The organism is Sphaerisporangium album, assembly GCF_003323745.1.
Classification (GTDB): Bacteria; Actinomycetota; Actinomycetes; order Streptosporangiales; family Streptosporangiaceae; genus Sphaerisporangium; species Sphaerisporangium album.
Genome location: NZ_QOIL01000021.1, coordinates 114488 through 172158, shown reverse-complemented (window position 1 = coordinate 172158; position 57671 = coordinate 114488). Strand labels below are relative to the sequence as shown.

Here is a 57671-nt window from a genome sequence, read left to right as displayed (position 1 = left end):
CCGAACCGTCCCGCTCGATGATCAGGACCTCGTCCGCGTGGTCGCTGAGCACGCGCGCGGCGAGCAGACCCGCCATGCTCGCGCCGAGGACGACGGCACGCCGCATGATCACCTTGGCGCCTTCCGGCGGCCGTGGGGTGCCGATGTCGGAGAACTGGCGCGATACTGAGGTCGGCATGGGGGTCTCCTCGCCTGTTGCCCGCCAGGTTATAGAGGAAATTTCACCATAAATCAGGACCTCGCGAAGGGGTCTGCCGTCGGCATCAGCAGACCCCTTGATATGCGTCTTTTCACGAAGAAAGCGGCATTATTCGCATTCTTCGCGAAAACGGCCAAGTGCCGTATCCGATCGCTCAGGAACCCGTTCGCATCATCTGTTCATTCATGATCAGGAATGCGCCCAGCCCGTGGAAGTCGTTGGTCGCCCGGGGGCGCCCGAAATAGAAGCTCGTGACGTCGTCCACGTTCGTGCCGATGCAGATGTCGGCGACGTTGGTGCGGCCGTCGGAGCCGATCGAGACCTTCTGCAGCACGCCCTGGTAGCCGCGCGTGGCGTTCGCCTTGTAGCTCGCGTCCACGTACCCGCGCTCGACGGCCCGCGAGATCGTGAACGTGTACATCGCCGAGCAGGAGGTCTCGGTCCAGTTGCCCGGATCGCTCTCCTGGTCGACGACCTGGAACCAGCGCCCGGTGGCCGGGTCCTGGTATCGGGCGAACGCGGCGACGAGGTCGCGGACGATGCCGACCAGCGCGGCCCGCTGCGGGTGGGACGCGGGAATGATCTCCAGCACGTCGGTCACCGCCATGCCGTACCAGCCGATGGCCCGGCACCAGGACAGGCCGTTCGTGTTGCCGGACTCGGGGTGCACCCAGCTCGCGGTGAGCCCTCCGGGCTCGTCGTAGGCGTGGTAGAGCAGGCCCGAAGCGCGCCGGAGGTGGTCGTCGTAGACGACGAGCTGCTTGGCGACCTCGTTGTTCGCGTACGTGGCGTCGTTGAACAGCCGGCCGTACCGGGCGAGGAACGGGTTCACCATGAACGTGCCGTCCGCCCAGAGCTGGCCCTGCCGGGAGTCGGAGGTGGAGTGCCAGAAACCGCCGTCGGAGGTGCGCGGATAGGTGTTCAGCCGGTTCCTGATCTTCTGCGCCGCCGTGCGGTACTTCGCCTGGCCGGTCTCCTGCCACAGGATGAGCAGGACGTTCCCCGCCTCCATGCTGTCCAGGTTGTTGAAGCTCTGGCTGATGTTCCCGCCGCCGTCCACGAAGCGGTCGGCCCAGTCCTTGATGTACTGCAGATAGCGGGGGTCGTGGGTGCGCTGGTAGACGAGGTGCTGGCCGTACAGGTAGAGCCCCACCGGATAGCTCCAGCCACCGATGGACGACGGCGTGAAGCGGGCCATGGTGGAGTCCACGACGGCCTTGGACCAGTCCGTCGCGGGCTGGGTCTGGTCGTCGACCGACAGCGAGTCGACGTTGGGGCCGCCACCGGCGGTCGTCGCGGTCGCGCGGACATGGTTGGTCCCGGCGCCGAGCGAGGCGGTCAGCGTGGCCGTCGCCCAGTTGGTCCAGGATCCGGTGCCGGGGAACGACCGCGCGGCCGAGACCACGGTGCCGTTAACGCTCACGTCCATCGGCCGTTCGGCAGTGGTGCCGTTGGCGTACCTGAGGGTCAGCGTGACGGTCTGCGCGCGCGGCGAGTCGACGGTCCAGTCCACGTACGAGCCGGTGACGTTGTCGTAGTTGACGAACCCGGCGCCGGTGAAGCCCGGGTGGTTGGACTCGACGGCGCCGCGCGCGATCGTCGCGTCCTCCGCCTCGTAGCGGACGACCGCCGCCTGGGCGGCCGTGACGGGTGCCAATGGTAAGGCCAATGCGGTGAGAGCGAGGGTGAGAGCCAGGCGCAACGTGGTCATCTCCTTGCGTCAAAGGGCGAGGCTAAGCCCATACCTCCGATGTATCGTGACTGCCGATCCGAGCACCCCGACGCAACCCGGCGGGGTCACACGCCACACCGACGGTGGCGACCTTGAGTGAAGTCACGGGTAAAGATCCAACCTCTTGGCCCCGCGCTTAGGTGAAAGAGATACGCCAAACCACCGCAGTACGTCTAGAGCCTCGCAGAACATCCACCCGAACATCCCGTTCAGGCTTGCCTCGACGCCCGTCGTATGTTTCCGTCGTGTGACACAGGGATACCGGCCCACATTCGGAAAGAATGTTGACAAAGGCCCTGATTTATGGGATCACAGTCCAAAGATCCAACCTTTACCGGCACCGCGACCCCCCATCCGTGCAGGAGGATCGATGAGATCGCGAAGGCCCAGGGCGCCCGCGACCACGTGCGTCATCGCGGCAGGACTACTGATCGGACTCGCCGGCGCGCCACCGGCGGCAGCGGCGGCGACCCGCTACGAGGCGGAGGGCGCCACCGTCTCGCAGGGCGTGGTGGAGTCCAACCACACCGGTTACTCGGGTACGGGATTCGTCAACGGCGACAACATCACCGGCGCGTACGTCGAGTGGACCGTGAACGCCCCGGCGGCCGGTACGGCGACCATCGCGCTCCGGTACGCCAACGGCACCACGATCAACCGCCCGATGGACGTGAGCGCTAACGGCGCCGTGGTGTCGGCGGCGCGCGCGTTCAACGGCACCGGCTCCTGGGACACCTGGGCGACCAGCACGCTGACCGCCCCGGTGAACGCCGGCTCCAACAAGATCAGCCTGACCGCCACGACCGACAACGGCGGCCCCAACCTGGACTGGCTGGAGTTCGACGTCGCCCCGGCGGCCACTGACTACCAGGCGGAGGACGCGGCGCTGTCCCAGGCCACCGTGGCCACCAACCACACCGGCTACACCGGGACCGGCTTCGTGGACTACGTGAACGTCACCGGCAGCTCCATCGAGTGGACGGTCAGCGCGGCCACCGCCGGCGCCTCGGCGCTCACGCTGCGGTACGCCAACGGCACCACGATCAACCGCCCGATGGACATCAGCGTCAACGGCAACGTCGTGGCCAACGACCTGGCGTTCGGCGGCACCGGCTCATGGGACACCTGGCAGACGGCGACCGTCAACGCCGACCTCGCCGCCGGGTCCAACAAGATCCGGGCCACGGCGACCACCGACAACGGCGGCCCCAACGTCGACCGCCTCTCCGTGAGCGCTCACGGCGATACCGAGCGACCGACAGTCCCAGGTCAACCGGCATGTTCCGCCATCGGCGAGAACAGCCTCACCCTGAGCTGGGGCGCCTCCACCGACAACGTCGGGGTGGCGGCGTACGACATCTACCACGACGGCAACAAGCTCGGCGAGGCCGCGGGCACCGCCACGTCGAGGACCCTCACCGGGCTCACCCCGAACACCGAGTACCGCCTGTCGGTCTTCGCCCGCGACGCGGCCGGCAACACCTCGCAGAGCAGCGCCCAGGCGATCTGCACCACCCTGGCCGGCTCCGACACCCGGGCGCCCACCGCGCCGTCCGGCCTGACCTCGTCGAACGTCACGTCCAACAGCGCGAACGTGACGTGGACCGGGTCGACCGACGACCGCGGCGTGACGGCGTACGACGTCCGCAGCGGCACGACGGTCTACAAGACCGTCACGGGCGCCCCGCCGGCCACCTCGACCACCGTCACCGGGCTGGCCTGCAACACGGCGTACACGCTGAACGTCGTGGCCAGGGACGCCGCCGGCAACACCTCGGGGCAGAGCAACACGGTGTCGTTCACCACGAGCTCGTGCAGCGGCGGCGTGCCGTCGAGCATCACCACGATCTCGACCGGCTGGTCGATCCCGTGGGGCATGGCCTGGCTGCCGGACGGCCAGACCGCGCTGGTGACCGAGCGCGACTCGTTCAAGGTCTTCAAGGTCACCCTCGCGGGGGCCAGAACCCAGGTCGGCACCGTGCCCAACGCGATGACCACCGACGGCGAGGGCGGCCTGCTCGGCGTCGCCGTCGACCCGAACTGGAACTCCAACCACTACGTGTACTTCATGCACACGGCGTCGGAGGGCAACCGGATCGTCCGGATGACCTACAACGGCGCCGCGCTGTCGGCGTACACGGTCCTGGTCCAGGGCATCCGCAAGAACCGCTTCCACAACGGCGGCAGGCTCGCCTTCGGCCCGGACGGGTACCTGTACGCGACCACCGGCGACTCCCAGCAGAGCAACCTCGCGCAGGACAAGGCGTCGCTCAACGGCAAGGTCCTGCGCATGAGGACCGACGGCACGCCGGCCCCCGGCAACCCGTTCGGCACGCTCGTCTACAGCTACGGCCACCGCAACCCGCAGGGCATCGCCTGGGACTCCCAGGGGCGGCTGTGGGAGGCGGAGTTCGGCAACAGCCAGTACGACGAGCTCAACCTGATCAAGCCGGGGCTCAACTACGGCTGGCCGACCTGCGAGGGCAGTTGCAGCGTCTCCGGCATGGAGAACCCCAAACGGCAGTGGTCGGTCTCCACGGCCTCGCCGAGCGCCATCGCCATCGTCCGCGACGTGGTCTACATGGCCGCGCTGAAGGGCGAGCGCATGTGGCGCATCCCGATCGGCAGCGGTGAGAGCACCGGCACGCCGACCGCGTACTACGTCGGGACGTACGGGCGCCTGCGCACCGTGATCAAGGTTCCCGGCGCCGACCAGATGTGGCTCTCGACCACCAACGCCGACAACAACGGAGGCCAACCGGACGGCTCGGACCGGATCTTCCGCGTCACCGTCTCCTGACCACACCCCGATCACGCGGACGGAGGCTGGCCGTCCGCGCGATCACCCCCCGACACCATGGAGTCCCCCCAATGCCATCCCGAAGAGATTTCCTCAGAACCGGCGGTGTGGTCGCCGGCGGCCTGCTGCTGCCCAGCCTGAGAGCCGGTGCGTCGTACGGATCCGCGGCGGCGGCCTCGCCCTGGGACCAGGTCCCGGCGATCCTCGCCAGGATCACGCCTCCGACCTTTCCCGACCGCACCTTCGACATCACCGACTACGGCGCCAAGCCGGACAACACCACCGACTGCACGCCGGCGTTCCGAAACGCCATCGCCGCGTGCAACGCCGCCGGAGGCGGGACCGTGCTCGTCCCGGGCACCGGCAAGTTCCGGACCGGCAAGATCCACCTGCTGTCCAACGTCAACCTGCACGTCAACGCCGGAGGCACGATCCGGTTCCGGTCGGACGCGGGGTCGTACCTGCCCGTCGTGTTCACCCGCTGGCAGGGCATCGAGTGCTACAACTACTCGCCCTTCATCTACGCCTACGGCCAGACGAACGTGGCCCTGACCGGCCCCGGCACGATCGACGGCAACGCGGCGGCCGGGCCGTGGTTCGGCTTCGACGACCAGCGCGGGCCCGACTGGGACCGGCTGCAGCAGATGGCGGTCGACGGCGTGCCGGTCGACCAGCGCAGGTTCGGCGACGGGCACTACCTCAAGCCGAACATGATCCAGTTCTACGACTGCGCGAACATCCTGGTCGAGGACCTGAACATCCGGAATCCGGCCATGTGGACCATCCATCCGGTGCTGTCGCGCAACGTCACCGTGCGCAACGTCAAGGTCTACAGCCGGGGCGCGATGGTGGACGGCTGCGACCCCGAGAGCAGCGCGGACGTCCACATCACCGGGTGCACCTTCGACACCGGCGACGACGGCACGGTCATCAAGTCCGGCCGGGACACCGACGGCCGCAGGGTCGGCGTGCCCAGCGAGAACATCGTCATCGAGAACAACACCTACCTCGGCCGGTGGGGCGCGATCACCGTGGGCAGCGAGATGTCCGGCGGCGTGCGCAACGTCTTCGCGCGCGACAACAGGATCCAGGCAGGGTCGAGCTACCACTCGTTCTACGCCGTCTACATCAAGACCAACAACCGGCGCGGCGGGGTCGTGGACGGGGTCCACGTGCGGAACCTCACCGGCGGCCCGTGCGACAGGGGCGGGTTCTACATCGACATGAACTACAGCCTGACCGGCCCCGGCTACGGCCCGATCGTCAACCCGACCATCCAGAACATCACCGTGGACGGCCTGGTCATCGACACCTCGCCGTACTCGATCAAGCTCTCCGGGTCGAGCGCCAGCCATATCAGGAACGTCGCCGTCAGCAACAGCACCTTCACCCACATGGACAGCGGCTCGGTGTCGATCAGCAACGCCGACAACGTGACGCTCACCAACGTGCAGGTCAACGGCAAGGTGGTGTCGCGATGAGGCCCCGTCCACTCGTCACCCTGTGCGCCCTCGCGCTCCTCGCCACGGCGGCCCCCGCGTCCGCGACGACCGGTCGGCAGGCGGCCGTTCAGCACCTGGCCGGTCGGCAGGCGGCCGCCGCCTGGCAGCTCCGCTGGTCTCCGAGCGCGAGCCGGGACGGCCTGGACGCGTTCGAGACCATCGAGGACGACCGCGCCGACTCCCACCCCGCCGGGCAGCCGCACATCTTCCCGCAGGGCGACGACTTCCGCTTCACCATGCACCTGGTCGACCGCGACACCATGACCGACCGGCAGCGCCAGGAGGTCACCGGCATGCGCACCCCGGCCGGGGGCCCGTACCTGGTGATGAAGTACGGCGAGACCTGGCGGTTCACCTACTCCATGTACATCCCGGGCTCGCTGAAGGCCACCACGACCTTCACCCACATCATGCAGCTCAAGCAGCCCGGCACCGGCACCCTGCCGATCATGACGATGTCGCTGCGGCGGCAGGGCGGCACCCCGATGATCGAGCTGAACGCCTTCACCTCGGACAAGATCGTCGGCCAGACCCCGCTCACGCCGCTGCAGAACAAGTGGATCGACGTCGAGGTCGAGGTCAAGATCGGCGACGCGGACGGCTCGCTGCGGTTCGTCGTGCGCGACGCCGGCACGACGGTGGTGGACTCCACGGCCACCGGCGTGGACACCTGGCTGGCCGACCGGGTCCGTCCCAAGTGGGGCATCTACCGCTCGCTCGGCGACACCTCCGGCTCGTTGCAGGACTGCTACCTGCTGCTCACCAACATGCGGGCGTACCAGCTCGTCTCGTCGGCCCCCGTCCGCCACGAGGCCGAGGACGCGACGATCTCGGGCGGCGTGGTGGAGTCCAACCACGCGGGCTTCACCGGCACGGGGTTCGTCAACTTCGACAACGCGGTGGGGGGATACGCCCAGTTCGCCGTCAACGCGGCGCAGGCGGGCAACGCCACCCTCACCCTGCGGTACGCCAACGGCACCTCCGTCAACCGGCCGATGGACATCACGGTCAACGGCGCGCTCGTGGCCGGCGCGAAGGCGTTCCCCGGCACGGGCGCGTGGACGACGTGGCAGACCTCGACCGTGACGGTCCCGCTCAAGGCGGGCGCCAACACGATCAGGACCACCGGGACCACGGCGAACGGCGGCCCCAACCTCGACAACATCACGATCGGCTAGGAGGCTCCCCCATGCGTTCTTCCCGACGTGACTTCCTGAGGATCACCGGCGCGGTCGCGGGCGGCGCCCTGCTGCCGGTGTCGGTGAACTCGGCCGCTGGCGCGAGTGCCATCTCCGTCGCCCGTCCGGGCTCCGGCACCGCCGCGCGGGCCGCGCTGCTCGCGTCCCCGTGGGACCAGGTCCCCGCGATCCTGGCGAGGATCGTGCCCCCGGCCTTCCCCAACCGGACCTTCGACATCACCGGCTACGGCGCGGCCGGCGACAACAGCACCGACTGCACTTCCGCCTTCCGCGACGCCATCGTCGCGTGCAACGCCGCCGGAGGCGGGACCGTACTGGTGCCGTCCGGGACGTTCAGGACCGGCAAGATCCATATGCTGTCCAACGTCCGTCTGCAGGTCAACGGCACCATCCGCTTCCGTACGGACCACGGCTCGTACATGCCCACCGTGTTCACCCGCTGGGAAGGGATCGAGTGCTACAACTTCTCGCCCTTCATCTACGCCAACGGCAAGACCAACATCGCGATCTCCGGCACGGGCACGATCAACGGCAACGCGACCTCCGGCGACTGGTCGTCGATGGGCAGCGGCGGCGCGTCGCGTGACCGGCTCCGGCAGTACGGCGCGGACGACACCCCCGTGTCCCAGCGGCAGTTCGGCGAGGGCCAGACCCTGCGCCCCAACATGATCGGCTTCTACAACTGCACGAACGTCCTGGTCGAGGGCGTCACGCTGACCAACCCGGCGATGTGGTCGCTGCACCCGGTGTACTGCACGAACGTGACCGTGCGGAACGTCACCTTCCGCACCACCAACTCGCAGGGCGACGGGGTCGACCCCGACTCCTGCACCGACGTCCACATCCACGACTGCGCCTTCGACACCAACGACGACTGCATTCCGGTCAAGTCGGGCCGCGACCGCGACGGGCGCCGCGTCAACAAGCCGAGCCAGAACATCGTGGTCCGCAACTGCAAGTTCAGCGGCCGGTGGGGTGGCATCACGATCGGCAGTGAGATGTCGGGCGGCGTACGGAACGTCTTCGCGGAGGACTGCCAGGTCAACCCGGCCGACTTCCCGGGACGCTACCCGTGCAAGTACGCCCTGTACGTCAAGACCAGCTTCAACCGGGGCGGTTTCGTCGACGGCGTGCACCTGCGGCGCTTCACCGGCAGGAACCTGGACCGCGCCGCGCTCTACATCACGCTCAACTACGAGACGAGTGGCTCGCTGCCGCCGGTGGTGCAGAACTTCACCGCCGACCAGATCACGATCGACGGCGCGGACCAGGCGTTCGACCTCGACGGCCGATCCAGCGACCACATCAAGAACGTGACGATCACCAACAGCACGTTCACCCGCGTCGCGACGGCCACGCCGATCGTGAACTACGTCGACGACCTGGTGCTGACGAGCGTCTCGGTCAACGGCAAGGACATATCGAACAGCCAGCCGCCCCCCGCCGACCGGTACGAGGCGGAGAACGCGACGATCTCGCAGGGCGTCGTGGAGTCCAACCACGCCGGGTTCAGCGGCACCGGCTTCGTCAACGCCGACAACGTCGCCGGCAGCCATGTCGAGTTCACCGTGCCGGCCGCCGCCGCGGGCGGCAGGACGCTGCGCATCCGGTACGCCAACGGCACCACCACCAACCGGCCCATGGCCGTCGCCGTCAACGGCGCCACGGTGGCCACCCGCGACTACACCGGGACCGGCGCCTGGACCACCTGGGTGACGGACACGCTCACCGTCCCGCTCACCGCGGGCTCCAACACGATCCGGCTCACCGCCACCACCGCCGGCGGGTGCCCCAACCTCGACTACATAGAGGTGGCGTGACATGAGAAGAACGGCCATCCTGCTGGTTCTCCTGCTGACGGCCCTGGGCCTGCAGTCGCCCGCCTCGGCTCTGGCCGAGTTCAACGTCCGCGACTACGGCGCCACCGGCAACGGCTCCACCAACGACGACGACGCCATCGACCGGGCGATCAACGCCGCCAACGCGGCCGGCGGCGGCATCGTGGTCTTCCCGTCCGGCCGTTACCGCTCACGGACGATCCACCTGAAGAGCGACGTCACCCTCCGGCTCGACTCCGGGTCGGTCATCCTCGCCGCGTCCAGCGGGATGGACGCCGCCGAGTCCAACGGCAACGACGACTACCAGGACTACGGGCACAGCCACTTCCACAACGCGCTGATGTGGGGGAACGGCATCACCAACTTCCACATCACAGGCACCGGCACCATCGACGGGGACGGCAAGCTCATCACCGGCAATCCGTCGTCCGGCCAGGCCGACAAGGCGATCGTCCTCACCGAGTGCTCCAACGTCAGCCTCACCGGGGTGACCATCCGCCGCGGCGGCCACTTCGGCGCTCTCATCAACGGCTGTCACGACCTCACGATCGACGACCTGAAGACCGTCTACGCCGACTCCGGCGTCCGAGACGGCATCAACCTGATCAACAGCTGGAACGTCACGGTCACGAACAGCCGCATCGAGGCGAGCGACGACGCGCTGGTCTTCAAGAGCGACTACGCCCTCGGCCACACCTACACGAGCCGCAACGTCCGGGTGCGGGACACGACGGTGTACTCCCACGAGAACAACGCCCTCCAGTTCGGCTCGGAGACCTGCGGCGACTTCCGCGACTTCCGGTTCGACAACATCACGGTCCTCGGCGCGGGCAAGGCCGGCATCGGCATCGTCACCATGGACGGCGCGGTGATCGAGGACGTCCACTACGACCACGTCACGCTCACCAAGACCACCTCCCCGATCTTCATGAAGATCGGCGAGCGCAGGCGCTGCCCCGGCTCGCCCCCGGCCGGCCGGATCAGGAACATCACCATCAGCAACGTGACCGGGACGAACCTGACCGCGCCCGTGGTCACCGGCACGGTCGGCGCCTCCGACTACTCCAGCACGCTCACCGGCACCCCGGCGGTCGACATCGGGCCGGGCATCACGCTCGACAACGTCGACCTGACCGTCCCCGGCGGGCACCCGGCCTCCGAGGCCACCCGCGTGCCCGGCGAGTTCCTCTCCACCTACCCGCCGCGCGACTACGGCCCCCGCCCGTCGTACGGCTACTGGATCCGTCACGCGACGGGGATCACCCTGGGCGGCGACCTGCGCTTCACCTCGAACGACGGCCGGCCCGCGGTCATCGCCGACGACGGGTCGAACATCGTGCTGGACGGCGTGGTCGCGCAGCGCGGCTCGTCCAGCGCCTACGACGCCGGGTTCAGCGGCATCGCCGGCTACGCCGTGCGGGGCAGCACGAACACCACCGGCGGCGCGCTGCGGGTCAGGGCGACGAACTCCACCCCGCTGCCCTCCGGCCCCGCCGTCACGGTCGCGACCGAGGCCGAAGGCGGCACCGTCACCGCGCCGATGCAGCGGGCGTCCGACGGCGCGGCGTCGGGCGGGTCGTACGTGACCGTCGCCCCGGGCAACAACAGCCAGGCGTCGGCGCCGTCCTCGGGGTACGCCACCGTGACCGTGAACGTGCCCTCGGCCGGCACCTACAAGATCATGGGCCGGGTCGTCGCCCCCGCCGACACCGACGACTCGTTCTGGGTCAGGGTCGACGGCGGCGCCTGGGTGAACTGGAACGACATCGCCCCGGGAGCCTCCTGGCACTGGGCGGACATCACCAACGACGCCGCCTCCGACACCCTCGTGACGTACGACCTCGCCGCGGGCGACCACACCCTCACCTTCGCCTACCGCGAGGACGGGGCGCGGCTCGACCGCGTCCTGGTCACCACCGACCTGTCCCTCGCCCCGACCGGAACGGGCCCGTGACCTGCCCCCCCACCTGAAGGAGCACCCCCCATGGCCGTACCACCGACCCGAAGGGGACGGCTCACCGCGGCACTCGTCGCGGTGACGTCCCTCGTCCTCGGCATGTGCCTCGCGACCCCGGCGCGCGCCGACCTCCAGAACCCCCGCCAGACCTACCTGCGCAACTCCGTCGCGGGACTCTTCCTGCACTGGGGCGAGCGCACCTCACCCCAGCACACCAACTGCGCCCAGTGGGAGGCCGACGTCACCAACGGCGGCTGGACGCCGACCTACTGGGTGAACGAGGCGCGGAAGCTGCACGCGCAGTACCTCGTGCTGGCCACCTTCCACAGCCGCCTCGGGTACGCCCGCCCGTGGCCGTCCTCGATCCCCGGAAGCTGCCGCACCGGCCGCGACTTCCTCGGTGAGCTGATCACCGCGGCGAGCGCGCAGAACCTGAAGGTCATCCTCTACATGACCGACGACCCGCAGTGGCACAACGAGGGGCTGAGCTCGGGAAGCTGGCTCAACTCCTCGGCGTACTCGTCCTACAAGGGCCACAGCGTCGACCTGACCACCCGCGACGGCTTCGGGGAGTTCAGCTACGACAACTTCTTCGAGGTCATGGACCGCTACCCGAACCTCGCCGGGTTCTGGATCGACAACGACAACGCGTACTGGGAGAGCCACAACCTGTACGAGCAGATCTACCAGCGGCGCCCGAACTACACGATCAGCAACAACAACGAAGACACGCCGATCATGGACATGATCAGCAACGAGCAGAAGACCGGCATGACGCCGAGCTACGACTACACGCAGGCGGTCTACACGGCGGCGCCGCGGCTGATCGAGGCCGACTTCAAGCTCCCGTCCACCGGCGCGTGGTGGTACGACGGCTCCAACCCGTCCGTCGACCGCAAGCTCACCCTCGGCCGGCTGATCTCCAACGCCGGGTCCTCGGTCAAGGCGCTCATGGCCGAGACCGCGCAGGTCAACGGGCGGTTCCCGTCGAACCAGGAGGCGTTCAACACCTTCGCCGACGGCTACCTCGACCAGATCTGGGAGTCGCTGAATGGCACCGAGGGCGGCGGCTACATGTACGGCGGCCTCAAGCCGGGCTTCTGGAACAACGGCGCCCACGGCGTGACGACGATCAGCAAGTCCGACCCCAACCTGCACTACATCCACGTCGTCACCCCGCCGACCTCCGGCAGCTCGCTGCAGGTGCGCGACAACGGCTACCGGATCACCTCGGTGACCAACCTGCGCACCGGCGCCGCGCTCGCCTTCACCCAGGCGAACGGCACGCTCACGATCAACGGCGTGTCGAGCTGGGACCCGTACGACACGGTCTTCAAGGTCACCAGCAGCGGCCGTGAGGGCGTCTACGCGGGCGTCACGGTCAGCGCCACCGCCTCGGCCTCCGGGCACGCCGCCTCGGCCGCCGGCGACGGCGACTACCTGACGTACTGGGACAGCAACAAGACCACCCCGGTCTCGCTCGACTTCGACCTGGGGTCGTCCAAGCCCGTGAAGTACATCGGCGTCAACCAGCGCGAGGACTCGGTCAGCTACGCCCGGTCCGCCACCGAGCAGTCGGCCCGCATCCGCGACTACCGGGTCTACGTGTCCAGCAATGGCACGAGCTGGGGCAGCCCGGTCAAGACCGGCACGCTGCCCAGCCACCGCGGCGTGCAGTTCGTCGACGTGTCGGCCACCACCCGGTACGTCCGGCTGGAGGTCGTCAACACCCACGCGGCCTCCACCGACACGACCCGCTACAAGCGGCTCCGCGTGGACGAGGCGTGGGTCGGCGGGAGTTACCCGGGCGGTGGCCCAGGCGGGGACACCACGCTGGTCGAGGCCGAGAACGGCACGCTGAACGGCTCGGCGGCGGTCGCGAGCTGCTCGACCTGCCTGGGCGGGGCGAAGGTGCGGTTCATCGGCAACAACGCGAACAACTACGCCACGCTCACGGTCAACGCGTCCACGGCCGGAACCAAGCAGGTCACGGTGTACGCCGAGGTCTCCGGGACCCGCTCGTTCTTCGTCAGCGTGAACGGCGGCGCCGGGGTGGAGGTGCCGGTGACCGGCACCGACTGGTACAGCCCCACCAGCGTCACCGTCCCCCTCTCCCTCACCGCCGGGGCCAACACGCTCCGCTTCTACAACAACGGCGCCAACGCGCCCGACCTGGACCGGATCACCGTCGGGTGATCCGGGGCGCGGTGCGCACGCCGGCACGTGCGCACCGCGCCCGACGCCCCCCGACCCTGGAGCTGAGCATGTTCCGACGATTGTTGATCGCGCTGACCGCCCTGTGCGCCGGCGCCACCGCGCTCGTCGCGGCGCCGTCCGCGTCGGCCTCGGACAACGGGCTGTCGATCCGGCCCGCGATGGGCTGGAGCAGCTGGAGCTTCGTCCGCAGGTGGCCCGACGAGGGCAAGATCAAGGCCCAGGCGGACGCCCTGGTGAGCAGCGGCCTCGCGAGCCACGGGTTCGTCCACGTCAACCTCGACGACTTCTGGCAGAAGTGCGACGCCAACGGCTTCGTGGTCGACTCCTACGGCCGCTGGGCCGTCGACACCGCCAAGTTCCCCTCCGGCATCAAGGCGCTGGCCGACTACGTCCACGGCAAGGGCCTGAAGTTCGGCTTCTACGTGACGCCCGGGATCGCCAAGAACGCGGTCACGGCCAACACGCCGATCCAGGGCACGTCGTACCACGCCCGGGACATCGCCGACACGACGCGCACGGAGAAGAACTACAACTGCAAGAACATGTACTACATCGACTACAGCAAGCCGGGCGCGCAGGAGTTCGTCAACTCCTGGGCGAACCAGTTCGCCTCGTGGGGGGTGGACTACCTCAAGATCGACGGCGTCGGCGGCGCGGACATCCCGGACGTCGAAGCCTGGGACCGGGCGCTGCGCCAGACCGGCCGGCCGATCAACTACGCGCTCTCCAACAACCTGCCGATCGCCGACGCCGCCACCTGGAAGCGGCTCGCCAACAGCTGGCGCACCCAGGGCGACGTCGAGTGCTACTGCGGCCCCGGCCCGAACGGCAGCGGGTACCCGCTGACCGACTGGTCGCACGTCTCCAGCAGGTTCACCTCGGCCGCGAACTGGCAGCAGTACGCCGGGCCGGGCGGCTGGAACGACCTGGACTCGCTGGAGATCGGCAACGGCGACCAGGTCGGCCTCACCGCCGACCAGCGCCGGTCGCACTTCACCCTGTGGGCGATGGCGGCCTCGCCGCTGCTGCTCGGCACCGACCTCACCGCCCTCACCTCGACCGACCTGGCGATGCTCACCAACGACCGCCTGATCGCCGTGAACCAGGACGGCGTGGCCGCCTCCCGCGTCGTCAACAGCGGCGTCAACCAGGTCTGGCGCAAGCGCGAGGCGAACGGCGACTACATCGTGGCGCTGTTCAACACCGGCACCTCGGGCAACTCGACGGTGACCGTGAGCTGGTCGCAGGTCGGCTTCAGCGGCAGCGCCGCCGTCACCGACCTGTGGTCCGGCGCGAGCGGCGGCACGGTCTCCGGCTCCTACAGCGCGACCCTGCGCCCGGGCGAGACCCGCCTGATCCGGGCGGTCCCGACCACGGGCGGCGGCTCGTCGTCCTACGAGGCGGAGAGCGGCGCCCTCAGCGGCGCCGCCGCCGTGGCGTCCTGCACGGGCTGCTCCGGCGGCCAGAAGGTCCGCTTCATCGGCAACAACACGAGCAACTACTAGACCATCACCGTCACCCCGTCCAGCGCCGGCGCCAGGACGCTGACGATCGCCGGCCTGGTCGACGGCACCCGCTCCTTCTCGGTCACCGTCAACGGGGGCCCGGCCCAGACCGCGACCCTGACCGGCACGAGCTGGAGCACCCCCGTGACGACCACCCTCCCGATAACCCTCAACGCGGGCCCCAACACCCTGAGGTTCTCCAACGACACCGCCTACGCCCCCGACCTCGACAAGATCACCATCAGCTGAACCGGCGCACCACCGGAGCCCCAGGCCGGACGCCTCCGGCCTGGGGCTCCGCCGTGGCGGGCTACGGGTGCGTCAAGCGGTCACGCGGAAGCGGCGTTCGGGGCGGCCGGTGCTGCCATATCGCGAGCGCACCTCCGCGGCGCCGATCGACACGAGGTGCTCGAGATAGCGCCGTGCGCTGACCCGGGACAGCCCGGTCCGCTCGGCGCACTCGGCGGCCGACAGACCCTCGTCGCCCACGGCGCCGAGCGCGGTGCGGACCAGGGCGGACGTCTCCGCGGTGAGCCCCTTCGGCATGACGGCGCGCGCCAGGCCGACCGGGGCGGCGAAGATGCGGTCGACGTCCTCCTGCCGGGTGTCCTCGCGTTCCGGTTCGGCGAGCGCTCCGAGCCGGCGGTGCCGCTCGGCGTAGTGATCGAGCCGCTCCCGCAGATCCTGGTAACGGAACGGCTTGATCAAATAGTGCACGACCCCGCCGCGCAGGGCCTGCTTGACCGAGTCGAAGTCCCGGGCGGCGCTGACCACGACGACGTCCACGTCCGTGGCCGGACTGGCGCGCAGCTCCTGCAGGACCGCGAGCCCGGTCATGTCGGGCAGGTAGATGTCGAGCAGCACGAGGTCCGGCCGCAGGCGTCCGACCGCCTCGATCGCCTCGGCGCCGGTGTGGGTCATGCCAGCGACGGTGAACCCCGGCGTGCGCTCGACGAAGCCCGCGTGGACCCGCGCGACCATGAAGTCGTCGTCGACGACCAGCACGCGGATCATGACGGCATCCCCGCGCCGATGGGCAGGCGGGCGACGAAGACCGCGCCGCCATCGCCCTCCAGCCGCACCTCGCCGCCGCGGCGCACACAGACCAGGCGTACGAGGGACAGGCCGATCCCCCGTTGACCGTCCGTGCCCGCGGTCTTCGTCGAGAACCCGCGCAGGAAGACGTCCGCGGCCAGCGCGGGCGACACGCCCGGCCCGGAGTCGCTGACCGTCACGATCACTTCGGCATCGTCCTCCCGGACCTCGACCTCGACCCATCCCGGTCGCGCCGTGTCCAGGGCGTCGAGCGCGTTGTCCACAAGATTGCCGACGACGGTGGCGATGTCGGCGGACAACCGCTCATCGATGTGACTCATCCGCGAGGTCGGCGCGATGCGCAACGTGACACCCTGCTCGGCGGCGAGGCTGCCCTTGGCGACGAGGAGGGCCGCGACGGCCGGATCGGCGATGCGCGACGTCACGCTGTCGGTGAGTTCGGCGTGACGAGCTGTCACCCGGTGGACATACCCGGCCACCTCGCCGTACTCGCCCAGCTCGATCAGCCCGGAAATCGTGTGCAGCCGGTTGCTGAACTCGTGCGCCTGGGCGCGCAACGTGTCCGTGGCCTGCTGCACGGCGTCGAGCTTGTGCTGCAGTGTGATCAGCTCGGTTCGGTCGCGCAAGGTCGTCACCGATCCGAGTGGGCGTCCCCGGCTGGCGATCGGCATGCGGTTGAGGATGAGGACCCGTTCACCGACCGGCACCGCCAGGTCCGACCCGCGTGCCTCGCCGGACAGGACCTCCGCGAGGGCCTTGCTCAGGCCCAGGTCGTCCAGAGCCTTCCCCATGGCGTGGGGCGACAGGTGGAGGAGGTCGATCGCCTCGTCGTTGATCAGCGTGATCCGGTTCTGCCGGTCGAGGGCGAGGACGCCCTCCTTGATGCCGTGCAGCAACGCGTCGCGATGTTCGACCAGCCCGGTGATCTCCAGCGGCTCCAGCCCCAGGGTCTGCCGCTTCACCCGGCGGGCGAGCAGCAGCGAGCCCGCCACACCGAGGGCGCTCGCGATCCCGAGGTAGGTCAGCAGGTTGGGCGCCGCCAGCCGCAGGTTGTCGAGGAGCGAGGGGAGCTCACGGCTGACCGCCACCACCCCGATGACCTCGCCGAGACCTGCCCGGGTCTCGCCGACGCCGTCGCTGATCACCGGCACCTGGGCCACGGCGCTGGTCCGCCCGCCGCGGTCGACTTCGCCGACCCACCCCCGGCTGGTTTCGAGCGGGCTGGCGGGAAGGTCAAGGGGTCGCGCGAGTTGATCGGGGTCCGCGGAGGCGAGGACGATGCCGGCGGCGTCCGTCACGACAACGGAGGTGGAGCCGGAAAGGCCGCGGTTGCTCTCCGCGACGCTGCGGATGAGGACCGTACGGTCGGTGGCCGCGGCACGCCGGACCTCACCGAGCCGGACCGAGCGCATGACCTCCAGGTCGTCGCGCACGCCACCGGTCGCGGCGACGGTTTCGGCCACCGCGAGCGCCCGGCCGCCCTCGGTCTCGCGAAACCGCGCGTCGGACTGCGCCAGAGAGATGGCGGCGACCCCCAGGAGGACGACGCACACGATCCCGATCTGCAGGGCGAGCAGTTGCCCGGCCAGGGACATCCGATAGCGCATGCCGGTCACCTCCCGCCTACCCTTCGCCGTGAACGCGAAGCCGATTCACCCCGCGACGCGAAGACGATGCACTACGACCACAAAGGCCAAAAGTAACTTTTCGCTCGCAAGCGTGACAGACATCAGCGGGCGTCCGCATCATCGCACCGTCACATCCTGAAAACATCCTTGACCTCGGAAGGAAACACGATGGGCATGCGGACATGGTCCCGCGCCGCCGCCGCCGCGGCGGTGCTGGCCCTCGGCCTCGCGATCACAGCCTGCGGGACGAGCGCCGACGACAAGACCTCCGGGGCGGACGCCGGGCCGATCACCGGCCTGCGGGTCATGGTGCCCAACAGCCCGGGCAGCGGTTACGACACGACGGCGCGGACCGCCACGAAGGCCCTGGAAGACGCGAAGCTCGCCCGCAACGTCGAGGTCTTCAACATCGCCGGCGCGGGTGGCACCGTCGGGCTGCAGCGCCTGGTCAACGAGAAGAGCAACGAAAAGCTCCTGATGCAGATGGGTCTCGGCGTCGTCGGGGCCGTCTACACCAACAAGTCGCAGGCGACGCTGCAGGAGACGACCCCGATCGCCCGCCTGATCGAGGAGTCCGAGGCCATCGTGGTGCCCAAGGGCTCGCCGTACAACACGCTGCAGGACCTGGTGGCCGCGTGGAAGGCCGACCCGGGCAAGGTGCCGGTGGGCGGCGCGTCCGCGCCCGGCGGTCCCGACCACCTGACGCCGATGCTGCTGGCGAAGGCCGTCGGCGTCGCCCCGAAGGACGTCAACTACGTCAGCTACGACGGCGGCGGCGAACTGCTGGCCGGCATCCTCGGCAAGAAGGTCGCGTTCGGCGCCACGGGTGTCGGTGAGGTCGCCGAGCAGGCCAAGGCCGGTGAGGTGAAGATCCTCGCCGTGACCAGCGCCAACCGGGCCGCGGGCGTCGAGGCGCCGACGCTCAAGGAGCAGGGCATCGACCTGGTCTTCTCCAACTGGCGCGGAATCGTGGCCTCCCCCGGCCTCTCCGACGCGCAGAAGAAGGCCCATGTCGACCTGATCACCAAATTGCACGACTCGAAGGAGTGGAAGGACGCGCTGGCGGCCAAGGGCTGGACCGACGCGTTCGCCGCGGGCGACGAGTTCGCGACGTTCCTGAAGAGCGAGAGCGACCGAGTCGCCGGGGTGCTCGGCGAGTTGGGGCTGGCGTGATCTCACGGGTCACGCGGTGGGGGAAGGGCCGCTCCGAACTCGGAATGGCCCTGTTCCTCGCCGCCCTCGGCGTATTCGTGCTCGTCGACGCGGCCGGGCTGCAGGCGGGCCTGAGCCAGCGCGGTCCGGTCGGGCCCAAGGCGGTGCCGGTCGTCGTCGGGGCACTGCTGGTGGTCACGGCGGTGCTGCTGGCCCGGGACGTGCTGCGGGGTGGCCGCGGGGAGCCGGAGGGCGGCGAGGACGTGGACCTGTCGCACCGCAGCGACTGGCGCGCCATGTTGCTGCTCTCCGCCGCCTTCCTCGCCAACATCGCGCTGATCGAGCGGGTCGGCTGGCCGATCTCCGGTGCCGTCCTCTTCTTCGGCTGCGCCTACGCGCTGGGCAGCCGCCACTTCGTGCGAGACCCGGTGATCGCCCTGGCTCTGTCGATCGGCACCTGGTACCTCTTCGCCGTGGGGCTCGGCATCGGCCTTCCGGTCGGCATCCTGAAGGGAATTTTGTAGATGGGAGCTCTCACCGAGCTCATCAGCGGCTTCGCCACCGCGCTGACGCCGACGAACCTGCTGTACGCGTTCATCGGCGTGCTGCTCGGGACCGCGATCGGTGTGTTGCCGGGCATCGGCCCGGCGATGACCATCGCCCTGCTGCTGCCGATCACGTACGGGATCGACGACCCGGTGCCGGCGTTCATCATGTTCGCCGGCATCTACTACGGCGGGATGTACGGCGGCTCGACCACGTCCATCCTGCTCAACACCCCCGGCGAGAGCGCGTCGGTGGTGACGGCCATCGAGGGCAACAAGATGGCCAAGCGCGGCCGAGCCGCCCAGGCCCTCGCCACCGCCGCCATCGGGTCCTTCGTCGCGGGCACCATCGGCACGCTGCTCGTGGCGCTGCTCGCGCCCGCCGTCGTCCGGCTGGCGGTGCAGTTGGGCGCGCCCGACCTGTTCGCCATCATGGTGTTGGCCTTCGTGGCGGTGACCTCCGTCCTCGGCTCCTCCCGGGTGCGCGGCTTCGCGTCGCTGCTGCTCGGGCTCACGATCGGGCTGATCGGCATCGACGGGGTCACCGGGCAGCAACGGCTGACCTACGGCATCCCGCAACTCGCCGACGGCATCGACGTGGTCGTCGTCGCGGTCGGGCTCTTCGCCGTGGGTGAGGCGCTGTGGGTAGCCGCGCACCTGCGCCGCAACGCCGCCGGGGTCATCCCCACCGGGCGCGCGAGGATGGGGCGCGAGGACTGGGGCCGGTCGTGGAAGCCGTGGCTGCGCGGCACCGCTGTGGGCTTCCCGTTCGGCGCGGTGCCGGCGGGCGGCGCCGAACTGCCGACCTTCCTCTCCTACGTCATGGAGAAGAGGCTCGCCAAGCGTCCCGAGGAGTTCGGGCACGGCGCCATCGAGGGCGTCGCGGGTCCGGAGGCGACCAACAACGCCTCGGCCGCGGGCGGGCTCGTCCCGCTGCTCACGCTGGGACTCCCGACCACCGCGACCGCCGCGGTGCTCCTCGCGGCGTTCGAGCAGTACGGCATCCAGCCAGGACCGCTACTGCTGGAAAACGAGCCCGAACTGGTGTGGGGCCTGCTCGCCAGCCTCTTCATCGGCAACGCGATACTGCTCGTGCTCAACCTCCCGCTGGCCCCGATGTGGGCCAAGCTCCTGCACATCCCGCGGCCCTATCTCTACGCCGGCATCCTCTTCTTCGCCAGCGTGGGCGCGTACGCGGTCAACGCCTCCACGGTGGACCTGATGGTGCTGTACGCCATCGGTCTGCTCGGGTTCGCGATGCGCCGCTTCGGCCTGCCCGTGATGCCCGCCGTCATCGGCGTCATCCTGGGGCCACGCGCCGAGGTCCAGATGCGGCGGGCGCTGCAGATCAGCGACGGCGAGATCGGCGGCCTTTTCAACACCCCGTTCGCCCTGACGGTCTACGCGATCATCGCGATCCTGGTGCTCTGGCCGCTGGCCGACCGCTTCGTCCTGCGCCGCTTCCGGCGGCCCCGGCACGAACTCCACGGCAGCGGGCCGCATGCGCTGGTCGAACTGGCCGAGGAGATCGCCGAGGAGGACCGGCCGAAGGCGACCGTGCCCGGCGGCCGTTCGGGCGCCGGCCCGGACACCGGCGGCCCGAGCGGCGAGGCGTCCAAGCTCTCCGACGATCGACACCAGAGGGAGACACCGTGACGATCGTTTCGCAGGGGTGCTCCTGAAGGAGGAGGGCCCGGTCCCCGCGGTCAAGGCGGGCCCGGTCCGATCTTGCCCGGGCCGACGACGTGGAGAGCGAGGTGGTGCGTCCGTAGACTTGTATACGACGCGCGACGATCACGCCCGTCGGAGGAGGGGCATGGACACCCGGGCCGGGGGACGAGTGTCAGGCGCCACCGTGGTCTACGGCGTGCTGCGCGACTGGATCATGAGCCACGAGCTGGCGCCGGGCACCCGCCTCAACGAGACCGAGCTGGCCGCGTCGTTGTCGGTGAGCCGGACACCGCTGCGCGAGGCGCTGCGGATGCTGCTGGCCGAGGGCCTGGTCAACCAGTTGTCGACGGGCGGGATGGTGGTCGCCCCGCTCGACGCCGAGGACATGCGCGAGCTGTACGTCGTACGCGCCGCGCTCGAAGGCATCGTCGCCCAGGAGGCGTGTGGCCGGCTGACCGATGCCGACCTCGCCGACCTCGACGCGCTCATCGACCAGATGGGGCGCCTGCTCGACTATCCCGCCGAGATGCTGCGCCTCGGCCGGCGGTTCCACGCGATCCTGCTCGCCGCCTCCGGCAACCGCCGGTGCGAGCAGTTGCTCCGCCAGCTGCGCGGTCACCTCCACCGCTATCAGACGATCACGGCGTCGATCGAGCCACGCCGGCACGAGGCGTACGCCGAGCACCGGGCGATCCTCAAGGCGCTGCACGCGCGTGACGCCGACACGGCCGAGGCGCTCATGCGCGCGCATGTGATGGCCGCGTACACACAGGGGCTGACGTCCCACCCGCTGGAGTGACCGTCAGGACTCGTACCGCTTCTCGAGCTCGTCGAACGCGGGCTTGCGCACCAGGCGCTGCCGCTCTTCCCAGCCGGCCACGTCGGCGGCGGCCTCGGACAGCGACCCGGTCGACCGCAACGTGCTGAGCACCCGCCGCATCCCGAGGACCGCGCCCTGAAGGGCGAGGTTGGCGAACAGGACGATGCGGAAGTCCCCGAGCCGGTCGACCGGAAGGGCAGGTGTCCGCCCTCCCTCCACGAGGTTGGCGACCTGCGGTACGCCGGGCAGCCGGCGCGGCACGGCCAGCAGTTCCTCGACCGACGTGGGCGCCTCGACGAACGTCACGTCCGCGCCCGCCTCGGCATACCGTGCCGCCCGGTCGATCGCGGCGTCGAAACCCTCCACCGCCCGCGCGTCGGTCCGCGCGATCACGAGCAGGTCGCGGCGGGCGTCGACGGCGGCGCGGACCTTCGCCACCATCTCGCCGACCGGCACGACCTCCTTGCCGCCGAAGTGGCCGCACCGCTTGGGATGGACCTGGTCCTCGATCTGCACCGCGTCGGCCCCGGCGCGTTCCAGCATCCGGACCGCGCGCTGTACCCCGAGCGGATTGCCGAAACCGGTGTCCGCGTCCACCACGAGGGGCAGCGCCACCGCGTCCCGGATCGCGGCGACGTGCCCCGCCAGCTCGGTCAGCGTGACCAGTCCGAGGTCGGGCGCGCCCAGGTAGGTGTTCGCGATCCCGGCCCCGGTCACGTAACACGCCTCGAAGCCGGAGTCCTCGATGACGCGGGCGGCGAGCGCGTTGGCGGCGCCGGGGCAGACCAGCGGCGGTCCCTGCGCGATCCGCCGGCGCAGCCACGCGGTGCTCATCGGGGCGGCTCCGGCGTCGGCACGACGACCTGGCCCTGCATGAGCCGCCGCGCGGTGCGCAGCAGTGCGGCGCTCGCCGGGTGGGGCCCGCCGGGGCGCTGCTCCATCACCGCGTCGGTGACGACGACGCCGGACGGATTGCCCAGCCGAACCGGCCCGTCCACAGCCGTCAACAGGTCGAACGCGACGGTGCCGGGGACGCGGCCGGCCACACCGAGGCACAGCGCGCCGGTCACCGTGACGGCCCGATGGGCCCGCCCCATCGAGAGCATCCGGACGGTGAGGTCGTGATCCGCGGCCCGGACGAGCTCACCGGCGAGCGTACGGAAGTCCTGGGCCGGCGCCACGACCGCGACCTTGGGATTCGACAGCGGCACGTCGGCGGGCGAGGCGCCCAGCCCCATGAGGACGCCTGCCGCGCGGCGTACCTGGTCGAGCAGCCGCATGGCGTCGCCGTCGGCCTCCAACTCGTCCGGGTGTTCCACCCCGAGGAGCCCGGCCTCCGGCGCGGCCACGATGACGAGCGGGTTCGCGGCGTCGACGAGCGACGCGCGCACGACGCCGCGGCCGCCGACGCGCAGTTCGTCGACCGGGCGGCCGGTCGGCAGCAGGCCGGCGGTGCGCGAGCCCGCCGGGTCCAGGAAGTCCAGGCGTACGGGCGATCCGGTGCCCGGCACCCCGGGAACGGCGAGGTCGCCGTCGACCACCGCTCGGCGGTCGCGGACCGCGAACCGGGCGTGGATGACCTTGCCGGTGTTGGTGTTGTGGATACGCACCAGCGCCTCGCCGTCGGGTCGCGGGCACAGCCCCTCGTCGACCGCGAACGGCCCGACCGCGGCCGACAGATTGCCGCAGTTGGCGCCGTAGTCCACGATCGGCGCATCGACCGCGATCTGGGCGAAGGTGTAGTCCACGTCGGCGTCCGGCCGGGTCGGCGGTGCGATGATCGCGGCCTTCGACAGTGACGAGATGCCGCCGCCCATGCCGTCGAGCTGCCGGCCGTACGGGTCGGGGCTGCCGAGCGCGCGCAGCAGCACCATGTCACGCGCGGCGGCATCGGCGGGCAGGTCGCGCTCGTGGAAGAACAGCCCCTTGCTGGTGCCACCTCGCATGAACACCGCGGGGATCAGACGCTGGGGCATGACGCCTCCGCGGCGGTTCGCGCGCTTCCGGCGAACTCGCGCCAGACGGCGGGCAGGATGCCCCCGTGGCGCAGCCGGTCGGCCTCCTCGTCGGTGTCGACCCGGCACCGCAGGAGCACCTTCGTGCTCGCGCCGTCGGCCCGGCGCACCGTGCACTCGACGGCCGCGCCGGGGGCCACGCCGCCAGCCGGCAGCCGCAGATCGAAGGTCTCCGAGCCGTCCAGCCGCAGCGATCCGGCGTCGACGCCCTCGGGGAGCTCAAGGGGCAGGATGCCCGTGCCGACGAGGTTGGACCGGTGGATGCGCTCGAAGCTGCGCGCGATCACGGCCCGTACGCCCAGCAGGGCGGGCCCCTTGGCGGCCGTGTCCCGTGAGGAGCCGCAGCCATAGTCGCGGCCGGCCACGACGACCAGCGGCACGCCGCGCCGGGCGTACTCCTGAGCGGCGTCGAACACCGTGGCCTCACGGCCTTCGGGGAAGACCCGGGTGACCGACCCCTCGGTTCCCGGCACGATCGCGTTGCGCAGCCGCGGGTTGGCGAAGGTCGCCCGCACCATGACCTCGTGGTTTCCTCGCCGGGTGCCGTAGGAGTTGAAATCCGCCGCCGCCACTTCCCTCTCGCGCAGGTAGCGGCCGGCGGCACTGTTCGCGAGGATGGCCCCGGACGGTGAGATGTCGTCGGTCGTGACCGAGTCGCCGAGGATGACCAGCGGGCGGGCGCCGACGATGTCGCGCCGCGGAGACGGATCGACCGGCAGCCCGTCGAAGTACGGCGGGCGGCGGATGTAGGTGCTCGCCGGATCCCACGGAAATCGGGCCTGCGGCGGCAGGGTCAACGCCCGCCACCGCTCGCCGCCTTCGAAGAGGTCGGCGTAGTCGGCGTCGAACATGGCCGGCAGGAGCGCCTCCCCGACCACGGCGTCCACCTCCTCCGGTGCCGGCCAGAGGTCGCGCAGGTGGACCGGCCCGCCGTCAGGATCGACGCCGAGAGGTTGCCTGGTCAGGTCGACGGCGATGGATCCGGCCAGGGCGTACGCGACGACGAGAGCGGGGGACGCGAGATAGGCGGCGCGGACGTCCGGGTGGATCCGCCCGGCGAAGTTGCGGTTGCTCGACACCACGGCGACGGCGACCAGGTCGCCTTCGGCCACGGCCGCCGACACCGAGGGGTCCAGCGGCCCGGACATGCCGTTGCAGGTCGCGCAACCGAACCCGGCGACGTGGAACCCGAGGGCGTCCAGGTCGTCCTGCAGGCCGGACCGCTCCAGCATCGACGCGACGACCCGCGAGCCCGGCGTCAGCGACGTCTTCACCCACTGCTTCGGGCGCAGCCCCCGCCGTGCGGCATTGCGGGCGACCAGTCCCGCCGTGGCCATGCCGCGCGGGTGGGAGGTGTTTGTGCAGCTGGCGATGGCGGCGATGACCACGGCGCCGTCCCGCAACTCGTGGACGTCGTTCATGGACGCCGATGCGGGGGCGCCGCGGCCGGTCTCGGCGGCGAGGTGCCGGCCGAAGGCGGCGGCGGCCTCGCCCAGGTCGATGCGGTCTTCGGGGCGGCGTGGCCCGGCGATGCTCGGCCGGACGCCGCCCAGGTCGAACGGCACGACGTGGTCATAGTCCGGGACCGCCGCGCCGGGCTCCCACCACAGGCCCATCTCGTGGGCGTACGCCTCGACGAGCGCGACCTGGTCCGGGCGGCGCCCGGTCGCGTGCAGGAACTCGACGGTGCGCCGGTCGACGGGGAAGAAGGAACTCGTGGCGCCCTGCTCCGGAGCCATGTTGGCGATGGTGCTCCGCTCGGGCGCGCCGAGCGCCTCGAGACCCGGGCCGAAGAATTCGACGAAGCAGCCGGCGACACCGACCCGCCGGAGCAGTTCGGTGACGGCGAGGGCGAGGTCGGTCGGCGTGCTGGTGTGCGGCAGGCGCCCGCGCAGCTCCACGCCGATCACCCGGGGGATGGCGAAGGTCACCGGGTGGCCCAGCATGACGGCTTCGGCCTCGATGCCGCCGACCCCCCAGCCGAGCACCCCGATGCCGTTGACCATGGGGGTGTGGCTGTCCGTGCCGAGAAGCGTGTCCGGATAGGCCAGCGGCGGCGCCTTCCCGTCGTCCTCCGTCCACACGACGCGCGCGAGCCGCTCCACGTTGATCTGATGCATGATGCCCTTGCCGGGTGGCACCACCCGGAGGTTCGCGAAGGCCCGCTCGCACCACCGCAGGAAGGTGAAACGCTCGCCGTTGCGCTCGTGCTCCAGCCGCAGGTTGACCGCTCGCGCCCCGGCACCGGCCCAGGCGTCTACCCGCAGCGAGTGGTCGATGACGAGGTCGACCGGCACGCGCGAGTCGACGGTGGCGGGGTCACCTCCGGCGTCGGCCACGGCGTCGCGCAGGGCGGCGAGGTCGGCGAGCAGCGGCACGCCGAGCAGATCCTGCAGGAGCAGGCGGGCGGGAAAGAGCGGGATCGGCGCCCCCGTACGGCGCTGAAGCACGGCGTTCACGGCCTCCGGCGATCCGCCGCGGCGCCGGGAGCACCGTACGGCTCCCTCGGCGAGAACCCGTAACGAGTAGGGAAGCGACCGCCATTCGGCGGCTCGTACGTCGAGCCCGGTGCGCCGGTACGTCCGGCCGCGCACGTCGAAGGTCTGCTCGGGGGGTGAGGTCCGCTCCGGAACGGACGTCATGGCTCTCCAACCCTTGTGCGGATCATGCTGCGCCAGTAGCTTTTCATACATGTATACAAAGATGCAAGAAATGTTCGCGTCCGGCGAGTGGGGGACGGCCGACCTGGTGGACCAGATCGGCGAGGACGTGCGCTCATGCGACGTCCAATTCGGACAGTACGGCGGCCGGCCCCGCTTCGCCGGCCTGGTCCGCACCATCCGCTGTCACGAGGACAACGCGCTGGTGAAGCAGGTGCTCGGCGAGCCGGGCCAGGGACGGGTCCTGGTCGTCGACGGTGGCGCGTCCGTCCACACGGCCCTCGTCGGCGACGTCATCGCCGGCCTCGGGGTCCAGAACGGCTGGGCCGGCCTCGTCCTTCATGGTGCGGTCCGCGACGCCCTCGCGCTCGCCGCCCTGCCGTTGGGCGTCAAGGCGTTGGGCACGAACCCGCGCAAGAGCGCAAAGACCGGCGCCGGCGAGGTCGACGTGCCGGTGAGCTTCGGCGGCGTGACCTTCTCGCCCGGCGACATGCTCTTCAGCGACGCCGACGGCATCGTGGTCGTCACGGCGTGACCACCTCTGCCGACCACAGGACGAACGCGGAGGTCGCGAGGTCGGCGTGCGCGACGGCAGGCAGGGCAGCCGAGGCGGTGACGCAACTGGATCAGGTCACGGCCGACCGGGAGCAGGAGCTCGACCCCGGCCATCCGGCCCGGCTCCGAACGCGGTATCTCCTCCCCGGCCCGGCCGCGCGATCACCCAAGGCGACCGGATGGCGAATCGCCGGGCGGAACGGGTTCCGCCCGGCGATCAGGCCCGGCCGTCCGGCGTCATATCCGCCCGGCCGGTCGGGCGTCACTCATCGGACGGTGACGCGGTCACCCTTCGGCGCCTTGACCGGCGAGTTCTTCGCGATGTAGGTCGCCAGCGCCCCCTGGTCGTCCGGTCCACCGTGGTAGACGCTGTTGCTTCCCTCCCACCTGGGGAAACCCTGCCAGCCGCCCCCCAGTATGTAGTTGGCCGCGATCTTGATCACCTGGGTGTCGGTCACCGGCGCGCCGTTCAGCGTGATCTCGGTGACCGCCCCGCCCTCCACCGTGTAGCGAAGCGAGGCCGAGGGGGTCAGCACCCAGCCCGACGGGTTCTGGTACGCCAGCAGCTTCTTGAGCCGCGCCCCGGTCATCGTGTACACGTCGATGGCGAGCCCGGCGGACTGGGTGGCCACCAGTTCCTCGTAGGTGACCGGACCCGCGTTCAGGTCCGCGTGGAACCCGTAGCTGCTGACGAGCGCGGCCTCCGCGCCGGAGATGGCCCTGACCGCGTCCAGATTGGCGTCGGCGACCAGCTCGGCCAGCGGGCCGCCGGCGGCGGTCAGCGTGACCTTCTCGGCGGTGGCGCCGAACTTCTCTCTGTCGCCCGGATCCCGCGCCTCCGCGACGCGCCACCGGCAGAAGGCGAACGAGGCGCTCACGACCCTCCGCGGCCGCGGGTCCGCCGAACTCGCCGGCACCAGCCCCAAGCCTGGCTGGTACACGTCCAACGCTGGACAGCCCCCGATCCCGCGACCCCGTGCACGCGCGAGCTCGTCTCGTGAAGGCGCCACCTGACGAATTTGGTGGCACGCAAGTAAAGTCGAGCCGTGGTGATGAAACCGCGGACGATGCCACTTCTCCGGGAACTTCTCCGGAAACGCGTCGCCACGTGATCGCGGCCGCTGTCTGACGTGTACGGCCTGTTTGCCGCGACCCGCGAGACTTTGAAGTCCACCAGACCACCCGAATCCACTTTGGCCGCTCAACGCCGTGTCCCGGGAGGAAGTGCGAGAAGTGCGGCAGCGCATTTACGGATACGCCATGGGGGTCGCCCGGCTCGGGGGGGCCGGCGAACCGAAAACGATGCCAAGCGCACCACTGTGACGGACGAGAGGACGGAGAGGCCCGATTTCGACGCCTTCCTCTCCTACACCCGGATTCCCGACGCCGTGCTCGCGGCAGCAGTCCGGGACGGACTTCACCATCTGGCCCGGCCCTGGTACCGCCTCCGCGCGATGCGCGTGTTCCGCGACGAGTCGAGCCTGGCCGCCAGTCCGGGACTAGGGCCCTCGATCGAGCGTGCCCTCCTCGCCTCCAGATACCTGATCGTGTTCGCGTCGCCGCAGGCGGCGGAATCCCCCTGGGTGAGCAGGGAGATCCGCTTCTGGCTCGACCACAAGACACCGGAGGGCATGCTCCTTGTGGTGACCGATGGCAGACTCGTCTGGGACGAGTCTCGCGGCGACTTCGACGGTGGGCGGTCGACGGCCCTCCCGCCCATCCTCCTTGGCGCTTTCCGGCACGAGCCCCTCCATGTCGACCTCACATGGGCACGCCAGGAAGCCCAGATGGACCTGCGTAACCCACGATTTCGCCAGAGCATCGTGCAGCTGGCCGCCGCCGTGCACGGGAGAGACCCCGATGAGATCGACGGCGACGACGTCCGGCAACATCGCAAGACCCGTCGGGTGGTGACCGCGGTCATCGCGGCGCTCAGCCTCCTCTTCGTCTCCACCACAGTGGCCGCGGTGATCGCGGCCGTCCGTACTGCCGAGGCACTCGACAATCTGCGAGACGCATCCGTGAGAAGACTGATCGCGGAGGCCGACCTCTTGAGGGGCAGCGACCCCGAGACGGCGCTCAGGATGGACCTCGCCGCCTACGCCCTGGCGCCTGAGGGCGGCACCGTACGCGACGAGGCGACGGGCGCGCTGACCGCCGCCACGCTGAACAGCGGGCTGCCCACGCCGATCCCGGCCCATCAGGGCCGCGTGACCGCAGTGGCCTTCGCCCCGTCCGGTGACACGGTTGCGACGGGAGGCGCGGACTCGGCCGTCCACCTGTGGGACGTCCGGGATCCGGCGATGCCCAGGCGCGTCGCCACTCTGCACGGGCACCGCGGCGATGTGACCTCGCTGACGTTCGCCGGCCGGGACTCGACCCTGGTGGCCGCGGACGAGCAGGGGCAGATCGTCATCTGGGACACGCGCGAGGCACGGCAGAAAGCCGGGCTGCGTGAGCCGGGAGCGGTCAACTCGGTGTCCTTCGGCGCACGTACCGCGATCCTGGCGGCGGGCGGCTCGGGTGGGCGGGCGACATTGTGGGATCTGCACGACCCGAAGCGACCTCGCCGCTTAGCGGTGCTCGGCGGGCGCGGCGAGACCATCTTAGCGCTCGCATTCTCACCGGACGAGAAGCTGCTGGCCACGGCCAGTGTGGACATGGCTGTGAGGCTCTGGGACCTGACCAGGCCCGAACACCCGCATCTGGCGGCAACGATCAGGCAGGAGCCCTTGATACCCAGGAAGGTGGCCTTCTCCCCGGATGGCCGGTCGCTGGCGATCACAGGTGCCCTGCGCTTGCCCGTCGGCGTCGATCCAGTCACGATCTGGGACGTCTCCGTCAAAGCCAGGCCACGTCTCGTCGGTCGGTCGGGGATGCTCACCAACTCCGTCGATCAGGTGGCCTTCAGCCCCGATGGGCAGAGAATGGTCACGGGAGGCAGCGGCGGCAGCGCGGTCGTAGTCTGGGCGGGCACCGTGCGACAGAGCGTTCTCCCCTTTCCCACCGCGGTAACGGAACTCTGCTTTGCTCCTGACGGCGGACTGCTCGCCGTTGGCGGCGACGACGGAGCGGTGCGCCTGGTCGTCCTGACCGACACCGCGGCGCCGCGCCCGCGCCTGGAGATCCCCGGCGACTGGCACCACGTCGCCGTAAGCTCCACTGGCTCCTCGCTGGCGACGAACCTCGGGGAGGAGGTACATGTGTGGGATCCGCGCCGGCTTCCACGCAAGCTCGGCATGGTGCGTCCGGACGGCTACACGGCCGCGCTGGCCCTCAACGCAGACGGCTCGCTCCTGGCCGTGGTGACGCAGGATGACGGGAACAATCTCACGTTGTGGGACGTACACGACCCCGCGGCCCCGCGGCGAGCAAGCGGCCTACCGCTCCGGGCCTCCAGGGAGCCGGCGCAGTCGTCCATCGCCTTCCATCCACACGCGAACGTGCTCGCCGTGACCGAAGAGAGCGGCACGGTGACCCTCTGGGACGTCAGCGACGTCGCACGGCCCCGGCGGCTGGCCGCGCTGCCAGGCACCCAGAGCTCCGAGGTGGTCCTCGACACGGCCGGCGGGTTGCTGGCCACGTGGGGTTCGGAAGGGCCGATGTCCTTGTGGGACGTGACCGATCCGGCCGCGCCTCGCCGCATAGATGTGCCCATCGGGAAACCCCCGCTGGCCGTGGCGTTCGGCGGGCGGGGCGCCCGGCGGCTGCTCGCGGTGAGCCTCCCCGGCAACCAGGTGGCGGTGTGGAGCCTGAGCGATCCCCGGAGGCCCACGCGTACCGCCTTGCTCTCTACGCCGAACACGGTCGACGCGCTGTCCTTCAACCCGCGCGGCGACGTCCTGGTCGTGGGCACCGAGGCCATCCGGTGGCGAAGCAGGCGCTATACCGAGCTTCCCACTGCCGTCGACCCGTGGGGGCGTGACGAGTCAGCGCTGTTCTACGTGGTCAGCGACCCCGCAACGCCGCGCCGCGTCCCGACCTTGACCGGCTCGCGCCACATGTTCCCGCCTCACCTCTTCACGCCGGACGGCCGCAGCCTGGTGACCGGCTCCTCGGACGGCCTGATGCTTTGGAACGCGGAGGCGCTGGACGGTGTGCTGGCACATCCGCGCGAGCGCGGGTGCGCCATCGCCGGCCGTGCGCTGAGCCCCGGCGAGTGGACCCAGCACGTCTCCGGCCTGGCCTACCGGTCAGGCTGTTCCCCCTCCTAGCGATCCTGACGGTGGCACCCTCGACCAGCATGAGCAGCTGCCGCCCCAGCGTCCCGGGATCGGCGGCATTGCCAGCGTGGTTCTCGCCGATGCTGGTAGCAGAAACATTCAGTGGGCTGTCTGCCAGCGAGGCCTTGACGAACTCTCGAGTGGTCAGGACGGAGAGCGCATCTGATCCGTAGCCGGGTCAACGTCGTCCAGCGGCGTCCGCGCGTGTTCGTTTGCCCAACTCCTGCCCGGCGGCGCAGGGGCTCCGCCTCCACCGGCGTCCACGGTTGGCCAGGACGTTGTTGGCAACCGCGTGCGCAAGATCGCATCGCTCCGCCGGCTCGTACGGCGAGTCGCGAAGTTGCCACCTTGGCGGTGGAGGCCGGGCTCACCTCAACCGCCGAATGCCCAGAATGCTCAGGACACAGATTCCACGGCAGCAAGGCTAACCGCCCTCAGCGCCTGCTGGCCGTTCAGCACGATGCACACTCCACCACGATGCCGCCCGTGCTGACCAGCACACTTCCACGGGCGAGAGGTCAAGAGACCGCAGGTCGAGACATAGCGAAGTGGCCTGCCGTCTCTTGGTAAGGCTGCTCTCGCGCCAGGTATGGCTACCGTTCGCAGACCACGCCGTCCCCGTCGCGGTCCTGGTACCAGTAGTACTCGGGGTCCCTGTCGCGGTAGTACGGGCCATAGCCGTTCCGGTTGGCCTCGGCGCAGGTGCTGAACCGCGGGTCGTTCCCCGACGGCGGAGGCGTCGGCTTCGGAGTGGGCTTCGGCGTCGGCTTAGGGGTCGGCTTAGGGGTCTGCTGGGGACCGCCGTCGCACCGGCCCGACCAGATCCGCAGCCGGGCGGCCTTGGCTGCGGCCTGGTCCTCCCGCAGCGGCTTGATGTACCTCGCGTTCGCCCCCACCGGGACTGCTTTGGCGTACCCGTAGCGGACCAGGTTACGGTTAACGAACGTCCCTCCGCTGTTCCAGGCGTAGAACAAGTAGCGGCCGGCGGAGTCCCGCGCCGTCTTGTCCCGAAGCAGGCGGACGGTGCTCCCGGCCGGGAGCAGCGCCGCAGTGCGCGCCGTCGCGGCCGCCGCCCAGCACTGGCCCTTGTTCGGCGCGTTCACATTCAGCAGGCGCACGCGGAGCGTCTTGCCCTTGTAGGAGACGTCCACGGTGTCCCCGTCGACCACCGCCTTCACCTTCGCGGCGACGGCCCCAGGCGGAGCGGCGGCAGCATCGGCGGGCAGCGAGGGAACGATAAGGCCGCCGGCGGCTAGGGTGCCGGCGAGTAAGAGGCGGGCGCGCAACGTAGCTCCTCGTGTGAGTGAAGTGACGCAGGAGAGACGGGGAACGAAGACTCGCGGTTGTCGCCATGTCCGGATCCGGACACCCACCGCTGTCGCCTCGCCGCGCCGGGACCTTCGAAGAACGAAAACTTGTGCTCGTAGGATGCCCGCGTGCCACGCAGAACCCGGGGTGCATAATGGCCGGCGAGACCCAGACCGCGCGCAGCTTGCCGATCCTCACGTCGCCGAGCACGGGCCGGATGGTGTGGCGGATGCAACCCTCGTGGGGCTCGCGGGTGGAGATCTCCAGGCCGCGACTTGGAGGTAGCGCCTCAGGACGTGGTCGAGGGTCGCGGCCTCCTCAGGCTCGCGCTCGGCCTCGACATCGCGCAGCAGCTTCGCGAGTGGTCTCCAGCGCCTCGACGGCTAATGATCTTGTAGAGCCGGGGCGGCCAAAGTACCACCCAAGGAACGGCAAGGCCCCAGGCCAGAAGCTATGACCTGGGGCTCAAGGGTGGAGCCGCCTAAGGGAATCGAACCCTTGACCTACGCATTACGAGTCAGGACACGACGGTCCACGGATATCTCCCGATGACCACTGCGCCCAGCTCAGACGGCATCCAGTCGCGATCAGCTTTCAAGCTCATCCACCCGTGTCCACGGACAGTGTTAGCAGTCCTGTTAGCAGGATCGGGCTCGCGCTGGCGCTCAGTCTCCCTGAATTGGTGACCCACCTGTCCCGAGCGATGAGCAGCTTCGGGACACCGGGAAGCACGCCAACTTGCTGAGCGGGGTTCCCTTACCACCCTTGCGCAGTAGCCTGACGAACTGTGCAACGGCTCGCGCTCTTCGACCTGGACGACACACTCATAGACCTACGTGGCGCGTTCCGGCTGTGGGCAGCAGAGTTTGCCGGGGATCATCGCCTTGGTCCTGACGCGGTTGACTGGCTGACAGCCCTCGACGAGCAAGACCTACCGCACCGGGAAATGTTCTTCATGAAGGTGCGCGACCACTTCGGGCTGCTCGACCCGGTCGGTGACCTGTGGGCCGCCTACCGGCGGCGCATGCCGTTCCTCGTCCGCTGTCCCACCGAGATCCTTGACGGGCTCTCCGCCCTGCGCGCTGAGGGCTGGCGCGTGGGAATCATCACCAATGGCACCGCAGACAACCAGCTCGGCAAGATCCAGCGGACCCGCCTGGCGGATGTGGTCGATGGCTGGGGCTCTGTCAGGTGTCGAGGGCATCCGAAAGCCCGATGTCGGCCTGTTCGAGATCGCCGCTCGACGATGCGGGACGTCGCTGACGGATGGCGGCTGGATGATCGGCGACCACCTCACCAAGGACATCGCTGGCGGTCGCAACGCCGACCTGCACACAGTTTGGATCAACCGCGGACCGACTGCGGACCATGAACAACAGGCAGACCACACCGTTACCCAAACAACCGAAGCGGTGCAAGTCCTGCTCAGGAACCCGCGCCTTCAAAGGCACCCGCTTTAGGGGGATGAGCTGCATCAATGCCCCGCTCAGTCCCTATTGCCCACATGATCATCCCGTGCATGTCCCACAGCGAGGCGGCGCTCATCCGCTATATACAGCCGCCCCAGCCTTCTCCTGCACGCCAAGCGTGAACCCGAGTCTCCCCATGAGTGGGAGCAGTGGTTCACCATGATCCGTATCGCGATGATCCGCCAGATCATCCTCACTCGGACCGGCGGCCAGACGGACGAGCGTTACCGCCTTGTACATGCCCACTGCGCGAGACGGCACCAGGACCCATCTGCCATGCTGAGCGTGTGGACCTTGAGGACCGTCCCGCGCTCAGTACGAGCCTCGCCGTGCCGGGTGCGCTTGTCCCTGCCCGCGAGGACGCTCACCCCTGGCGGATCCGGCCTGACCTGATGCATGCGACCGGCAAGCCGCAGCTGGTGGCGGTCCTTGACACGAACGCCATCGCGACGGCGTGTTGCATGGAGGCGGGCTCCGGTCACCAGTCGCTGGCCACTCGACTTGTGCTCACCGGCCGGGTGCTGTGCTTCGTCGCGGAGCACGTGCCTGGCGAGATGAATGAGCATTTGGACCGCATCGCCCGGAAGATGGGCGTCGACGTGGGAGCGGCGATAACGGTCTGGAGGGAGCAGGTCGCGCCGCTCTTCCGGGTCGTGGATCTGCCTATAGGGGAGTACCTGCGGCCGGAGATCGCCGGAATCCGCCTGCCGGAGCCGTCAGGCGACCCGGATGACTGGCCGAGCCTGGCCGTGGCGGCGTTCCTCGGGCCAGCGGTCATCATCACGCGGGATGGCGTGTTCTCCCGGCTTGGCTACGCCAATGAGGTCAGCGACTGGACAGTCACGGCGAAGACGCTGCGGCGGGCGGCAGCGCTCGAAGGCGAGCAGATCGCCCGGACGGCCATGATGATCATGAGCACGCAGCTGGTGAGCGCTGGCGCCCGTGGGCTCGTGAAGCTCGGGCGGCGTTTCCCATGGACCATGCCCGTCGCCGTGGTGGTGGCTGCACTGGTGGGGCGGCGGCTATGGCAGGAGCGGGCAGATTTGCGGGTCGGAGCTGCCGAGATGCTCGACCAGATGCGCCCGTATGTGCGGAAGATCCTGGCTCAGATGGCTGAGTATGCCGAGCTGCGCGCTGAGCTGGTGACGGTGCATGATCCGCCCTGGCGACGTGAGTCGTTCACGGAGCGCTGCGCCCGCACGCTGGCGCGCAGTGGGGAGGCGATGACGCCCGGCGAGCTGCGCGACGTCATGACCGGGACCGGCGGCGAGCGCGTCACTGCAGCGGGGCTTCGGCGGATCATGAAGGCACACCCCTCGTTCGTGCGGCTGTCTGGCGACCGGTACGAGGTTGGGCGGCCGGTCGTGGCCCGGTAGAACGACAGGCATGGTCAGCTTGAGCACCCACGAGAGAATGATCTTGATGCACGGTACTTCGCTTCCACTCACTAGGCTGTGGAAGATCGGAGAGCATATCGAAGGCGGCGGCTTCGGCCCGGTGTATGCTGCCACCAGTTAAGGCGAGGGCGCGGCTATCAAGTTCGTCCGCAAGCTGCCCAGGGCGCAGCGTGACCTACTGTTAGTGGAACTGGGGCTGCCCGCAACGTGGTGCCGGTGATTGACGGGGGCGAGACCGAGAATGCCTGGGTCGTCGTCATGCCACGGGCGAAGGAGTCGCTGCGGGATCTGCTGGAGTGAGACGGGCGGCGGCAGCATCAGGACTGGCACGGCGGTAGGCGTGCTTGCGGATTCCACGCAACCGTACGGCTACGAGGCCGTAGCCACGCGCTCTGGTACTGCGACGCATTGGAAGAAGACCGGTTCGGATGTTATGAGCTGGCGTTCATGCACCTCCCTCTGATGTCGAGCACGTCTTCACTGGCGCCGTTCGGGCTCGGGCCGGGGCCGGAGTCCGCCGGTATGCTGTCACCGGGGATGGACGTTATGCAGGTGGCCTGGCCGTTCACGAGGCTGACCGGCCAGGACCTGGACGGGGTCATTAGCCGGTGGGCCGGCTGGCTGGCTGATGCGTCGTCGCCGGACTTCAATCAGCTGGACATGATGCCGGAGGCTGAGGTCCCGCAGGTATGGCGGCGATGAGGAAACCACGGACATGACCGCGCAACCCCCGCAGCACCAGGTATCTCCCGAAGCTACGGGCGGCGCTGGCACCATCGAGGAGTACAGCCTCGGCGCCGTGGCGCTCGCTCGCCTCTTGACCGGCGACTTGCTTCCGGGACTGAGCGGGCCACCGGTGACTGTGGCGCTCCAGCGGCGTGTCGCCGGGAACACGCTCGACGATCTCGTGCTGCGGTCTGGTACCGACACGGCTGAGACCGGCATCGATTTCCAGATCAAGCGCACCGCGTCGCCAACCGCTTCGGATTCTGCGTTCGTCGACGCGCTCGGCCAGTGTATGGAGACATTGCGGCAGCAGCGGGAGGCGCTCGCCGCCGGGCGCTTGCAGTTGGGGTTTGGGGCCTCTGGTCCGCGTGGACCATTAGAGCAGCTCCGGCGGCTGACGGAGATCGCTCGGTCCCATGCGACGGCCACGACCTTCTTGGGCGTGCTGGTCCCGGGTGCCACAGCCGGGGACGTGCGGACGCGGTATGGGCACGTCAAGGGCGCGGTGGCCGAGATCATCAAGGTGCGCGGCGAGAGCCTGACCGACGCCCAGTTTGATGAGCTGACCTACGAGCTCCTGAAGTACCTGCGTGTGTGGATTTTCGAGGTAGGTGACGATGGCCGTGACGTGTTGGAGACCCAGAGCCGCCTGGGGACGATCCTGCCGGCGGGCGGGCCGGATGCACACGCCGTCTTCTCCGAGCTGCGAACGTTGGCTGAGACCTGGGGGCCGAACGCCGGGGTGATTGACGCCTCGATGCTCCGAGCAGCGCTCTTTGCTCGCGGCATCCCCCTGACGGCGGATCCGCGACACCAGGTAGAACTGGGGCGCGTGCTCAACGCCTCCCGCCAGGAGCTGGGTCGCACGGTGGACCAGATGGGCGGACGGCTGCGGCTGGAGCGAGCAACCGCGGCTGAGGCGCTCGGTGAGGCCATCCGGGGCGGCGGCATCGTTCTCGTGTCCGGTGCGGCCGGTGTCGGCAAGTCGGTCTTAGCCCGGCGGGCTGTCCAGGACCTTGACGAGACGGCTACGGTCGTCGCTATTAGCCTCACGACCCGCAGCGGCGACACCCTGGCCACCGTCCAGCAGGAACTGGGCGTCTCCCATCTCGGCACGGTGCTGGCCGCAGCGCCCACCACTGGCCCGCGGGTTCTGCTCATTGACGGAGCTGAGCACGCTCTGACGGATGCGGGACGGCTCCTGGAGTCACTGCTGGAGGCGGCGCCAACGGCGGGAACCAACTCGCCGCCGTGGAGAGTCGTGATTACGAGCCGGGCGGATGCGGCCGGTCCTCTGAGCGAGAGGCTCGGGGATCAGCTCACGGCGCACATTGAGCTGGATGAACTCTCCAACCCCGAGGTCGACGAGGTCAGCGGCGCCTTCCCTGCTCTGGCACCATTGCTGCGTCATCCCCGGAGCAAGCGGCTGCTGCGCCGGCCGTATCTGGTTGACCTCATGGTCCGCTCTCAAGCTGCACCCCAGGAGGGTGAGGCGCTCGGCGAAGAGGATGTCCTCGCCGTGGTGCACGAGAAGGTCGTGCGGCGCAGCGAGGGACTCGTGCCGGGTCAGGGTTCGGCGCATGACCGCGATGTCGCCTGGAACACGCTCGCTGAAGCCGTCATCGCGGGTGCCGGTAGCAGTCGCCTGCCTGGCGTGGACGGGGCGGCCGTGGGCGGCCTCATCAGCGACGACATCTTCCGACGCCAGCGTTCGACGTACCGCTTCGCCCACGACGTCTTGGCCGACTACGCCACGGCCATGCGGCTGGGTGACGACGACGGCGCTGCGCTGCTGGAGTCAGCGACCGCTCCGCGGTCGCTGATCCGAGCGGTTAGGCTGGCTCTGCAGCGGAGACTCGCGGAGGCAGCCAGCGACGCCAACGAGGTTCGCCGAGCGTGGGACAAGGCCCTCAACCTCTGCCGGGACCTCGCGGCCCGGGACGGGAGCCGCTGGGAGGAGGTGCCGTTTGAAGCACTCATCTCTATGGGCAGCCCGGACGGCGTGCTGGCGGCCCTCACTCCTGATCTTTTGACCAACAACGGCGCGGGCCTTGGCAAGCTCGTCGACGTTACGGGTCGATATGCAACCACGTCGCGGCGCGAGCCTAATGGCGATGCACTTGAGCTGGATGACGTGCTCGCCGCTCCCGTCGTGATGCTCCTCGGCACACTCGGACGCGATCTGCCTGAACGGCTCACCTACCTCGCCACCAGGCTCATCCAGCGCTGGCTCGTGAGCGTCGAGGTGAACGAGCGCCGTCCGACCGCGTTCATCGTCGATCCAACGGTCTTGAGCGCTGCTGCCGCTGCCTGGGCAGGTGACGATTGGTACGGCAAGCGTTACGAAGTGGTGCTGGCCGTGGTTGGGTTGCTTGGCGGTCACCTGTCTGTTGAGGGCCGCGCGCTGCTTGAACGCGCGAAGGAACGAGGGCATGACCTCGACGTAGTGGTGGAGGACCCTGAGGTGGCGGCGGCCTTGGCCCGCGACAATCCTGATCTCCTCCTTGAGATCGCTGGCAGCTATTACCTCGATCTGCCAATGGCTCTCGATCCGGCCATGCCTGAGCGACGGCCAGCGCGCACGAGGTCCGGGGCCGGACGCCGACGCGGGCGCACGGGGCTATCCGGATACGAAGAGGAAGATGGTGTGCGCGAGCACTCGCACCGCACGTCGAGCCGACTGGGATTCGGCCTGGCTGGGCCGACGTGGGGACCCTTCGCGGTCCTCCTGGACCGATCGCCGCAGCATGGCCTGCGACTCGTGGGGGCTGTCGTAGAGGCGGCCACGGATGCACGGCTTCGCGTCGAGGCGTCATTTGGCCATCCACCGGACGCGGTCCACCTGTCCTTGAAGCTTCCGCATTGGGACGAGGCTGCCGAGTACGACGGCCCCGGTACAGCGTGGGGGTGGTACCGAAGGTTGGGAAGCGGCGCGTACGTCGCCATGTCAGCCCTGATGGCTCTGCGCGAGTGGGCGAAGGCTCAGATCCAGACGAGGCCATTGGTCGCCGTTCTCGACGACGTTCTGCGCGCGGGCTCGAGCTTGGCATTCCCGGCCGTTGCCTACTCCTTACTCGTCTCAGACCTGCCGGCAGCTGGAGACCTGATTGACGCCTTCTTAGAGCACCCCGCCGTCTGGGACCTTGAGATCGGCCGCGTCGTCGGCGAGGGCACGATGAGCTACCCGACGCATGACCAAGCAAGCTTGCGTGTCACCCCGGACCAAATCGTGTTCGCGCTGGTCGTCACCGGCGACGACGAGCGCAAGGCGGCGCTCAAGGCAGTCGGTGAACGCCTGCTTGCGGCATCCCTCGAAGAGCTCGGTAACCCACCGGACGATGACCCGCGGCTCCTTGTCCCGCGCCGACGAGCACTTAACTTCAACTCCGACTCCTACGAAATTGCCCCGTCCGCTGACCACCCAGGCATGATCGAGATATCGCTCGGCGTGCCGACCGCGATGCAACAGGAACTCGAACGTGGAGGCGGCAGGGCGGCCACGCTGAGCCTGACGCAGGCCAACTATGTCTTGGCCGCTATCAAGATCCGCGACGGTGAAGCGACCGAAACTGACGCCGCACAACTGTATGCCCAGATGCAGGAAATTCTCCAAGCCAACGCAGACACTCCGGGTGCCGATCCCATCCACTCAGTCGACGAGGCCGGCGCCGCAGCGGCTGCTGCCGTCGTGGTTCGTGCGGCAGCTGGCAATGAGAAGGAGCGTGTCCTGCTCCCCGAGGCTGTCGAGGTGCTTACCCGAATCGCAAACGAGACCAAGCCCGAACCAGAGAGCTATCGCTCCGGCCGTGACATGAGCTGGGACATGGGTGCAGACCGTTCCGCCGCGACGGCCCTACCCCTGGTCCTCCTGAACGATGAGCTGCTGGCTGCCAGCGGTGCCTTGCGTGCGACGGTTGCCACGGCGGTTGAGCGGCTGGCTGAGAGCACCTCCCGCGAGGTCCGATACCGCCTCATTGGGGCGCTCCAAGCTGCTTGGTCTGCGCCTTGTGACGGGGATGAGGATCGCCAGGTGAATCACGGCGCAGCGATGGCGGTCTACCACGAGATGCTCTTGGGCGCTGGTATTGGGCCGTGGAATGGACAGGAGCGGCCCCGGGTCCGGCTCACGGAGCCGCTGGATGAGGCTCTTCGGCAACCGGAGCTCATCTTCGACCTCTCAGCCGCTGCTGACGCGCTGCCTGGCCTCAAGACAGCTGCCACGTGCGACTGCGAGCACGGAAAAGCAGCCCGCAGCATCCTGGCCTCGCTCGTCGAGCACGACTCACGAACCTGGCCGACGAAGTGGGCCCGTCACCACTACCACGGCTCCGGTGTCTGGCGCAGAGAGGTTGACTCTTGGGTCGCGACCCAAGTCCTCGCAGATGACGATGTCCTGCTTGAGCAGTACCTCGGCGCGTTCTCCACCGTGCCGGAGCAACTAACCGGGCTCCTGACCTCGCTCGCAGAGCAGGCCCTGACGCGCGAACAGGGCGAGCGACTGTTCGCGATTTGGCCGAGGCTCCTTGCTTGTCTGCTTCCTGGAGCACGCCACGTATCTGGCCCAGGTGAAGATCGGCCGAATTGGCGTGACGCGATAAACCTCGACAAATCATTGCTACCCAAGCGGCCAGCCGGGGCCCGTTGGCCGGGCCAGGAATGGGTCGCAGTACTCGTGCGCTGGACGGGCGCATACGCACCGCGGCCCAGCCTGAGCGACCGGCTCATCGAGTGCCTCGGTTCGCAGGGCCTCGCGTTCTCGGCGACCGGTGTCGAACTCACTTTGCTAATGCTCGGTGACGACGCCGCCCAGATCCTCCGCGACAGCCGCTACGCCCCGCATTGGCTACGCCTCGTGCTGCTGGAGCGGTCAGATGGCCTCGATGCGCAGCGCCCGGCCTTGCGTCAACTTCTCGACGGCCTGGCCGCGCGAGGTTCAGCGGACGCAATCTCGATCCAGCGTGAGTTGGAAGCGTAGGCACCGGCCACGCCATCGCCTTTTAGGAGACAAGCGCTACGCGTTGTGGGTGACACTGGCCCCGGGTGACCGGGCCAATCGTCCGCGGCACCTTACGCCAGGCCGTCGCAGCCCACGCCGTACCCGCCTCCACCCTCACCGACAACGGAATGGTCTTCACCACCCGCCTGGCCGGCGTCAGCCCGCCGAAGCGCCTGAAGGTAGGTGTCGCGCTGCTGCTTGAACACGATGATCGGCGGATAGCCGAGCCGCACCAGGATGAGGTTCAGGACGAGCCTGCCGGTGCGCCCGTTTCCGTCGATGAACGGGTGGATGCGTTCGAAGGAGTTGTGGATCTTGGCGAGCGCCTCGGGCAACGGGTGCCCGAGGTCCTCCTTGGTCTCGAGCTTTCTGCCCAGCGCGCAGACGTCGGCCCAGGCCTGGATCTCGCTGGGGACGAGCGTCCAGGACGGCGGGGTCATCCCTTCGGCGAACGGGGTGGATGTCGTGCTCGCGGAAGTCGCCCGGCCCCTCACGGTCGGTGGCGTCCGGGTGGGGCGCCACGTCCCAGACAGGCGTCGTTTGGCGCTGGCGCCTACCCCGCGACGTGAACGGGGGCGGCCTGGCATCGTACGCAGACCACCCCCATGTCACGAGAGATGGAGGGCTCATGGACTGCAGAGCTGCGGTCTGCCCGATCGGCTGGCACGCCGACCACATCGCCTACGTCCGGCTCGCCCGCGGCGCGCGCTGGTGGGTGCGCCACTCCGGGCCCGAGGGTGTCGAGCTGTGGGAGCACTACGCGCCCGCCGTGCACGTCCTGCTGTGCGAGCGCCACCAGGTCGACGTCTTCGTGGGGGCTGACGCAGGCTGACTCGGCCCGCGGGCCCGGAGCGCGATCGGTTCCGCGCCGTCGCTCCGCGTCGCCAGCGGGTGGCGGCGACCATAGGCGCAAGGGGTGACCCGGGCGCATGGGGCGCCTCCGCGAGGGCCAGAAGGGGCACTTCGAGGGGACCTCGTGAGCCTCGATGACCTCATGAAGCAAATCCAAGGTTTAAACGCGGCCGGGGGTTGCATGGGGTGTCGGGGTCACATGGGGTCCCCCCGAAGTCGGGGATCGCGTGGAACTCCGAAAGCGGTCCGGTGAGGAGCTCCTCGCGGAGATCGACAAGCGGGCCGCGATGTCCGGCGGCACGCGGGCCGTCGAGGTGCGAGACCTGCTCGCCAGCTCGATCGCCCTGTTCGGGGGCCCCGTCGAGCTGCCTGCGTCCGAGTGGGGCAGGGTGGCCGAGGAGGTCCGCCCCGCCACCGAGTTGCTCATTCGCTGGATCAGCCTCAGCCCGGCCAAGGCGCTCAAGAAGTATCGGGACTACCGCGTCCGCTCCCTCGACCCCGTCCTGCTCGTTCGTCTCCTCGATTGGGCGCGCGAGGAACTGCAGCTCGCCAGGCAGCCCGCCCGGCACCTGGACCAGGAGCTGCTCGCACACCTCAGCTCCGAGATCGGGCGCCCAGCTCGTAGTCTGCTCGCCGCCGAGGTGATGCAGGAACTCGACCGGCGGGGCGTCTTCGACGCGATCCAGCTCCTGGATCGCGCGATCAACGCGATCGAGGACGGCGCGGGGCTCGCAGCCGGGGGTACCCGGCGGGGGGATCGTGACGTCGAGGTCTGGCTGAACAACGCTTACGAGATCCGCCTGCAGATGGACGATCAGTGGCGAGACGCGCACGAGATCGCCAAGAGCGTGGTCGACGTGCTCGCACAGGCAGGGTTCGAGGCCGCCGGCCCCAACCCCCATTGGGACGTGTGCGCGGTGCTGGCCGCGGGCGCCGATGTTGAGGTGCGGTACCGACCGTGAGTGGCTGGTGTGACGTCTGACGGCAGGCCCATCAGTCCCTGGCATTCCTATGGTCAGGCGTCGCCTGACGAGCGAGGGCCAAGCAGGTCAGCGATGTTGTCCGCGAGTTCCCTGTAGATCTCTGCGTCATCGATCGGGCCCACGGCATCGCCGCTGTCGTCTGATGCGCGCTGTATAGCCTCGCGACGCGTTGTTTCATCGAGGGAAGAGGATCCGAAGACCTGGGCCTTGAGAAGCGAAGCATGGGGTGCGGACAGGGTCACCACATGAGCACGCAGTCGCTGAACGGCGACACGCTCCGCTGACCTTCTTCCGGGGTCGTCGCGAGGTGCGAACCTCTCCTCGTTCCATTCTCGCTGCAGCCCCCTTAATTCTGCGTACAGCTCCCCCGCGCGCTGGAGCTGCACAACTGCAAATCCCTGCCGGACCTGAATCCGCCCCTCTTCGAGTTGCCGTTGTAGTCGTTCTTCAGCGGCCTGCCGTTCGTCGTTAAGACGTTGAGCTGCCTCGGCTCGGTCTGCGGCGCGCTGTCTCTCTGCCTCGGCTCGGTCCTGCGCCCGCTGGCTCTCGGCGTACTCGCGATCCTTCTCGCGTTGCGCCTCTCCCTCGCTTCGATCCTTCTCACGCCGACGGGCGTCGACAGACCATCCAATTAGCGCGATGAGCAGCGCGACGACCACGGCGCCGACCGTGCCCCACCCCTGGAGCTGGTCGGTGAGCGAGACGTTGTCCGTCTTCTGAACCACCTGGACGACCTCGGCCTTGGTCGCGGTGGGGACGGGTTCGAACGGGACGGGCTTCGGCGACGGGATGGTGCTGGAGATGGGGGTCGGCGCGTTCATGCTGGAATTCTGCCGCTGTCGAAGACCCGCCCGGTTAGGCCTTCGTGACGCCTCCCCCGTACGGCTGCCCCTGTTCGAAGAGGACACCGTCCTCGTCATCGCCCACTGGGCCTACACCGGAAATGGCCTATCCGTGCCGCGCCGCCCGGCGGCACCGTGACCTACCGGTTCACGGCCTCGGCCCCCGGCACCTACCTGTACGCCAGCGGCACCGACCCCGTGTACGAACGAGCCCGCCTAGTGAAGGACGGCACCACCCCGACCCATACCCTCACCAGCTACTACCGGCCCGAGGATGTGGAGGGCACCCCTCTCGTCAATCCGACCGCCGGACCAGCCGGCCGAGGGGGCGGCTTCGCCGTGCTCACCCTCCAGGGCCTGGAGCCCGACACGATTACCGAATCTCTACACGCCCGGATGCCTACTCCCGCCGAGACTGAGCAACTACAGCTACCGAAGGGCGAACCCGTGGTCGTCCTCAAGCGAACGACTTCGACCCGCGAGGGCCGCATAGTCGAGTTCGCCCGCGGCGTCCACGCCGGCTCCCGCTTCGAGTGGACCTACACCTTCAAAATGCCGGACTGAGGGAGAACCAATGACAACCGACTGGAAGGACATCCCTGACAACGTCCGGGAAGCCACGCAAGTCCTCTGGGACTACCACAATATGCACCATGAGCTCCGCCCAACGGATGTCGGCATTGGCCTAGGCAGCCATGATCTCGGAGTCGCCGACTACACGGCAGAACTGTTTCATAAAGGCATGTTCCCCATCATTGTGTTCACCGGCGCCAATGCCCCCACCACTGTGGCCCTGTTCCCACGTGGCGAAGCCGTCCACTATCGGGAACGCGCCCTCGAACTCGGTGTGCCGCCGGAAGCGATCCTGCTTGAACCGAGAGCTACCCACACTGGCGAGAACATCAGCATGACCCGACAGATCCTCGCCAAACACTCCATCTATCCATCTTCAGTCACACTCATCTCTCGCCCCTACCAACAACGGCGAGCATTCGCTACCTCCAAGAAACTTTGGCCCGAAGTAGATGTTGTATGCGCATCCCGCCCCATCTCTTTGGAGCAGTACATTAGAGAAATACGTGACCCCCTACGGGTCCTTCATATGCTCGCAGGCGATACACAACGCGTTATAGAATATCCAAGCCATGGTTACGCCATAACCCAGGATGTACCTCCCAACATTTATGCAGCGTTGGAGCATCTCATAGCCGCGGGGTTCACAAACAGACTCATTAGAGGCAATTCATAGCGGGGCCGAACGGACGCGTCGTCGACACGACGAAGTGCTTTCAATGCCATGGATTTCCATACATCTCCGCTTGGAACCACCTTGTTGCCTACCACACTTTTGCCGCATCACCTTTGCGCTATTTCTCGTAGAGCAGCGACGATGTCAAGCGTACCCTTGGAATCGCCGTCCCATACAACAACGTCTACGCCCTTTATATCCGGGTCTAACTCGGTCCACATCATCGAGGGGATCTCAACGTTCGTGATGATAAGCACACCAACGAAGGAGTCGGACGTAAGACGTCTCAGCTTGCGCTCTACAAATCGCCGCAATTGTGACCTGAACGTCTCTGGCGTTGAGGTATCGAAAAACTTCGAGATGATAAGCACAGGGCGCCCGTCACTCAGTTCAAAGATGAAGGTTGCTCCATCACGGAGCCGCTCCAACTTCGCCGCAGGCAACTCTCGAAGTAGCGCATTGACTTCGCGAGCGAAGACTATATGCTGAATTGTTCCACGGCCGCCGGGGTGCGACTCGTCAGCCTCAAGGCGAGATATCAGTAGTTCGATCTCGTGACTGATCGAGAAGGATCCCCGCTCGGATTGGTTCGCGACGACTTCTTGCGCGGCCTCAATGGTTGCCACACTAACTGCCGCATTGAGGTATACGTTCGTATTCCGCAGGAAGTTGCTGGTCGTCATCATCAGAAACGGAACCCCCGCCTTTTCGATCATCTCCTCATACAGCTCTGGCCTTGGCCCTAGTGTTCGCCCGTAATCTTTGCGCCACCAATCCTCCTTAACGTCATCCGTCACTAGGAGCACAGGCGTCCCACGACTCGACGCCTCTATAATGAGCTGATGCCAAAGAAGGTAGTCACCTCTAGAGTCATCTTTTCCCTTGTCCTTGTAGCCCGGGGGTATATTCAGTTCAGCTCTGCGAGCCGCCTCAACCACTGCCAGCTCAAGATCCTTCCCCACTAAAGCAGGCCCTACTTTGTCCTCCAGAAGTAAATCCAGCCGCTTAATAACTGGATCTTCCCTTGTTCCCGCACCTAGCTTTTGGATATCAGGCTTAATCCTCTCGATCGCGACTCGAACGCCTTCAAAAACCTCCTCCAGTCGCGACGTTATGTGCTTTTTGGTGAGAGGATCTAGCGACACCCTGTTCGCAAAAGTATTAATCTGAGTTATGGTTGCTTGCAGCGATGAGTCGAGATGAGTGCTTAGGGTGTCGAAAGTGGACTCATGGTCCCGGATAGCAGCATGTCGCCGACGAGAGAATTCCAGGCCGACTTGATGTGGAACCCAGAGATTGCTCTTTAATTTTTCGAGCACGCCAAAAAGCTCTTCACGAGCCGACGGAAGATATCGATAGAGGTTAAGCAACACATTAGCGTCTAGCGCAACTAGCCCACCAGTGAGTACTGTCTTCATCAAATCTTCACCGGGAGGGTAGTAGGCTCCAAACGTATCAGTTAGACGCGACATATCCTTTTTTTTCCACACTTAGTGATCCATATAAAGTTACATCTTGCTAAGGCGAGACGTACCGTCATCTGACCGGGATGCCTCCAGACGTATGCTTCTGACACCCTTCAGAAACTCGGAGGTAGACGGCAGCAGTCATAACTTCCAGGACTGCCCTAGGGTCAGATCGGTGGCAAGCTTATCTACGTCGTCTAAATCGACCAAAGGCACGTGGTTCAGCAGTTCTCATAGGCGTTCGCGCTTGCGCAGGTCTTCGAGTTGGCTGGACAGCATGGCGGCCGCCTGTTTGTCGGCGGGGCGGGTGAACTGGGCATAGAAGCGCAGCGTCGTTACGCCGCCGCCGGAGTGGCCGAGGCGGCCGGCGGCGGTGCGTAGGTCGATGCCGTTAGAGAGGAGCTGCGTGGCGGAGTAGTGGCGGAGTTCTTTCAGAGAGCTGCGGATGCCTGTGGCGCGGGCGTAGCGCTCGTACTTGTGGGTGATGGTGTCGGGGTTCCAGGGGCGCAGGCCTGCGGGGTCTGGGGAGAACACGAAGGCGTCTTCGGTGCTCTCTACTCCGGCTTCGTTCAGCGCGGTCTCTCGGCGGCGTAGGTGTTCCTGGAGTAGTTCGCAGGTCAGGGGGTCCAGGGACAGGCGGCGGCCCTCGCCGGTCTTTGTGTCCTTCTCGATTTGCTGGCCGGCCTTGACGAGGTAGTTGCGCGTGATGCGGATCTCCTGGGCCTCGAAGTCGATCCGGTGTCGGCGTAGGCCCACCAGCTCGCCGCGGCGGGCTCCGGTCGTGGTGGCCAGCCAGACGAACAGAGCGAACTCCGGGTCGGCCTCCCAGAGCTCGTTGAGCAGGCGTGCGGCCTGCTTGGGGGTCGGTGGGTCGGGCTCGCGCTTCTTGGGCTGGGGTGGGGTGGCCTTCTCGGCGACGTTGCGGTCGATCCAGTCGTACCGGACGGCGAGGTTGAGGGCGGCGGAGATGATCGCGTGGATGCGGAGGATCGAGCCAGCGGCCATGGGCTTGCACTTGTGCGGGGTGCATCGCTGATCGCACTGGTGAGGACGGGGCGTGCGGTGGTCCTTCAGGGGGACGCAGAGGGCGTTGCAGACGTGTTCGGCCTCGGTGCAGTGCTCGACTTTGGGGAGGCGGTTGCAGAGCCGCGAGCAGCGCTTGAGGTGGGTGTAGAGCGAGTCCAGCATGTCGGCCCGGAGCTTGCCAATCCTCACGTCGCCGAGCACGGGCCGGATGGTGCGGCGGATGTAGCCTTCGTGGGCCTCGCGGGTGGAGACCTCCAGGTCCGCGACTTCGAGGTAGCGCGTCAGGACGTAGTCGAGGGTCGCGGCTTCCTGGGGCTCGCGCTCGGCCTCGACGTCACGCAGCAGCTTCGCGAGGGTCTCCAGCGCCTCGACTTCGGTCTTGACGGTCTTGCGGTACCGACGCTCCTTGCCGGTGGTCGGATCGAGGCCGGCGTACACCTTCACGCGGAAACTACCGCTGGGCAGGCTCTCGATGTGCCCCTTCGCGCGCTCGCTGTGGACCTTGGTCATGGGCGGCAAGGTAGCGCCTGGGACCGACATCGGTCCACGAACCGGTCCACGACTGATGATCTTGCGGAGACGGCGGAGTCCGCGACGGCCCGGAGGAAGCAGGAAGCCCCAGGTCAGACGGTATGACCTGGGGCTCAAGAGTGGAGCCGCCTAAGGGAATCGAACCCTTGACCTACGCATTACGAGTGCGTCGCTCTGGCCGACTGAGCTAAGGCGGCGGGCCGCGGGTGACCGCAGCGTGTGGAAGTCTACAGGTTTTCGGTGGTTCTTGCGCCAGGGCCGGGGTGGGCGGGTGGGCGTGCGGGTGGTTCGAGGTGTGGCGAGGTCAGGTGACCTTGGGGCAGAGGGTGCCGGAGGCGGGAGGGGTCAGGGAGATCAGGTACTGGTCCACTGCCTGGTCCACGCAGGTGGAGCCGGTGCGGTAGGCGGTGTGCCCGTCGCCGTCGTAGCTGAGGAGGACGCCGGAGGAGAGTTCCGAGGCCAGGGACTTGGCCCACTGGTACGGGGTGGCGGGGTCGCGCTGGGTGCCGACGACGAGGATGGGCGGGGCGCCGAGGGCGCGGAGGGGCTTGTCTGTGCCGGTGGGCTTGACCGGCCAGTAGTCGCACGGCAGGGAGCCCCACATGACGTACGCGCCGAAGTGCGGGGACTGCTGCTGGGCGGCCTTGGCGGCCTCCTCGTAGGTGGCGATCTTGTGCGGGTAAGGGTGGTCGAGGCAGTTGACGGCCATGTTGGCCTCGGTCTGGTTGGAGTACGTGCCGTCGGGCTTCCGGTCGACGAGGATGTCGGCCAGCTTGAGCAGGGTGGTGCCGTCCCCGCGGAAGCCCTGCGCCAGGGCGACCCTGAGCACGGGCCAGCTCCGCTTGTCGTAGAGGGGGGCCAGGATGCCGAGCGTCGCCCACGACTCGTCGATGACCCGCCCGTCGCCGGTGTTGTTGCGCAGCGGGCGCTGGTCGGTGGTCCTGAGGAAGTCCGTGAGCCGCGCCAGGGCCGCGTTGGTGTCGCGCCCCGGGAAGGGGCAGTTCTTCTGGACGAAGCAGTCGGCGAGGAAGGACCGGAACGCGACCTCGAAGCCCTGTGCCTGGGCGGCGTTCACCGTGGGCACCGGCGCCAGGGCGGGGTCGAGGGCCCCGTCGAGGACCAGGGCGCGGATCTTCTTCGGAAACAGGTCGGCGTAGACGGCTCCCAGGTAGGTTCCGTATGACTTGCCCAGGTAGGTGATGCCCTGGTCGCCGAGCGCCGCGCGCAGGACGTCCATGTCGCGGGCGGCGTCCGCCGTGCCGACGTGCGGGAGCAGCTTGGCGGAGCGCGCCTCGCACCCTTCGGCGAACTGCTTGGCGCCCTTGGCGAGGGCGCTGACCTCGGCGGGGTCGTCCGGGGTGCCGTCCAGGCCGATGAACGCGTCGAGCTGAGGCCCGGTCAGGCAGCGGACGGGCGCGGACTTGCCGACGCCGCGCGGGTCGAAACCCACGGTGTCGAACCGGGCGAGGATGGTGGGGGTGAGGACGGCGGTCGCGGCGCGGGCGTATTCGATGCCCGAACCGCCTGGTCCGCCCGGGTTGAGGATGATGGAGCCGATGCGCCGGCCGCCGGTGGCGGGCAGCCGGATGAGGGCGATCTGGATGCGGTCGCCGCCGGGGTTCGCGTAGTCGAGGGGGACGTCGAGCTTGCCGCACTGGAAGTTGTTCTGGCACGGCGTCCACTTGATCTTCTGCGTGTAGAACGGGGCGAGGGCTGCGGCGGGTGCCTGGGTGGCCGGCTGGGCGGGGGCGGTGGCTGCGGGCGGGTCGGCCGGTGATGATCCGTCCGCCGGCTCCTTCGACTCCCCCTTGGCCGAGCAGGCCGTGGCGAGCAACACCGTCGCGAGAAGGGCGGTAGCCGTACGGCCAGCGCCGGAAAAGCGCATCATGCGCCGACCACCTGTCCCCCGTTGTCAGACCGCCGAGGAGTTGATCATCTCCACGGCGGTTAGGTTGTACCCCCTCTACCTGGGGTTTCACTCCTCAACTGGGGATCGCTGGTCGCCGTATCTCTCGTCGTGCTGCTTGCGCGGCGAGCAGACGTCGGCGCGGGAGCAGGCGCAGCGCCGTCCTCCGTCATTGAGCCGGACGATCACCGAGTCGGAGGGCACGTTGTGGCCGACGACGGTGCCGGCGCCCTCGGGGGTGTCCACGGCGGTGCCGGTGCGCGGGGCGGACGCCCGGAACTCCTGGTACAGGGGGTGCTCGTACTTCAGGCAGCACATCAGCCTGCCGCACGCGCCCGCGATGCGCAGGGGATTGACCGGAAGGTCCTGGTCCTTGGCCATGCGGACGGACACCGGCTCGAAGTCCTTGAGGAAGGTCGCGCAGCAGAGGTCGCGACCGCAGGGACCGATGCCGCCCTGGAGGCGGGCCTCGTCGCGGGGGCCGATCTGGCGGAGCTCGACCCTGGCCCGCAGGTTGCGCGCGAGATCGCGGACGAGCGCGCGGAAGTCCACGCGGTGGGGGGCGGAGAAGTACACGGTGTAGACGTTGTCGGCGTCGAGGTAGTCCACACCCACGATCTTCATGGGCAGTTCGTGCCGCTTGATCAGCCTCTTGGAGACGCTGCGCGCCTCGGCACGGCGGCGGCGGTTGGTGTCGTCGCGGCCGAGGTGTTCCTCGCCCGCGATGCCGGCGCACACCGGCAGGCCGTCGATGTCCTCGCTGACCCACTGCGGCGCCCAGACGCACTCGGCCACCTCGGGCCCCGCGTCGGTGGGGACGAGCACCTTGTCCCCGACCTTGGGGCTGTGGCCGCCGGGGTCGAGGTAGTAGAGCCTGCCGTAGCGAGTAAAGCTCACGGCCATGATCATGCCCATGGAACCCTCCGCCTCCTCGCCGGTCCGGCTGCGGGCTCCTGCCCGAGCCGACGTGGACCACGCCCGGCGCGAGCCTCACGGATCACGCCGACACGGTTCTGGCCCAGATTACGCGCAGTGCGGTTTACCTAGGCAATACCAATCGTCCACCCGGAATTGACCTGGAGGCGCGACGGGCTGACGGGCTCATGGACACTCGGCGGACGCCGGCGCGCCGCCCTTCGCCCGGCGGCGAGGATCGCGAGCGCGCCGGGTCGGCGTTCGCCCACGCCGCGCACGCCTGATCGACGCCTCCGTGCACGCTGTCTTGTTCCGGCAGGTCACGAGGGGATCGTGATCCTCGCACAGGAACGCGGGCCGGACGACGAAAGCGGCCACGGCCGAGAAGATCCCGGCTATGGCCGCTTGGGGCCGCGCCTGTCGCTCCAGGTAAGCGTCACCGCACGCCCCGACAGGCTCCGTCAAGGCCCCCCTCAGGCCCCGTCGAGCCGCGTCAGAGAGTCACCAGGTCACCGAGGGGAAGCTGTGGACGTCCGGGGTCAGCACTTCGTAGCCGGTGGCGGTGACGGCCGCGATCTCGTCGCCGCGCCGGACGATGAAGCGCTCGGCGGCGCCGTCCGCGGCGAGGAGGCGCATTGCGCCCTTCTCGTCCTTGTAGATCGTGTCCACAAGCCGCCCGTCCGAGGCGTCGAACCGGACGATCGCGGCGGTCGAGGGCTCCACCTCCCCCTTGGCCCCCTTGACCGTGTGGACGATCCGGCCGAGCGAGGCGATGATCCGCGAGCCGTCCGCGTTGAGGCGGTACCCCTGCAGGCCACCCTTTCCTCCGACCGCCTCGGCCCCGAGGGTGATCTTCCGGCTCGTACCGAGGTCCTCACCGGCGACGGTCGTGTCGATCACGTAGACGTCGGGCGAGTCGGGTGCCATCTCGACCCGGCCCATGGGAACGGTCGACGGCTTGCCCGCCCCGGGACCCCTGTCGACGACACGCGGGTCGACGGGGACGGCCGTGGCCGACACGAGAGGGACGGCGGTGGCCGGCGTGGTGGGGACGGCCGGGTCCGCCGGGACGACCTCGGGACCCGACGAGGGCTCGCTCGCGGACCCGGGGACGCCCGGGGACGAGGGCTCGCTGGCGGACCGGGGGACGCCCGGGGACGAGGGCACCCCGCGGGTCGTCCGTACCAGGGGCGGCGGGGTGGCCGTGTCCGAGTTCGGCCGCTCACCTGTCCCGTACCCCGGGGTGCCGGGCTTGGGCGTGCCGCTCGGCGGGATGGCGGGCTCAAGGGTGATCGCGCCCGGCGGAGGAGCGGGCACGGCGGTGCCATCACCCGACGGCGGCGCGGGAGCGATGGTACCGCCGGACGGCGGCGCGGGAGCGATGGTGGCGCCGTCCGGGGGGACGGCCGGCACTGCGGGCACCGCGGTGACGTCACCCGGCGCGGGGACGACCACGATGCCGTCGGCCGACGCGCCCGGGCCAGGCGCCTTGCCCGGATCCTCCAGCTGGAACCGCGCGCCCCCCTCGGCGGTGTTAATCCGGTAGACGCGTGCCAGGATCGGGTACTGGTAGGCGACGTACCGTCCGTCGCCGCTCATCGCGACGTTTCCGATGATCTTGCCCTCGCTCGCCTTCCACGTACGCGTCTCGCCGGACGCGGTGTCCGCCACGCTCAGGCTGCTGGTCCGAGCCCCGGCCCGGCACGGCTCCGCGGCGTACGCGAGCTTCGAGCCGTCCCCGCTGACCGCCAGGGAGTACGCGGCCGTCCCCTCGGGCGGTGTGATCGGCAGCCGGTCGAACGCCTGGGCGGCGCCGGACTCGTCCACGGTGAGCCGGTAGAAGTGCCCCTGGCAGTCCGGCCCGGTCGTGGAGACGTAGAACCGCCGGTTGTCCGCGGCCGCCTGCGCGGCCCAGAAGGTCTCGTCCTTCGAGGGCGCCGGGACGCTCGCGATCTGCTCGCCGTCCATGCCGCGCACGCTGAGCGAGCCGGTCGAGGCGACGAGGAAGAACTTCGGCGCCGCTACGGGCCCGGCGGCGGCGACCTGGGAGCCCGTGCCCGCGCGTACGGCCACCGCCCCCGCGGTGATGGCCGCGATCACGGACGCCGCCGCCACGACGGGGACGAGCCAGGACTTACTCCGACGCGGCTCGGGACGTTCGACGGCTGCCGAGAGCCTCAGCCCGGGGACGTCCCCGACGGTGTCCCCCACGGCCGTCGCGGCGTCGCGCAGCCTTCTGATGATGTCGTCGTTCACGGGTGCTCCCCCAGGAGGCGGCCGAGCGCGTCCAGGGCTCGGGCGGTGGTGGATTTGACGGTGCCGCGGCTGACGCCCATGACCTGGGCGGTCTCCTCTTCGGAGAGCTCGGCGTAGTAGCGGAGGACGAGCACCTCGCGCCGGCGGCGGGGCAGTTGGTGGAGCGCCTCCATGACGGCGCGGCGCTCGGCGCCGAGCAGCGCGGCGGCCTCCGCGGACCAGACGGGCGGTTCGTAGGCGCCGGCGAACCAGGACGGCAGCCGGCGCCGCCTGAGTACGGTGCGCGCGTTGTTGAGGACGGCGCTGCGGAGGTACACCAGCGCGTTCGCCGGATCGCGCAGCGCGCCGAAGCGGCGGTGGAGGCCCAGGAACGCCTCCTGAACCACGTCCTCGGCGCTCTCGCGGTCGCCGACCAGCACGAGCGCGAGCCTGGTCAGCCCGAGCGCGTGGCCCGCGTACAGCGCCGTGATCGTTTCCTCGGCGTCACGCGGCTCGGAGGTGCGCTCCGATATATCGGAAGCCTGCATGTCCAAGAGACGCGGCAGCCCTCCTCAGGTTGCTCGGCACCTGATATTCGCGGAAATATCAGGACAAGCGAGGCCGGGCGCCCGGAGCCGGGCCGCTCACAACCGGGGCCGCCACAACGACAGCGTCAGCGCCTCGACGGCGATCTGCGGGTTGACGTTGGCCGCCAGTCGCTCGCGGCACAGCATGATCGCGTCGATGCGCCGCAGCGTGTCCTCGGGAGAGCTCGACGACGCCAGCGCCTCAAGATCGGCCGAGCGGTCCTCGGCGGACAGCTCGACCGCGGCCCCGAACTGAACGGCGAGCACGTCGCGGTAGAAGGCGACCAGGTCGAGCAGGGCCACGTCGAGGGAGTCGCGCTTGATGCGCGTGGCCCTGGACTTCTGCCGGTCCTCCAGGTCCTTGATCGCCCCCGCGCCGCCGCGCACCAGCCCCTTGTTGAGGCCCTTGCCCGTCGACCCCTCGCCGTAGATCTTGCGCAGCTCGGTGGTCTCGGCCTCGTTCAGGTGGGCGGTGGCCTCCTCGGCGTCCTCCGAGGACGTCTTGACCAGCCGCTCGGCCGCCTCGACGCACTGGCCGAGGCCGGTCAGCGTGCGGGGCAGCGCCAGGACGGCGTCACGGCGCCGCCGCGTCTCCTCGTCCAGGGCGAGGCGGCGGGCACGGCCGATGTGGCCGCGCGTGGCGCGGGCGGCGAACTCGGCCGTCTCGAACGGCACGTCGTCGCGCGTGGAAAGCACGTGCGCGATGGCCTCCGTCGAGGGGGTGCGCAGCGTCACGACCCGGCACCGGGACCGGATGGTGATCACCATGTCGTCCGGCGCGGGCGAGCACAGCAGCCACACCGTGCGCGGCGGCGGCTCCTCGATGGCCTTGAGCAGGGCGTTGGCGGCGGCCTCCGTCGCGCGGTCGGCGTCCTCGAACAGGATGACGCGCCAGCGGCCGAGCGTGGGCGCCCCCGACGCCCTGAGCACCAGCTCACGGGTCTGCTTGACGCTGTACGAGAGGCCCTGCGGGCGTACGGTCTCGACGTCGGGGTGGGAGCCGACGCTCACCTGGTGGCACATGTCGCAGTGCCCGCACCCGAGGTCGGGGCACAGCAGCGCCGCCGCGAACGCCTGCGCGGCCTCCGAGCGGCCGGACCCGGGCGGGCCGGTGAACAGCCACGCGTGGGTCATGCCGGCCCCGCGTCCGCCCGCGAGGGCCTCGGCGGCGGCCGCCGCGGCGCGCTGCAGCACCGCCGCCGCCTGCTCCTGGCCCACCAGGTCGTCGAAGACTGTCACGCGGCCAGGTTAGTCGCGGATGGCGGGCATCGTGCCGGTGATGGCCTCGGTCTCCTGCGGGACGGGGTCGGGAAGGATCTCGCGGACGCGGTCCTGGACCGCCCGGGAGATCTCCTCCTGCGACTGGAGGCCGTCCACGACCAGGTAGCGGTCGGGATCGGCGGCGGCGAGTGCCCGGAACTCGCGGCGCACCCGCTCGTGGAACTCCATCGGCTCGGCCTCGATGCGGTCGGCGGGCGAGGCCAGCCGGGCCAGCCCGGTCGACGGCGGCACGTCGATCAGCACGGTGAGGTCGGGCGTCAGGCCGCCGGTGGCCCAGGAGTTGACCTTGGCGACGTCCTGCGGCTCCAGCTCGCGCCCTGCGCCCTGGTAGGCGAGGGAGGAGTCGACGTACCGGTCGGAGATGACCATCGCGCCCCGCTGGAGGGCCGGGCGGATGACCTTCTCGACGTGCTCGGCCCGGTCGGCCGCGTACAGCAGCGCCTCGGAGCGCGCCGACAAGCCGTGGTGGGCGGAGTCCAGCAGGATCGCCCGCAGGCGCATGCCGACCTTCGTGGACCCGGGCTCGCGGGTCTGGACGACGTCGAAGCCCTGGTCGCGCAGCCAGATGGCGATGAGCCGGGACTGTGTGGTCTTGCCCGACCCCTCGCCGCCCTCGAAGGCGATGAACATTCCGCGCGCCGGCTCGCCGCTGTCGGGGACGTACCGCTCGCCCTTGAGCGCGGCCATCAGGTCGGAGCCGATGGGCACCTCGCGCCGGTCGTCCATGTGCCGCAGGGCGAGCACGCCGACGACGATCGCCACGACGGCGCCGATCAGCATGACCAGGCTGGGACCGTCGAAGCGGTAGACGAGCCCGGCGCCGATCGAGATCGCGTGCTTGCCGAACAGGCCGGACAGCGCGGGCGCGACGGCGACCACGAGCAGGAGCGTGACCCGGGCCATGGACTGCAGGAACGAGAACGTGCGCCCGCGGATCGCGTCCTCGACCTCCAGGCCGATCAGTGTGTACCCGATGATCCAGGCGATGCCCGCGCAGGCGCCGAGCACGACGACGAGCATGACCACGATCACCAGGTTGTGGATGAGCGCGGTGGCCGCCAGGACGATGCCCGCGGTGACGATGGCCAGCCCGAACAGGCGCCGCCGCGACAGCTCGCGCAGCAGCCGGGGCCCGAAGAAGATGCCGAGCGCCATGCCGACGAAGACGGCCGCGAAGACGGTGCCGTACGCGGCGTCGCCCCCGCCGAGCGCCTCGACGTACACCTTCGCGACGCCGACGACCGCGCCGCCCGCCGCGAACGCCCCGAGCATGCCGATGACCAGGCCGCGCACCATGCGGTTGGCGCCGACGAACCGCCAGCCGTCGATGATCTGCCGGAGCACCGAGGGCGAGGAGACCTTGGTGGTGTGCTCCTTGGGGATGCTCCTCAGCGTGAAGATCAGGAACGCGGAGACGAGGTAGGCGACCGCGTTGAGGACCAGCGCGAGGTGGGCCGGGTGCCAGGTGAAGGTGGGCACGGCCTGGCCGAGGACCTCGATGACCACCGACAGCACCGCGAACAGCGCGGCGGCGACCGGCGCGGAGCCGTAGGTCACCAGCAGGTTGAGCTGGTTGGCCTCCTCCAGCCGCTCCTTGGGTACGAGGTTCGGGACGGTGGCGTCCTTGGCGGGGACCCAGAACAGGTTCACGCACTCGACGAGCAGCGTCGCGACGATGATCCACTGGTAGCTGCCGACCAGCGGGATCGACAGGACGAGCGCGAAGCGCAGCAGGTCGGAGGTGAACATCGTCAGGCGGCGGTCGAACCTGTCGGCGAACGCGCCCGCCAACGGGCCGAGGAGGATGGCGGGAAGCATCTTGACGAGGAAGACGCCGCCGATGGCGAGGCTCTGTGCCTGGAACCCCGAGCCCTGGGTCAGATAGGCCGCGAACGCGGTGATCGCGATGATGTTCAGCCAGTCGCCCAGGCTGCAGACCGCCATGGCCGTCCAGAGCCGGCGGAACGGTGCGTTCGCCAGCACGTGAGGGGGTTTACGGCGCGTAGCGGACCGGCCTGAGGTGGTCATGATGTCAGCGTATCCAGGTGTTCGCTGGGCTGGGCTGGATCGATGGCAGGGACGATACCGCGCCTGCCCGCTCCAGTCCCGAGGGTATTACCTTCCCGGCTCCCGCCGCAGGCGACATGCAGTGAAAGGTCTGATTCCTCCAAGTTGCGACGCCTGGCCAGGCCCAGGGCCGCCGGGGTGGCGCGGACGCGATCGGGGAACGAGCCTGGAACCGATGTGGCGCGGACGCCACACAAGCCTTACCTCGGACGATCTCGGCCCCGCGATACGGGAGGCCGCTGTAGGCCACCCGCTTGCCAACGCTAAGGTAAAGCTGTCCTAATTTAGGCAAGGCTAAGCAACCATCAGGGAGACCCACAATGTTCGCCAGTTATCTCATCGGCCTCCGGGAGGGCCTTGAGGCGACCCTTGTCGTGTCCATCCTTGTGGCCTTCCTGGTGAAGAGCGACCGGCGTGACAGGCTCCCGTACGTCTGGGGCGGGGTGTCGGCCGCCGTGGCCCTCTCGGTCGGGTTCGGCGCGCTGCTGACGTTCACCGCCGCCCACCTCGACTCCCGGCAGCAGGAGCTGTTCGACGCCGTGGCGTCCATCGCCGCCACGG

42 protein-coding genes and 1 tRNA gene (2 of these 43 running past the window's edge) are annotated in these 57671 nt (G+C 68.9%); 22 read left to right on the top strand and 21 right to left on the bottom strand.

Annotated features, from left to right (window positions below; all coding sequences use genetic code 11):
* A protein-coding gene (locus DQ384_RS31060) for an FAD-dependent oxidoreductase (RefSeq protein ID WP_220183236.1) crosses the window boundary here: on the bottom strand, nucleotides 1-178 show its beginning. It extends 1271 nt beyond the left edge of the window; 178 of the gene's 1449 nt are visible here — the first part of the coding sequence; its start codon is at nucleotides 176-178; its stop codon lies off the left edge, out of view.
* Nucleotides 179-353: 175 nt separating this feature from the next.
* Nucleotides 354-1910: a glycoside hydrolase family 88 protein gene (locus DQ384_RS31055; protein ID WP_114032432.1), complete on the bottom strand. Its 1557-nt coding sequence runs from the start codon at nucleotides 1908-1910 to the stop codon at nucleotides 354-356.
* Nucleotides 1911-2301: 391 nt separating this feature from the next.
* Here DQ384_RS31055 and DQ384_RS31050 point away from each other — a divergent pair, with 391 nt between their 5' ends.
* From DQ384_RS31050 to DQ384_RS31020, 7 genes are all read left to right on the top strand, one after another.
* The gene (locus DQ384_RS31050; protein ID WP_114032431.1) at nucleotides 2302-4731 is read left to right on the top strand and encodes a PQQ-dependent sugar dehydrogenase; all 2430 of its coding nucleotides are present in this window, start codon (nucleotides 2302-2304) and stop codon (nucleotides 4729-4731) included.
* Nucleotides 4732-4802: 71 nt separating this feature from the next.
* The gene (locus DQ384_RS31045; protein ID WP_114032430.1) at nucleotides 4803-6212 is read left to right on the top strand and encodes a glycosyl hydrolase family 28 protein; all 1410 of its coding nucleotides are present in this window, start codon (nucleotides 4803-4805) and stop codon (nucleotides 6210-6212) included.
* The gene (locus tag DQ384_RS31040) at nucleotides 6209-7411 is read left to right on the top strand and encodes a CBM35 domain-containing protein (protein WP_114032429.1); all 1203 of its coding nucleotides are present in this window, start codon (nucleotides 6209-6211) and stop codon (nucleotides 7409-7411) included. Before DQ384_RS31045 ends, DQ384_RS31040 begins: the two co-directional genes overlap by 4 nt.
* Before the next feature lie 11 nt (nucleotides 7412-7422).
* The gene (locus DQ384_RS31035; RefSeq protein ID WP_114032428.1) at nucleotides 7423-9252 is read left to right on the top strand and encodes a glycosyl hydrolase family 28 protein; all 1830 of its coding nucleotides are present in this window, start codon (nucleotides 7423-7425) and stop codon (nucleotides 9250-9252) included.
* 1 nt (nucleotide 9253) lies between these two features.
* Nucleotides 9254-11224 carry a glycosyl hydrolase family 28 protein gene (locus DQ384_RS31030; RefSeq protein ID WP_114032427.1) on the top strand — a complete coding sequence of 657 codons (1971 nt, stop codon included), beginning with the start codon at nucleotides 9254-9256 and terminating at the stop codon, nucleotides 11222-11224.
* Between the two features lie 30 nt (nucleotides 11225-11254).
* Entirely contained in the window at nucleotides 11255-13423 is a 2169-nt protein-coding gene (locus DQ384_RS31025) for a discoidin domain-containing protein (RefSeq protein WP_114032426.1), read from the top strand.
* 68 nt (nucleotides 13424-13491) lie between these two features.
* Complete coding sequence (locus DQ384_RS31020) at nucleotides 13492-14949, top strand: alpha-galactosidase (RefSeq protein ID WP_114032448.1); 1458 nt, start codon at nucleotides 13492-13494, stop codon at nucleotides 14947-14949.
* Here the strand turns inward: DQ384_RS31020 and DQ384_RS41665 are convergent.
* The 3 genes from DQ384_RS41665 to DQ384_RS31010 form a co-directional block, all read right to left on the bottom strand.
* Complete coding sequence (locus DQ384_RS41665) at nucleotides 14946-15104, bottom strand: hypothetical protein (protein ID WP_181871518.1); 159 nt, start codon at nucleotides 15102-15104, stop codon at nucleotides 14946-14948. The two genes, DQ384_RS31020 and DQ384_RS41665, sit on opposite strands and share 4 nt — an antisense overlap.
* A 166-nt stretch (nucleotides 15105-15270) precedes the next feature.
* Entirely contained in the window at nucleotides 15271-15963 is a 693-nt protein-coding gene (locus DQ384_RS31015; RefSeq protein WP_114032425.1) for a response regulator, read from the bottom strand.
* Nucleotides 15960-17612 (bottom strand): sensor histidine kinase, encoded by a 1653-nt coding sequence (locus DQ384_RS31010; protein ID WP_114032447.1) that lies wholly within the window; start codon nucleotides 17610-17612, stop codon nucleotides 15960-15962. Before DQ384_RS31010 ends, DQ384_RS31015 begins: the two co-directional genes overlap by 4 nt.
* A 195-nt stretch (nucleotides 17613-17807) precedes the next feature.
* Between DQ384_RS31010 and DQ384_RS31005 the strand changes: the two genes are divergently transcribed.
* The 4 genes from DQ384_RS31005 (at nucleotide 17808) to DQ384_RS30990 (ending at nucleotide 21800) form a co-directional block, all read left to right on the top strand.
* Nucleotides 17808-18806, top strand: a complete 999-nt coding sequence (locus DQ384_RS31005; RefSeq protein ID WP_114032446.1) for a Bug family tripartite tricarboxylate transporter substrate binding protein — start codon at nucleotides 17808-17810, stop codon at nucleotides 18804-18806.
* Nucleotides 18803-19309 carry a tripartite tricarboxylate transporter TctB family protein gene (locus DQ384_RS31000; protein WP_220183235.1) on the top strand — a complete coding sequence of 169 codons (507 nt, stop codon included), beginning with the start codon at nucleotides 18803-18805 and terminating at the stop codon, nucleotides 19307-19309. The genes DQ384_RS31005 and DQ384_RS31000 overlap by 4 nt, the downstream gene beginning before the upstream one ends.
* On the top strand, nucleotides 19310-20986 hold the full coding sequence (locus DQ384_RS30995) for a tripartite tricarboxylate transporter permease (protein ID WP_220183234.1): 1677 nt from the start codon (nucleotides 19310-19312) through the stop codon (nucleotides 20984-20986).
* A 160-nt stretch (nucleotides 20987-21146) separates the two neighbouring features.
* Complete coding sequence (locus DQ384_RS30990; RefSeq protein WP_181871517.1) at nucleotides 21147-21800, top strand: GntR family transcriptional regulator; 654 nt, start codon at nucleotides 21147-21149, stop codon at nucleotides 21798-21800.
* Between the two features lie 3 nt (nucleotides 21801-21803).
* Here the strand turns inward: DQ384_RS30990 and DQ384_RS30985 are convergent, their stop codons facing one another.
* From DQ384_RS30985 to acnA, 3 genes are read right to left on the bottom strand one after another with little or no spacing between them, the layout of a single operon-like run.
* Complete coding sequence (locus DQ384_RS30985) at nucleotides 21804-22655, bottom strand: isocitrate lyase/PEP mutase family protein (RefSeq protein WP_114032422.1); 852 nt, start codon at nucleotides 22653-22655, stop codon at nucleotides 21804-21806.
* Nucleotides 22652-23797 (bottom strand): 2-methylaconitate cis-trans isomerase PrpF family protein, encoded by a 1146-nt coding sequence (locus DQ384_RS30980; RefSeq protein WP_114032421.1) that lies wholly within the window; start codon nucleotides 23795-23797, stop codon nucleotides 22652-22654. The genes DQ384_RS30985 and DQ384_RS30980 overlap by 4 nt, the downstream gene beginning before the upstream one ends.
* The gene (gene acnA, locus DQ384_RS30975) at nucleotides 23782-26478 is read right to left on the bottom strand and encodes an aconitate hydratase AcnA (RefSeq protein WP_114032420.1); all 2697 of its coding nucleotides are present in this window, start codon (nucleotides 26476-26478) and stop codon (nucleotides 23782-23784) included. Before acnA ends, DQ384_RS30980 begins: the two co-directional genes overlap by 16 nt.
* Nucleotides 26479-26527: 49 nt before the next feature.
* On the opposite strand from acnA, the gene rraA reads away from it, so the two are divergent.
* Nucleotides 26528-27031 carry a ribonuclease E activity regulator RraA gene (gene rraA, locus DQ384_RS30970; RefSeq protein ID WP_245966905.1) on the top strand — a complete coding sequence of 168 codons (504 nt, stop codon included), beginning with the start codon at nucleotides 26528-26530 and terminating at the stop codon, nucleotides 27029-27031.
* 286 nt (nucleotides 27032-27317) lie between these two features.
* Here the strand turns inward: rraA and DQ384_RS41660 are convergent, their stop codons facing one another.
* Nucleotides 27318-27929, bottom strand: coding sequence for a 5'-nucleotidase C-terminal domain-containing protein (locus DQ384_RS41660; protein WP_181871516.1), 612 nt, complete (start codon nucleotides 27927-27929; stop codon nucleotides 27318-27320).
* A gap of 252 nt (nucleotides 27930-28181) precedes the next feature.
* Between DQ384_RS41660 and DQ384_RS30960 the strand changes: the two genes are divergently transcribed.
* A complete protein-coding gene (locus DQ384_RS30960) occupies nucleotides 28182-31265 on the top strand; it encodes a TIR domain-containing protein (RefSeq protein WP_181871515.1) in 3084 nt (1027 codons plus the stop codon).
* A gap of 602 nt (nucleotides 31266-31867) precedes the next feature.
* Here DQ384_RS30960 and DQ384_RS43800 read toward each other — a convergent pair.
* Nucleotides 31868-32443: a thermonuclease family protein gene (locus DQ384_RS43800; protein WP_147268956.1), complete on the bottom strand. Its 576-nt coding sequence runs from the start codon at nucleotides 32441-32443 to the stop codon at nucleotides 31868-31870.
* 1251 nt (nucleotides 32444-33694) lie between these two features.
* Between DQ384_RS43800 and DQ384_RS43270 the strand changes: the two genes are divergently transcribed.
* The 4 genes from DQ384_RS43270 to DQ384_RS30940 all read left to right on the top strand — a co-directional run bounded on the left by DQ384_RS43270 (nucleotide 33695) and on the right by DQ384_RS30940 (nucleotide 41149).
* Complete coding sequence (locus DQ384_RS43270; protein ID WP_342769469.1) at nucleotides 33695-34042, top strand: HAD family hydrolase; 348 nt, start codon at nucleotides 33695-33697, stop codon at nucleotides 34040-34042.
* 296 nt (nucleotides 34043-34338) lie between these two features.
* Nucleotides 34339-35427 (top strand): PIN domain-containing protein, encoded by a 1089-nt coding sequence (locus DQ384_RS30945; RefSeq protein ID WP_114032415.1) that lies wholly within the window; start codon nucleotides 34339-34341, stop codon nucleotides 35425-35427.
* A 429-nt stretch (nucleotides 35428-35856) separates the two neighbouring features.
* Nucleotides 35857-36150, top strand: coding sequence for a hypothetical protein (locus tag DQ384_RS41650; protein ID WP_181871526.1), 294 nt, complete (start codon nucleotides 35857-35859; stop codon nucleotides 36148-36150).
* Between the two features lie 13 nt (nucleotides 36151-36163).
* Nucleotides 36164-41149, top strand: a complete 4986-nt coding sequence (locus DQ384_RS30940) for a P-loop NTPase family protein (RefSeq protein ID WP_114032414.1) — start codon at nucleotides 36164-36166, stop codon at nucleotides 41147-41149.
* Nucleotides 41150-41241: 92 nt separating this feature from the next.
* Here the strand turns inward: DQ384_RS30940 and DQ384_RS43265 are convergent, their stop codons facing one another.
* A complete protein-coding gene (locus tag DQ384_RS43265; RefSeq protein ID WP_245966903.1) occupies nucleotides 41242-41610 on the bottom strand; it encodes a Fic family protein in 369 nt (122 codons plus the stop codon).
* A gap of 188 nt (nucleotides 41611-41798) precedes the next feature.
* On the opposite strand from DQ384_RS43265, the gene DQ384_RS40575 reads away from it, so the two are divergent.
* The gene (locus DQ384_RS40575; protein ID WP_147268955.1) at nucleotides 41799-42002 is read left to right on the top strand and encodes a hypothetical protein; all 204 of its coding nucleotides are present in this window, start codon (nucleotides 41799-41801) and stop codon (nucleotides 42000-42002) included.
* A 247-nt stretch (nucleotides 42003-42249) separates the two neighbouring features.
* Nucleotides 42250-42984 (top strand): hypothetical protein, encoded by a 735-nt coding sequence (locus tag DQ384_RS30930; RefSeq protein ID WP_114032413.1) that lies wholly within the window; start codon nucleotides 42250-42252, stop codon nucleotides 42982-42984.
* 53 nt (nucleotides 42985-43037) lie between these two features.
* Here DQ384_RS30930 and DQ384_RS30925 read toward each other — a convergent pair whose 3' ends face one another.
* Nucleotides 43038-43826, bottom strand: a complete 789-nt coding sequence (locus tag DQ384_RS30925; protein ID WP_147268954.1) for an SPFH domain-containing protein — start codon at nucleotides 43824-43826, stop codon at nucleotides 43038-43040.
* Nucleotides 43827-43982: 156 nt separating this feature from the next.
* Between DQ384_RS30925 and DQ384_RS30915 the strand changes: the two genes are divergently transcribed.
* Together DQ384_RS30915 and DQ384_RS30910 are read left to right on the top strand one after the other, a co-directional pair.
* Nucleotides 43983-44411: a UTRA domain-containing protein gene (locus DQ384_RS30915; protein ID WP_245966902.1), complete on the top strand. Its 429-nt coding sequence runs from the start codon at nucleotides 43983-43985 to the stop codon at nucleotides 44409-44411.
* A 10-nt stretch (nucleotides 44412-44421) separates the two neighbouring features.
* A complete protein-coding gene (locus tag DQ384_RS30910) occupies nucleotides 44422-45096 on the top strand; it encodes a YdcF family protein (RefSeq protein ID WP_114032409.1) in 675 nt (224 codons plus the stop codon).
* A gap of 107 nt (nucleotides 45097-45203) precedes the next feature.
* On the opposite strand, the gene DQ384_RS40570 is transcribed toward DQ384_RS30910, so the two are convergent.
* The 9 genes from DQ384_RS40570 to tmk all read right to left on the bottom strand — a co-directional run bounded on the left by DQ384_RS40570 (nucleotide 45204) and on the right by tmk (nucleotide 57071).
* Nucleotides 45204-46514: a PIN-like domain-containing protein gene (locus DQ384_RS40570; RefSeq protein ID WP_147268952.1), complete on the bottom strand. Its 1311-nt coding sequence runs from the start codon at nucleotides 46512-46514 to the stop codon at nucleotides 45204-45206.
* A gap of 279 nt (nucleotides 46515-46793) precedes the next feature.
* A complete protein-coding gene (locus DQ384_RS30905; protein WP_181871514.1) occupies nucleotides 46794-48098 on the bottom strand; it encodes a tyrosine-type recombinase/integrase in 1305 nt (434 codons plus the stop codon).
* A gap of 141 nt (nucleotides 48099-48239) precedes the next feature.
* A tRNA-Thr gene (locus DQ384_RS30900) sits at nucleotides 48240-48316 on the bottom strand.
* Between the two features lie 107 nt (nucleotides 48317-48423).
* Nucleotides 48424-49956: an alpha/beta hydrolase gene (locus DQ384_RS30895; protein WP_245966901.1), complete on the bottom strand. Its 1533-nt coding sequence runs from the start codon at nucleotides 49954-49956 to the stop codon at nucleotides 48424-48426.
* A 138-nt stretch (nucleotides 49957-50094) separates the two neighbouring features.
* Nucleotides 50095-50934, bottom strand: coding sequence for a PSP1 domain-containing protein (locus tag DQ384_RS30890; protein WP_114032445.1), 840 nt, complete (start codon nucleotides 50932-50934; stop codon nucleotides 50095-50097).
* A 507-nt stretch (nucleotides 50935-51441) separates the two neighbouring features.
* Complete coding sequence (locus tag DQ384_RS30885; RefSeq protein ID WP_114032406.1) at nucleotides 51442-53196, bottom strand: hypothetical protein; 1755 nt, start codon at nucleotides 53194-53196, stop codon at nucleotides 51442-51444.
* Nucleotides 53193-53723 (bottom strand): SigE family RNA polymerase sigma factor, encoded by a 531-nt coding sequence (locus tag DQ384_RS30880; protein WP_114032405.1) that lies wholly within the window; start codon nucleotides 53721-53723, stop codon nucleotides 53193-53195. Before DQ384_RS30880 ends, DQ384_RS30885 begins: the two co-directional genes overlap by 4 nt.
* A 96-nt stretch (nucleotides 53724-53819) precedes the next feature.
* Nucleotides 53820-55001, bottom strand: coding sequence for a DNA polymerase III subunit delta' (locus DQ384_RS30875; RefSeq protein WP_114032404.1), 1182 nt, complete (start codon nucleotides 54999-55001; stop codon nucleotides 53820-53822).
* Nucleotides 55002-55010: 9 nt separating this feature from the next.
* Nucleotides 55011-57071, bottom strand: a complete 2061-nt coding sequence (gene tmk / locus DQ384_RS30870; protein ID WP_114032403.1) for a dTMP kinase — start codon at nucleotides 57069-57071, stop codon at nucleotides 55011-55013.
* 359 nt (nucleotides 57072-57430) lie between these two features.
* On the opposite strand from tmk, the gene efeU reads away from it, so the two are divergent.
* Nucleotides 57431-57671: the 5' portion of an iron uptake transporter permease EfeU gene (gene efeU, locus DQ384_RS30865; protein ID WP_114032402.1), read on the top strand. It continues 611 nt past the right edge of the window; 241 of the gene's 852 nt are visible here — the first part of the coding sequence; it begins with the start codon at nucleotides 57431-57433; the stop codon falls past the right edge of the window.

Bases quoted from the DNA above. Each gene is read 5' to 3' on its own strand.
- DQ384_RS31035 (WP_114032428.1), top strand. From the start codon at position 7,423: ATGCGTTCTTCCCGACGTGACTTCCTGAGGATCACCGGCGCGGTCGCG.
- DQ384_RS31040 (WP_114032429.1), top strand. From the start codon at position 6,209: ATGAGGCCCCGTCCACTCGTCACCCTGTGCGCCCTCGCGCTCCTCGCC.
- DQ384_RS30905 (WP_181871514.1), bottom strand. From the start codon at position 48,098: ATGACCAAGGTCCACAGCGAGCGCGCGAAGGGGCACATCGAGAGCCTG.
- DQ384_RS30940 (WP_114032414.1), top strand. From the start codon at position 36,164: ATGACCGCGCAACCCCCGCAGCACCAGGTATCTCCCGAAGCTACGGGC.
- DQ384_RS30990 (WP_181871517.1), top strand. From the start codon at position 21,147: ATGGACACCCGGGCCGGGGGACGAGTGTCAGGCGCCACCGTGGTCTAC.
- DQ384_RS31050 (WP_114032431.1), top strand. From the start codon at position 2,302: ATGAGATCGCGAAGGCCCAGGGCGCCCGCGACCACGTGCGTCATCGCG.
- tmk (WP_114032403.1), bottom strand. From the start codon at position 57,071: ATGACCACCTCAGGCCGGTCCGCTACGCGCCGTAAACCCCCTCACGTG.
- DQ384_RS31025 (WP_114032426.1), top strand. From the start codon at position 11,255: ATGGCCGTACCACCGACCCGAAGGGGACGGCTCACCGCGGCACTCGTC.
- DQ384_RS30985 (WP_114032422.1), bottom strand. From the start codon at position 22,655: ATGAGCACCGCGTGGCTGCGCCGGCGGATCGCGCAGGGACCGCCGCTG.
- DQ384_RS40570 (WP_147268952.1), bottom strand. From the start codon at position 46,514: ATGAAGACAGTACTCACTGGTGGGCTAGTTGCGCTAGACGCTAATGTG.
- DQ384_RS30925 (WP_147268954.1), bottom strand. From the start codon at position 43,826: ATGAACGCGCCGACCCCCATCTCCAGCACCATCCCGTCGCCGAAGCCC.
- acnA (WP_114032420.1), bottom strand. From the start codon at position 26,478: ATGACGTCCGTTCCGGAGCGGACCTCACCCCCCGAGCAGACCTTCGAC.
- rraA (WP_245966905.1), top strand. From the start codon at position 26,528: ATGTATACAAAGATGCAAGAAATGTTCGCGTCCGGCGAGTGGGGGACG.
- DQ384_RS40575 (WP_147268955.1), top strand. From the start codon at position 41,799: ATGGACTGCAGAGCTGCGGTCTGCCCGATCGGCTGGCACGCCGACCAC.
- DQ384_RS30995 (WP_220183234.1), top strand. From the start codon at position 19,310: ATGGGAGCTCTCACCGAGCTCATCAGCGGCTTCGCCACCGCGCTGACG.
- DQ384_RS30890 (WP_114032445.1), bottom strand. From the start codon at position 50,934: ATGATCATGGCCGTGAGCTTTACTCGCTACGGCAGGCTCTACTACCTC.
- DQ384_RS30910 (WP_114032409.1), top strand. From the start codon at position 44,422: ATGACAACCGACTGGAAGGACATCCCTGACAACGTCCGGGAAGCCACG.
- DQ384_RS31005 (WP_114032446.1), top strand. From the start codon at position 17,808: ATGCGGACATGGTCCCGCGCCGCCGCCGCCGCGGCGGTGCTGGCCCTC.
- DQ384_RS31045 (WP_114032430.1), top strand. From the start codon at position 4,803: ATGCCATCCCGAAGAGATTTCCTCAGAACCGGCGGTGTGGTCGCCGGC.
- DQ384_RS30880 (WP_114032405.1), bottom strand. From the start codon at position 53,723: ATGCAGGCTTCCGATATATCGGAGCGCACCTCCGAGCCGCGTGACGCC.
- DQ384_RS30980 (WP_114032421.1), bottom strand. From the start codon at position 23,797: ATGCCCCAGCGTCTGATCCCCGCGGTGTTCATGCGAGGTGGCACCAGC.
- DQ384_RS43270 (WP_342769469.1), top strand. From the start codon at position 33,695: ATGGCACCGCAGACAACCAGCTCGGCAAGATCCAGCGGACCCGCCTGG.
- DQ384_RS31010 (WP_114032447.1), bottom strand. From the start codon at position 17,612: ATGCGCTATCGGATGTCCCTGGCCGGGCAACTGCTCGCCCTGCAGATC.
- DQ384_RS43265 (WP_245966903.1), bottom strand. From the start codon at position 41,610: ATGACCCCGCCGTCCTGGACGCTCGTCCCCAGCGAGATCCAGGCCTGG.
- DQ384_RS31020 (WP_114032448.1), top strand. From the start codon at position 13,492: ATGTTCCGACGATTGTTGATCGCGCTGACCGCCCTGTGCGCCGGCGCC.
- DQ384_RS31015 (WP_114032425.1), bottom strand. From the start codon at position 15,963: ATGATCCGCGTGCTGGTCGTCGACGACGACTTCATGGTCGCGCGGGTC.
- DQ384_RS31030 (WP_114032427.1), top strand. From the start codon at position 9,254: ATGAGAAGAACGGCCATCCTGCTGGTTCTCCTGCTGACGGCCCTGGGC.
- DQ384_RS31055 (WP_114032432.1), bottom strand. From the start codon at position 1,910: ATGACCACGTTGCGCCTGGCTCTCACCCTCGCTCTCACCGCATTGGCC.